The sequence below is a fragment of the Akkermansia sp. KLE1798 genome, assembly GCF_001580195.1.
GTDB classification, from domain to species: Bacteria; Verrucomicrobiota; Verrucomicrobiia; order Verrucomicrobiales; family Akkermansiaceae; genus Akkermansia; species Akkermansia biwaensis.
Map to the genome: position 1 here is coordinate 63,882 of NZ_KQ971080.1, position 57,671 is coordinate 121,552.

Annotated in this window: 46 protein-coding genes and 1 tRNA gene (2 of these 47 cut by a window edge); 21 read left to right on the top strand and 26 right to left on the bottom strand. The window is 55.2% G+C overall.

The window, feature by feature from the left end; all coding sequences use genetic code 11:
- A protein-coding gene (locus tag HMPREF3039_RS04485; protein ID WP_067569481.1) for an acyltransferase family protein crosses the window boundary here: on the top strand, positions 1–1,025 show its 3' portion. It extends 127 nt beyond the left edge of the window; 1,025 of the gene's 1,152 nt are visible here — the last part of the coding sequence; its start codon lies beyond the left edge, outside the window; its stop codon occupies positions 1,023–1,025.
- A gap of 89 nt (positions 1,026–1,114) precedes the next feature.
- Here HMPREF3039_RS04485 and HMPREF3039_RS04490 read toward each other — a convergent pair whose 3' ends face one another.
- Together HMPREF3039_RS04490 and HMPREF3039_RS04495 are read right to left on the bottom strand one after the other, a co-directional pair.
- Positions 1,115–2,089, bottom strand: coding sequence for a hypothetical protein (locus HMPREF3039_RS04490; protein ID WP_067569484.1), 975 nt, complete (start codon positions 2,087–2,089; stop codon positions 1,115–1,117).
- Between the two features lie 261 nt (positions 2,090–2,350).
- A tRNA-Asn gene (locus HMPREF3039_RS04495) sits at positions 2,351–2,425 on the bottom strand.
- 165 nt (positions 2,426–2,590) lie between these two features.
- Between HMPREF3039_RS04495 and leuB the strand changes: the two genes are divergently transcribed.
- The 4 genes from leuB to HMPREF3039_RS04515 all read left to right on the top strand — a co-directional run bounded on the left by leuB (position 2,591) and on the right by HMPREF3039_RS04515 (position 7,427).
- Positions 2,591–3,700 (top strand): 3-isopropylmalate dehydrogenase, encoded by a 1,110-nt coding sequence (gene leuB / locus HMPREF3039_RS04500; protein WP_067569649.1) that lies wholly within the window; start codon positions 2,591–2,593, stop codon positions 3,698–3,700.
- Positions 3,701–3,830: 130 nt separating this feature from the next.
- On the top strand, positions 3,831–4,871 hold the full coding sequence (locus tag HMPREF3039_RS04505; protein WP_067569487.1) for an NAD(P)/FAD-dependent oxidoreductase: 1,041 nt from the start codon (positions 3,831–3,833) through the stop codon (positions 4,869–4,871).
- 83 nt (positions 4,872–4,954) lie between these two features.
- Positions 4,955–5,827, top strand: a complete 873-nt coding sequence (locus HMPREF3039_RS04510; RefSeq protein ID WP_067982393.1) for a rhomboid family intramembrane serine protease — start codon at positions 4,955–4,957, stop codon at positions 5,825–5,827.
- A gap of 73 nt (positions 5,828–5,900) precedes the next feature.
- The gene (locus HMPREF3039_RS04515; protein WP_067569493.1) at positions 5,901–7,427 is read left to right on the top strand and encodes a YifB family Mg chelatase-like AAA ATPase; all 1,527 of its coding nucleotides are present in this window, start codon (positions 5,901–5,903) and stop codon (positions 7,425–7,427) included.
- Positions 7,428–7,560: 133 nt separating this feature from the next.
- On the opposite strand, the gene HMPREF3039_RS04520 is transcribed toward HMPREF3039_RS04515, so the two are convergent.
- The 10 genes from HMPREF3039_RS04520 to HMPREF3039_RS04565 all read right to left on the bottom strand — a co-directional run bounded on the left by HMPREF3039_RS04520 (position 7,561) and on the right by HMPREF3039_RS04565 (position 18,189).
- A complete protein-coding gene (locus HMPREF3039_RS04520; protein WP_167506776.1) occupies positions 7,561–8,232 on the bottom strand; it encodes a PEP-CTERM sorting domain-containing protein in 672 nt (223 codons plus the stop codon).
- Between the two features lie 465 nt (positions 8,233–8,697).
- A complete protein-coding gene (locus HMPREF3039_RS04525) occupies positions 8,698–9,987 on the bottom strand; it encodes an O-acetylhomoserine aminocarboxypropyltransferase/cysteine synthase family protein (protein ID WP_067569499.1) in 1,290 nt (429 codons plus the stop codon).
- Between the two features lie 558 nt (positions 9,988–10,545).
- Positions 10,546–11,793: a radical SAM protein gene (locus HMPREF3039_RS04530; protein ID WP_067569502.1), complete on the bottom strand. Its 1,248-nt coding sequence runs from the start codon at positions 11,791–11,793 to the stop codon at positions 10,546–10,548.
- A complete protein-coding gene (locus HMPREF3039_RS04535) occupies positions 11,786–12,847 on the bottom strand; it encodes a radical SAM protein (RefSeq protein ID WP_067569505.1) in 1,062 nt (353 codons plus the stop codon). The genes HMPREF3039_RS04530 and HMPREF3039_RS04535 overlap by 8 nt, the downstream gene beginning before the upstream one ends.
- A gap of 71 nt (positions 12,848–12,918) precedes the next feature.
- A complete protein-coding gene (locus HMPREF3039_RS04540) occupies positions 12,919–13,737 on the bottom strand; it encodes a hypothetical protein (protein WP_067982396.1) in 819 nt (272 codons plus the stop codon).
- 294 nt (positions 13,738–14,031) lie between these two features.
- Positions 14,032–14,466 carry an exosortase system-associated protein, TIGR04073 family gene (locus tag HMPREF3039_RS04545; protein ID WP_067569511.1) on the bottom strand — a complete coding sequence of 145 codons (435 nt, stop codon included), beginning with the start codon at positions 14,464–14,466 and terminating at the stop codon, positions 14,032–14,034.
- Between the two features lie 187 nt (positions 14,467–14,653).
- Positions 14,654–15,574 carry an alpha/beta hydrolase gene (locus HMPREF3039_RS04550; RefSeq protein WP_067569514.1) on the bottom strand — a complete coding sequence of 307 codons (921 nt, stop codon included), beginning with the start codon at positions 15,572–15,574 and terminating at the stop codon, positions 14,654–14,656.
- Positions 15,575–15,655: 81 nt separating this feature from the next.
- Positions 15,656–16,678 (bottom strand): NAD(P)H-dependent glycerol-3-phosphate dehydrogenase, encoded by a 1,023-nt coding sequence (locus HMPREF3039_RS04555; protein ID WP_067569517.1) that lies wholly within the window; start codon positions 16,676–16,678, stop codon positions 15,656–15,658.
- A 1-nt stretch (position 16,679) separates the two neighbouring features.
- On the bottom strand, positions 16,680–17,336 hold the full coding sequence (gene plsY, locus HMPREF3039_RS04560; protein ID WP_067569520.1) for a glycerol-3-phosphate 1-O-acyltransferase PlsY: 657 nt from the start codon (positions 17,334–17,336) through the stop codon (positions 16,680–16,682).
- Positions 17,337–17,418: 82 nt separating this feature from the next.
- On the bottom strand, positions 17,419–18,189 hold the full coding sequence (locus tag HMPREF3039_RS04565; RefSeq protein ID WP_147549935.1) for a hypothetical protein: 771 nt from the start codon (positions 18,187–18,189) through the stop codon (positions 17,419–17,421).
- A 185-nt stretch (positions 18,190–18,374) separates the two neighbouring features.
- On the opposite strand from HMPREF3039_RS04565, the gene HMPREF3039_RS04570 reads away from it, so the two are divergent.
- On the top strand, positions 18,375–19,106 hold the full coding sequence (locus HMPREF3039_RS04570; RefSeq protein ID WP_067982401.1) for a DUF3313 family protein: 732 nt from the start codon (positions 18,375–18,377) through the stop codon (positions 19,104–19,106).
- Between the two features lie 19 nt (positions 19,107–19,125).
- Here HMPREF3039_RS04570 and HMPREF3039_RS04575 read toward each other — a convergent pair whose 3' ends face one another.
- Together HMPREF3039_RS04575 and lysS are read right to left on the bottom strand one after the other, a co-directional pair.
- A complete protein-coding gene (locus HMPREF3039_RS04575; protein ID WP_067569529.1) occupies positions 19,126–19,896 on the bottom strand; it encodes a PP2C family protein-serine/threonine phosphatase in 771 nt (256 codons plus the stop codon).
- Between the two features lie 16 nt (positions 19,897–19,912).
- The gene (gene lysS, locus HMPREF3039_RS04580) at positions 19,913–21,394 is read right to left on the bottom strand and encodes a lysine--tRNA ligase (RefSeq protein ID WP_067569532.1); all 1,482 of its coding nucleotides are present in this window, start codon (positions 21,392–21,394) and stop codon (positions 19,913–19,915) included.
- Positions 21,395–21,827: 433 nt separating this feature from the next.
- On the opposite strand from lysS, the gene nifJ reads away from it, so the two are divergent.
- Positions 21,828–25,412, top strand: a complete 3,585-nt coding sequence (nifJ, locus tag HMPREF3039_RS04585; RefSeq protein ID WP_067569537.1) for a pyruvate:ferredoxin (flavodoxin) oxidoreductase — start codon at positions 21,828–21,830, stop codon at positions 25,410–25,412.
- A 276-nt stretch (positions 25,413–25,688) separates the two neighbouring features.
- Here nifJ and HMPREF3039_RS04590 read toward each other — a convergent pair whose 3' ends face one another.
- The gene (locus tag HMPREF3039_RS04590) at positions 25,689–26,141 is read right to left on the bottom strand and encodes a cupin domain-containing protein (protein WP_067569540.1); all 453 of its coding nucleotides are present in this window, start codon (positions 26,139–26,141) and stop codon (positions 25,689–25,691) included.
- Between the two features lie 142 nt (positions 26,142–26,283).
- On the opposite strand from HMPREF3039_RS04590, the gene HMPREF3039_RS04595 reads away from it, so the two are divergent.
- Positions 26,284–26,616 carry a winged helix-turn-helix transcriptional regulator gene (locus HMPREF3039_RS04595; RefSeq protein ID WP_067569543.1) on the top strand — a complete coding sequence of 111 codons (333 nt, stop codon included), beginning with the start codon at positions 26,284–26,286 and terminating at the stop codon, positions 26,614–26,616.
- Positions 26,617–26,635: 19 nt separating this feature from the next.
- Here the strand turns inward: HMPREF3039_RS04595 and HMPREF3039_RS04600 are convergent, their stop codons facing one another.
- The 4 genes from HMPREF3039_RS04600 to hisF form a co-directional block, all read right to left on the bottom strand.
- Positions 26,636–27,700, bottom strand: a complete 1,065-nt coding sequence (locus HMPREF3039_RS04600) for a hypothetical protein (protein ID WP_147549937.1) — start codon at positions 27,698–27,700, stop codon at positions 26,636–26,638.
- Positions 27,701–27,850: 150 nt separating this feature from the next.
- Positions 27,851–28,129, bottom strand: a complete 279-nt coding sequence (locus HMPREF3039_RS14325) for a hypothetical protein (protein WP_067982411.1) — start codon at positions 28,127–28,129, stop codon at positions 27,851–27,853.
- A complete protein-coding gene (locus HMPREF3039_RS04605; RefSeq protein WP_067569549.1) occupies positions 28,126–30,258 on the bottom strand; it encodes a glycoside hydrolase domain-containing protein in 2,133 nt (710 codons plus the stop codon). The genes HMPREF3039_RS14325 and HMPREF3039_RS04605 overlap by 4 nt, the downstream gene beginning before the upstream one ends.
- A gap of 51 nt (positions 30,259–30,309) precedes the next feature.
- On the bottom strand, positions 30,310–31,077 hold the full coding sequence (hisF, locus tag HMPREF3039_RS04610; protein ID WP_067569652.1) for an imidazole glycerol phosphate synthase subunit HisF: 768 nt from the start codon (positions 31,075–31,077) through the stop codon (positions 30,310–30,312).
- Positions 31,078–31,539: 462 nt separating this feature from the next.
- On the opposite strand from hisF, the gene HMPREF3039_RS04615 reads away from it, so the two are divergent.
- The 4 genes from HMPREF3039_RS04615 (at position 31,540) to HMPREF3039_RS04630 (ending at position 37,573) form a co-directional block, all read left to right on the top strand.
- On the top strand, positions 31,540–32,313 hold the full coding sequence (locus HMPREF3039_RS04615; protein WP_067569552.1) for a PEP-CTERM sorting domain-containing protein: 774 nt from the start codon (positions 31,540–31,542) through the stop codon (positions 32,311–32,313).
- A gap of 85 nt (positions 32,314–32,398) precedes the next feature.
- The gene (locus tag HMPREF3039_RS04620) at positions 32,399–34,855 is read left to right on the top strand and encodes a sialate O-acetylesterase (RefSeq protein ID WP_067982418.1); all 2,457 of its coding nucleotides are present in this window, start codon (positions 32,399–32,401) and stop codon (positions 34,853–34,855) included.
- A 254-nt stretch (positions 34,856–35,109) separates the two neighbouring features.
- Positions 35,110–36,858 carry a TrkH family potassium uptake protein gene (locus HMPREF3039_RS04625; RefSeq protein ID WP_067951960.1) on the top strand — a complete coding sequence of 583 codons (1,749 nt, stop codon included), beginning with the start codon at positions 35,110–35,112 and terminating at the stop codon, positions 36,856–36,858.
- A 10-nt stretch (positions 36,859–36,868) separates the two neighbouring features.
- The gene (locus tag HMPREF3039_RS04630; RefSeq protein ID WP_067569558.1) at positions 36,869–37,573 is read left to right on the top strand and encodes a potassium channel family protein; all 705 of its coding nucleotides are present in this window, start codon (positions 36,869–36,871) and stop codon (positions 37,571–37,573) included.
- Positions 37,574–37,793: 220 nt separating this feature from the next.
- Here HMPREF3039_RS04630 and hrpA read toward each other — a convergent pair whose 3' ends face one another.
- The 3 genes from hrpA to HMPREF3039_RS04645 form a co-directional block, all read right to left on the bottom strand.
- Positions 37,794–41,480, bottom strand: a complete 3,687-nt coding sequence (gene hrpA / locus HMPREF3039_RS04635; RefSeq protein WP_067569561.1) for an ATP-dependent RNA helicase HrpA — start codon at positions 41,478–41,480, stop codon at positions 37,794–37,796.
- Between the two features lie 69 nt (positions 41,481–41,549).
- On the bottom strand, positions 41,550–42,032 hold the full coding sequence (ilvN, locus tag HMPREF3039_RS04640) for an acetolactate synthase small subunit (protein ID WP_067569564.1): 483 nt from the start codon (positions 42,030–42,032) through the stop codon (positions 41,550–41,552).
- A 124-nt stretch (positions 42,033–42,156) separates the two neighbouring features.
- On the bottom strand, positions 42,157–43,617 hold the full coding sequence (locus HMPREF3039_RS04645) for a trypsin-like peptidase domain-containing protein (RefSeq protein ID WP_167506777.1): 1,461 nt from the start codon (positions 43,615–43,617) through the stop codon (positions 42,157–42,159).
- 259 nt (positions 43,618–43,876) lie between these two features.
- Here HMPREF3039_RS04645 and holA point away from each other — a divergent pair, with 259 nt between their 5' ends.
- Entirely contained in the window at positions 43,877–44,983 is a 1,107-nt protein-coding gene (holA, locus tag HMPREF3039_RS04650) for a DNA polymerase III subunit delta (RefSeq protein ID WP_067951962.1), read from the top strand.
- Entirely contained in the window at positions 44,983–46,860 is a 1,878-nt protein-coding gene (gene mnmG, locus HMPREF3039_RS04655; RefSeq protein ID WP_067569658.1) for a tRNA uridine-5-carboxymethylaminomethyl(34) synthesis enzyme MnmG, read from the top strand. The genes holA and mnmG overlap by 1 nt, the downstream gene beginning before the upstream one ends.
- Positions 46,861–47,255: 395 nt before the next feature.
- Here the strand turns inward: mnmG and ribD are convergent, their stop codons facing one another.
- Positions 47,256–48,311, bottom strand: a complete 1,056-nt coding sequence (gene ribD, locus HMPREF3039_RS04660) for a bifunctional diaminohydroxyphosphoribosylaminopyrimidine deaminase/5-amino-6-(5-phosphoribosylamino)uracil reductase RibD (protein ID WP_067569572.1) — start codon at positions 48,309–48,311, stop codon at positions 47,256–47,258.
- 417 nt (positions 48,312–48,728) lie between these two features.
- On the opposite strand from ribD, the gene HMPREF3039_RS04665 reads away from it, so the two are divergent.
- The 3 genes from HMPREF3039_RS04665 (at position 48,729) to dnaN (ending at position 51,077) form a co-directional block, all read left to right on the top strand.
- Positions 48,729–49,544 carry a DapH/DapD/GlmU-related protein gene (locus HMPREF3039_RS04665; RefSeq protein ID WP_167506778.1) on the top strand — a complete coding sequence of 272 codons (816 nt, stop codon included), beginning with the start codon at positions 48,729–48,731 and terminating at the stop codon, positions 49,542–49,544.
- A gap of 283 nt (positions 49,545–49,827) precedes the next feature.
- On the top strand, positions 49,828–49,980 hold the full coding sequence (locus tag HMPREF3039_RS13625) for a hypothetical protein (protein WP_156469860.1): 153 nt from the start codon (positions 49,828–49,830) through the stop codon (positions 49,978–49,980).
- Positions 49,977–51,077 (top strand): DNA polymerase III subunit beta, encoded by a 1,101-nt coding sequence (gene dnaN, locus HMPREF3039_RS04670; protein WP_067569578.1) that lies wholly within the window; start codon positions 49,977–49,979, stop codon positions 51,075–51,077. Before HMPREF3039_RS13625 ends, dnaN begins: the two co-directional genes overlap by 4 nt.
- Positions 51,078–51,297: 220 nt before the next feature.
- On the opposite strand, the gene HMPREF3039_RS04675 is transcribed toward dnaN, so the two are convergent.
- Together HMPREF3039_RS04675 and HMPREF3039_RS04680 are read right to left on the bottom strand one after the other, a co-directional pair.
- On the bottom strand, positions 51,298–51,738 hold the full coding sequence (locus HMPREF3039_RS04675; protein WP_067569581.1) for a hypothetical protein: 441 nt from the start codon (positions 51,736–51,738) through the stop codon (positions 51,298–51,300).
- Positions 51,739–51,836: 98 nt separating this feature from the next.
- The gene (locus tag HMPREF3039_RS04680) at positions 51,837–52,895 is read right to left on the bottom strand and encodes a Rossmann-fold NAD(P)-binding domain-containing protein (RefSeq protein WP_067569584.1); all 1,059 of its coding nucleotides are present in this window, start codon (positions 52,893–52,895) and stop codon (positions 51,837–51,839) included.
- A gap of 481 nt (positions 52,896–53,376) precedes the next feature.
- Here HMPREF3039_RS04680 and HMPREF3039_RS04685 point away from each other — a divergent pair, with 481 nt between their 5' ends.
- The 4 genes from HMPREF3039_RS04685 (at position 53,377) to HMPREF3039_RS04695 (ending at position 56,713) form a co-directional block, all read left to right on the top strand.
- Positions 53,377–54,003 carry a T9SS type B sorting domain-containing protein gene (locus HMPREF3039_RS04685; protein WP_067982431.1) on the top strand — a complete coding sequence of 209 codons (627 nt, stop codon included), beginning with the start codon at positions 53,377–53,379 and terminating at the stop codon, positions 54,001–54,003.
- A gap of 63 nt (positions 54,004–54,066) precedes the next feature.
- A complete protein-coding gene (locus HMPREF3039_RS13630) occupies positions 54,067–54,723 on the top strand; it encodes a hypothetical protein (RefSeq protein WP_147549940.1) in 657 nt (218 codons plus the stop codon).
- A 593-nt stretch (positions 54,724–55,316) separates the two neighbouring features.
- On the top strand, positions 55,317–56,114 hold the full coding sequence (locus tag HMPREF3039_RS04690) for a hypothetical protein (protein ID WP_067569590.1): 798 nt from the start codon (positions 55,317–55,319) through the stop codon (positions 56,112–56,114).
- Positions 56,115–56,278: 164 nt separating this feature from the next.
- The gene (locus tag HMPREF3039_RS04695) at positions 56,279–56,713 is read left to right on the top strand and encodes a hypothetical protein (protein WP_067569593.1); all 435 of its coding nucleotides are present in this window, start codon (positions 56,279–56,281) and stop codon (positions 56,711–56,713) included.
- 484 nt (positions 56,714–57,197) lie between these two features.
- On the opposite strand, the gene HMPREF3039_RS04700 is transcribed toward HMPREF3039_RS04695, so the two are convergent.
- Positions 57,198–57,671, bottom strand: the 3' portion of a protein-coding gene (locus HMPREF3039_RS04700) for a L,D-transpeptidase family protein (protein ID WP_067569596.1). The gene runs 231 nt beyond the window's last position; the window shows 474 of its 705 coding nt (coding positions 232–705); its start codon lies off the right edge, out of view; its stop codon occupies positions 57,198–57,200.

The following is a 57,671-nucleotide window of genomic DNA, read 5'->3' on the forward strand; positions in this document are numbered from 1 at the left end:
GCGACCGGGAATTCCATACCGACCAAATCATCAACCACGGCTATCTTTGTGTGGACTTCTTCTTCATGCTATCCGGCTTCGTCATCGGCTACGCCTACGATGACCGCTGGGGCAAAATGAGCCTGTGGGACTTCTGCAAACGGCGCCTGGTCCGTTTGCAGCCCATGGTGGTGATAGGGATGCTCATCGGCGGCATCTTCTTCTACTTCCAGGACTCAGAAATCTATCCGGCCATGGCCTCCACGCCCATGTGGGAAATGCTGCTCGTGATGACCATCGGCTTTACGCTTCTGCCCGTTCCCACCTCCATGGACATTCGCGGCTGGGCGGAAATGCACCCGCTGAACGGCCCGGCGTGGTCGCTCTTCTTTGAATACATTGCCAACATCCTGTACGCCACCGTGGTCAGAAGGTTTTCCAACACCTGGCTCTCCATCCTGGTCTTCCTGGCAGGCTGCGCCCTGATCCACCAATGCTTCAGCCAGGGCAACAACATCGGCGGCTGGACACTGGACCTGGAACAGCTCCAAATCGGCGCGACGAGACTGATCTTCCCGTTCTTCGGCGGCCTACTCCTCTTCCGCCTGGGGAAACTCGCCAGCATCCGGAACGCTTTCTGGTGGTGCAGCCTGATGCTCGTCGCGACCATCTCCATGCCCCATGTGGGAGGCGCGGAACACTTCCGCCTGAATGGCCTTTACGATGCCTTCTGCATCATCGTCATCTTCCCCCTGATCATCTTCATGGCCGCCAGCGGACACACGAAAGACCGCTTCTCCTCAAAAGCCTGCAAATTCCTGGGCGACATTTCCTACCCCCTCTACATCACCCACTATCCCATCGTCTACCTCTACACGGCATGGCTCTACAACAACAAGGTCCCCCTTTCCCAGGCGCTCCCCGTCATCGCCGGCACGCTCGTTATCTGCATAGCCCTGGCCTATGCCTGCCTGAAACTGTACGATGAACCCGTCCGCGACTGGCTGAAAAAACGCGTGCTGATGCGTACCTCCAACCGGAAGTGAAAAAAAAGAGGAAGCTTTTTTGGTCATCATCAACCAAAAATCGGCACAAAAATATTATACTGGTACAAGCTATCTGATATTTCCACGGATTAACAAAATACCTGCGAAAGTTTTTTGGCTTTCAGTAACTGATCTATAGCGGTATACCGAGGCGCTTGAAGTGCTAACCTTTTATTATTCGCATCCAGCGGTATAGGTTTTATTTTTTTCAAATTTTTCACATATACCAAGTATTTATTCGTATCCTGATATTTTTCCATAGATACGATTTCAGCATAGCAGGTGATTGCTGATACAGGAGAAACCTGGTAAATAGCTATATATTTTAACCGATCTATCATGGATGCACTAATACGTATTGCATACCAACGATTATTGCCAAGAAATTCTTTTTCAAATCCTTCTTCTCTTGCAGGTACGACAACGGTATTCAATGTCTCAGGCTTAAGGATTTTACCTTTTTCTATGACGTCCCTCACCTCTGCATTAAATGGAGTAAATTGATGAATGTAATCATTTCTATATTTAAATGTTTTAAATTCAACAATATCCGTATTAAGAGTCAATTGGCCAAGAACATTTTCCAATTCCGGAGAAGACTGATCAATAACAACGACAGCGTTCAACGGTTTTTCAAAAATAAGACTTTCAAGAAAGGCATCTATATTCCTGTATCCTGCACGAAGAAAACCTGCCTCAACACGTTCTTTCATGCTTTCGTCTTTCATTAAAGCATCAAGCAGAAATTCTTTTATTTTTCTGCCGCTGGCCTTATATGAAATAGCAAACTTTAAAAGCTGGGAACCTATGTGTTTATAAGGATCATGGCTGGATAATTCATTTTCAATAATGTGTAGCCTGGGTTCAACCTCAAAAGAAAAATCTATCAAGTATCCATCTGGAATTGTGATGATGCTTTCGCCAATTTGCTTCTTAATATCAATATAGATACTGTTCTTTCCAAAAATATGAGGTGCTTGTTCAATTACAGCCGATTCAAAATCTTTTTCCAGCAGATACTCGTGACAAATGTATAACTTGTTATTGTACAAAAGTTTTTCCATATTTTATAGTATTCTGTCGATTTCACTTTATAGGGAGCTCCCAGAATTTGCCAGTATAATCATTGGAGCACTTCATTATCAAACTCTTAACAGTTACTTCCCCATATGGGGAAATAGCCTTAGAAAGGGTTCCTGCCTATTCTTCCAGAATAGCTAGAAATTCCTGATAGTCTCTGTAAATGTAAAACCGTTCCGGCATCAGATTTTCTATTCCTGCGAAAAGAAAAGCCCTGCAAGCTTTTGACTTACAGGGCTTATTAATGGCTCCCCCGGTTGGGCTCGAACCAACGACCTAGTGATTAACAGTCACCCGCTCTACCGCTGAGCTACAGGGGAGTTTGCGTTCCGTAGAGCGCGGAGGGGTTTTTAGCGGAGACTCAGGCGTTTGGCAAGTACTTTTTTGTTCCTGCACGTTTTTTGACGCAAAAAGGACTCCGCACCGCAGGCATGGCAACGGTGATTCTTGACCTTTGGGAGGAGAACGCTCAGTCTGTCAGCGACATGAGTGAACATCACCATCATATTGCTGTTCTGGCCGGCGACGGCATCGGGCCCGAGGTTATGGCGGAGGCCCTGAAGGTTCTGGACGCCGTGAGCGCCAAGTTTGGATTTACCGTGAGCCGTAAGGAGGCTTTCGTGGGCGGCGCGGGCATCGACCATTGCGGCAAGGCCCTTCCCGAGGAGACCATCCGCGCCTGTGAAGAGGCGGACGCCGTTTTGTTCGGCTCCGTGGGCGGTCCCAAGTGGGAACACCTGCCCGCCAATGAACAGCCGGAACGCGGCGCCCTGCTGCCGCTGAGAAAGCATTTCGGCCTGTATGCCAATTTGCGTCCCGGCGTTTGTCTCCCCGCCCTGACGCATGCTTCTCCTATCAAGAACGAGCTGATTGAAGGCGGTTTTGACATTTTGTGTGTGCGGGAGTTGACGGGAGGGCTTTATTTCGGCCAGCCGCGTTTCCGCGAACAGGAAGGGGATGACGAAGTCGTCGTGGATACGATGCGCTACCACAAGAGCGAGATGGTGCGCATTGCCAAAGTGGCTTTCGAGGCAGCCCGCGGCCGCCGCAAGCGCGTCACCAGCGTGGACAAGGCGAATGTCCTGACCAATTCCCTCCTGTGGCGTGAAACGATGACGGAGGTCGCCAGGGACTACCCGGACGTGGAGCTGCTTCATATGTACGTGGACAACGCCGCCATGCAGCTGGTGCGCAATCCCCGCCAGTTCGACGTGCTGGTCACGGAGAATCTGTTCGGTGATATTCTTTCCGACGAGATGGCCATGATTTGCGGCTCCCTGGGGATGCTGCCCAGCGCAAGCCTTTGCCAGGGCGCCGAGGATAACGGGCTGTTTTTCGGCCTGTATGAGCCTTCCGGCGGCTCCGCTCCGGATATTGCCGGCAAGGGCATTGCCAATCCGATCGCCCAGATTCTTTCCCTGTCCATGCTGCTCCGCTATTCCCTCGGGGAAAAGGAAGCGGCGGACGCGATTGATTCCGCCGTCCACAGCGTGATTGACCAGGGCTACCGCACGGGAGACCTGGCTACGGGCGCTGCCGGGGAAATCCGCGTGAATACCGCGGAGATGGGGAACGCCATCGTGGCGGCCCTGTAAATGCTCCTTTTACCGTTCGCAGGCGCTTCATGCACCTGCGGACCTTTTCCCTTCCGGGAAGGGAATGGAGTATTACCGCCTTTCTTTCCATTTATTCCGGCTTATGTCCGGGTCCTTTTCACAACAAGTCATGAAAGTTCTTATCATCGGCCAGGGTATTGCCGGCAGTTGCCTGGCATGGGAGCTGAAACGGCGCGGAGCGGATTTTACGATTGCCGACCGTCCCATTGCGGAAACGGCGTCCCGCGTAGCGGCCGGACTGGTGAATCCGCTGACAGGCCGCGCCTTCCGGCCCGGGTGGCGGCAGGAGGAGTGTTTTTCCGCCCTTTCCTCCTTTTACCCGGAAACGGAACGGGAACTGGGAGGTTCATGGTGGCAGAAGACTCCCATTTTCCGGGAGCTGGAAACGGAGGACCAGCTTGAGATATGGCAGGAACGCCAGACGGCCCCGGAGTCCTGCTCTTACGCCGGTCCCCTGTTTCCGTGGCCGGAGCACTGGGAGGGCAAAGGACAGGCGGCCTACACGCGCGGTTCCGGCGTCCTGCATGTGGAGACGATGGTGAATGCCATGCGCCGCTTTTTCTCGGAACAGGGCCGGTTTGTAGAAGCGGAGGTGGCTGCCGGCGATATTCAGCCGGGCGCAGACGGCTTTTTTCACTGGTGCGGGGACTCTTTTTCACATATTGTGTGGTGCACTGGCTGGGAGGCCGGAATGCATCCGGACATGGCCCCCCTGAAGGGCAGGCCATCCAAGGGAACGATTCTGGATCTGGAGCTGAAGGATATGGAATGGCACGCCGGCATTCTGCATTTCGGGCACTGGCTGGTTCACAACGGATTTTTCTGGCGGTTCGGCGCCACGTACGCCTGGGCCTGGGATGCCCCGGGCGTTCCGGAAGCGCCAGCCGTCCAGGAACTGATGCTGGACATGGTTAAACGCTATTCCGGGGAAATGAACGTTATCCGCGCCCGTGCCGCTGTTCGTCCCATCATCCGGCGCAGCCAGCCCGTAGCCGGACCCATTCCCGGTTTGGAAAGGCAGTTCGTCTTTTCCGGGCTGGGAAGCAAGGGTGTTACGACATCTCCCTGGACTGCGGCGCAACTGGCGGAGCATCTGGTTCATGGAACGGAACTGCCTCCGGACCTGCTTCCCGCCGCTCTGTGGAAGTAGCATTCCCTCTTTCCGGCCTACCTTGAACGGGACATGCATTTTCCTTGTCAAAGTGCCCTGAACACGTTTACATGCTGTCTTATATGCGAGCAGAGCAGGAAAATTGGGGAAATACGGTGAAGGAACGCCTGTTCGACCAGCGCGGCGCCGTTGTCGTACACTGGCTGATCCTGCTCAATGTGGTCATTTTTTTCCTCGGATTCTTTTTCCAAGTGGAGGTTCCGCGGGATATTTACCCGCCGGGCCGCCTGGACCTGGTGCAGTTGTATGGGGCCTACAGCGAGTACATGTGTTTTCACGAGGGGGAATTGTGGCGCCTGTTCACCTACCAGTTTCTTCACGCTAATCTGGGCCATATCCTGTTCAACATGATCGCCCTGTGGTTTTTCGGCCCCGTGGTGGAAGAACGTTTCGGGCATTTGCGCTTCCTGCTGTATTACCTGTTCTGCGGCGTGGCTGCGGCTTTATTTTCCTCCCTGTTGGGTTACATGGGCTTTTTTGACCCGGAATGGCGCTTTATCCCAATGGTGGGCGCTTCCGGCTCCATTTACGGCATCATGGCCGCCTGCGCCGTGCTTTTCCCCCATGCACGGGTCCAGCTTCTGTTCCCCCCCGTGAACCTGAGCGTACGCCAGTTTGCGCTGGTCGTGCTGGGTATTGCCTGTGCCGTGGTGATTTTCCAGTGGAATAATGCGGGCGGCGAAGCCGGCCACCTGGGCGGCATGCTGGCCGGGTTTATTTTAACGCTGCTGATCCTGCTGAAGGAGAAGCTGTCTTCTTCCCGACCCGTTTCCTACAGCCGTCGACCCGCTCCACGACCTTCCTCTTCTTCAGAAAGGGAGACCTTCCCTACGGAAGAGGAAGTGAATGAAGTGATGGACAAGATTTCCCGTTCCGGCCTGTCCAGCCTGACGGAGAAGGAGAGGGAAATCCTCAAGCGTGCATCACGGCGCTGAAGATTTTATTGGAGTTTCCCATATTTAATTCCATTTTTCTTTATTTTTCCCCGTTTCCGCCTAGGATACGGGCATGATGACGCGGTTATATTCCTCCACCGTCCTGGGCGTGGAAGGCGTAGAAGTGGAGGTGGAAGTGGATTTCCGCCCCATGGCGGAAAAACGCACCTTTATTGTGGGTTTGCCGGATACGGCCGTCAAAGAGAGCGGGCAGCGCGTGGACACGGCCATTCAGAACAGTGGGCTGCCGTTCCAGCAGGGGATTTTCGTGGTGAATCTGGCTCCCGCGGATTTGAAGAAACAGGGCCCCGGTTTCGATCTTCCTATTGCCCTGGGAATGATTGCCGGAGCGGCGGAGAAGCTTGTTGACGCTTCTCTCTGGTGCATCATCGGGGAGTTGGCCCTGGACGGAACCGTGCGCCCCGTACAGGGCATCCTGCCGCAGGTGATCGAAGCGCGGCGCATGGGCAGGAAACGCATCATGCTGCCTCACGCCAATGCGCATGAGGCAGCACCCGTTCACGGCGTGGAGATTTTTCCCGTTTCCACCTTGCAGGAAGCCTGGGAATTGCTGACGTCCGCCGCACTGCCTGCGCCTTTTACGGCACCGCAAAAGGCCGGGGATATTTCCGAAGCGAATGTCGATTTCGACGAGATCAAGGGGCAGGCTTACGCGCGCCGCGCCATGGAGATTGCGGCGGCGGGCGCCCACAATATCCTGCTCAGCGGTTCTCCGGGCTCCGGCAAGTCCATGCTGGCTCAAAGGCTCCCGACCATTCTGCCGCCTCTGAACCGGGAAGAAGCTCTGGAAACCAGCAAGGTCCATTCCGTGTGCGGCCTGCTGAAACGCGGAAACGGCTTGGTAACCCAGCGGCCATTCCGTGCTCCGCACCACACTATTTCCGACGCAGGCCTGATGGGAGGGGGCAATAATATCACGCCCGGAGAGGTGTCTCTCGCCCATAACGGCGTGCTGTTCCTGGACGAGCTGCCGGAGTTCCGTCGTGCGACGCTGGAAACGCTGCGGCAGCCTCTGGAGTCCGGCCACGCCATCATTTCCCGCGCCTCCGGGACCATGACTTTTCCATGCCGCTTCATGCTGGCGGCAGCCATGAATCCGTGCCCCTGCGGCTATTTGGGCGACCGCCGAAGAACCTGCACGTGTTCCCCGGCCCAAATAGCGCGTTACCGCCAGAAGATTTCAGGCCCCCTTCTCGACCGGTTCGATCTTTTGATGGAGGTTCCCGCCGTAGATCCCGCCATGCTGGCGGCGGCTCCTTCCGGCGAATGTTCCGCCAGCATCCGGGAACGTGTCGTAGCCGCACGGGAACGCCAGCAGAAAAGATATGCAGGCACCGTGATCCGCAGCAATGCCGCCCTTTCCGGAAAAGCCCTGCACAAGCATTGCCGCCTGCGGCCGGAGGGACAAGCCATCCTGCTGCGCGCGGTAGAGGAACTGGCCCTTTCCGCACGGGCGTACGACCGTATTCTGAAAGTGGCCCGCACCATAGCAGATCTGGCGGACAGCTCGGAAATCCAGGATCACCATTTGTATGAAGCCGTCCAGTACCGGGCCTTTGAACGCTCCCTCCGGGAATGACCCCATCCCGGAAAACGCGCGGCCTTTAGAAGGTCACGTTTCGTTCCATTCCAAAGGATAGCCTCTCCCTGTCCGGGAGAGGAAAAAGGGACGGCTTCCGGACAGTTTTCTTCCCGATGGGCACGCTTGCCGCTCACCGGCCCCGATGGCGCCGGATAACCAATGCTCCCAGGCCAAGCAGGCCCAGAGAGACGGTAGCCGGCTCCGGAACAACTTCATAGGCTACCTGAATGTTGGTGAGCGTGTAGGGGGAGGTAGCGCTACCCGCACCGCCGCGTACCCCGGCAACCAGCTTGTACCCTTCACCCCACGTCAATGGAGAATCCGCCATGTTCAAGGAAACGGACGTGGTTCTTGACGTGGAATCAAAGGTAAAGCCTTGCACGGTGGAAAGGTTCTGGACAAGCGTTCCGGAAGAGTCGTAAACCGCCAGAACCATGGTGTAGCTGGTGATGACGGAGGTAGGCGTATCACAGGAAAAGACGATGGAGGAAACAAGGTCTCCCTGTTGGGGCCCGCCCAACACCATGGCAAAGGAATCGCCCGCCACTCCGCTTCTGCCGCAAAGGATGATGGAGCCAATGTCACCATTGTTGATCCAGGTTCCCTCCCCGTTTTGGGGCCAGTTGGCCAGACTGTTGTTGTTGCCTCCCGCATAGACGCCAACCCCGCTGTTTTTTACCTTATTCAGCAGTTGCTCCCCTGTTTGCGGCGCCATCGTCGCAGTTTGCGACAGATTGGCGGATTCAGGCAGTTCGGCAATGATGGTAGCGGCATTTGCAGCCACCACACTGGCACAACTCATTAATACAGCACAATATCTACTTTTCATAAGTACCACACCATAATAAATTTATTATGGCATGTCAATTTACAATTATGAAGAAAAGCAGTTGAAATTTCCGCCTTTTCTGAAATCACTCACATCCTGTTGAAACTGAAAAGACGAGCCATTTCCGAGGAAGCTCCATTTCTGTCTTTCTCTGCACAACGTCATTAAAATCCGTTTTTTACGTAAAAACAAACGTTCCACCAAAGAGAAGATGAAATTATTGCCTCTTCATGACTTTCTGCAAGATTTTACAAGAGGCGGCCGGTCTTCGTTGCCATAGGTCCGTTTCTTGCAGCGGGATGGATGCTCCAGCTATTTTTTCAGGTTCGCCCTTCAACGTTCCTCCGCCATCCCGTCCGTTTCATCCATCACAGATGAAAAACAGCCGTTCCGGACATTTCCACGGAACGGCTGTACGTACGGGAAGGCAAGACAGATTTAACGGATGGCTTCCAGAGCCTGCCTGAGGTCGGCAATAATGTCTTCCGCCGCTTCCGTCCCTACGGAGAAGCGGATGAGATCTGGCCTGACCCCTGCTTCCATCAACTGTTCGTCCGTCAACTGGCGGTGCGTGTGGCTGGCAGGATGGAGGACGCAGGTGCGGGAGTCCGCCACATGGGTGACAATGGCGGCCAGTTTCAGGCTGTCCATGAATTTGATGGCCCGTTCGCGGCCTCCCTTGATGCCGAATGTCACCACCCCGCAGGACTGGCCGCCGCGGAACTGTTTTTGAGCCAGGTCATGGTACTTGTTGGAAGGGAGGCCCGGATAATTGATCCAGGCCACGTCTTCCTGTTCCTGCAGGAATTCGGCCACTTTTTGCGCGTTTTCGCAATGGCGCGGAACGCGCAAGTGCAGGGTTTCCAATCCCAGGTTGAGCAGAAAGGCGTTTTGCGGAGACTGGATGGAACCCAGGTCGCGCATGAGCTGGACGGTTGCCTTGGTAATGTAAGCGCCCTTGCCGAAGCTTTTACTGTAAGAAAGACCGTGATACGACGGATCCGGTTCCGTCAACCCGGGGAATTTGTCCCTGTGGGCTTCCCAGTCAAAGTTGCCGCTGTCCACGATGGCGCCGCCCACGGCGGCGGCATGGCCGTCCATGTATTTGGTGGTGGAATGGGTAACAATGTCCGCTCCCCATTCAAAGGGGCGGCAGTTGATGGGCGTGGTGAACGTATTGTCCACGATGAGGGGCACGCCGTGGGCATGGGCGATGTCCGCAAATTTGCGGATGTCCAGCACGCAGAGCGTCGGGTTGGAGACGGTTTCCGCAAACAGGGCTTTCGTGTTGGGGCGAATCGCTTTGGCAATTTCTTCCGCCGGGGCGTCCTGGTCCACAAAGGTGACTTCTATGCCCATTTTCCGGAACGTAACGGCGAAAAGATTGTACGTTCCCCCATAAATGGAAGCGGCACTGACGATGTGGTCGCCGGCCTCGCAGATATTGAAGACGGCAAAGAAGGAAGCTGCCTGGCCGGAGGAAGTGAGAATGGCGGCCACACCGCCTTCCAGGTCAGCTATTTTCCTGGCTACCGCCTCGTTGGTGGGATTTTGCAGGCGCGTGTAGAAGAAACCAGGTTCCTCCAGGTCAAACAGCTTGGCCATCTGTTCGCTGGTTTCATATTTGAATGTCGTGCTCTGGTAAATGGGAAGCACGCGGGGTTCGCCTTTTTTCGGCGTCCAGCCCGCCTGCACGCACAGGGTTTCCGGTCTCAATTCCTGACTCATGATGCAGGGATGCTATGCGATGCCCCCATCCTTGTAAAGCAGGGAAAAACAGGACGGGAATGCGGTGGTTTCAAATGGGCCGGGGAGCAAAATATTGCGATTGCTCAGGGACGTCCCGCGGAGTGTTTTTACTGGAGTTTCCCTCCTTCGCCGGACATTGGGTCCGTGCATTTATTGAGAAGAAATTTCTACGGTGAATTGTTCCGCCGGCGCCTTCTCCGCCGGAGTGGAGAGAAGTGTTCCATTCATCAGGGAGAAACACCGGATTTCCAGAAAACAGAGCCGCAAAGCCACTTTTACTTATTATCTAAAGCACTTCCGAAAGCTGTCTTTTTGCCGAAAATTGGGACTGGAACGGATCTGCCCGTTCCGGAGGCTTTACACTACGCAACTGTCAACCGGAGAATTCCCGGGTTTCCCTGCCTTCAAGGCCATTTCCTTTTCACAACGGAATATTTTCTTCCATGCAGAACGTTTTCTGCGGTGAAAGATTGTTTTCCGCCCATGTTTCAGGGGGCAGGAGCCTATGCCGCTCCGCCCCTACCGGAACCAATAGGATTATTTGATTTCCGGAAGCGGAGTGGAGATTTCTTCTTCCGTCAGATAACAGCCGGGGTCGGAACCGTACCAGTGCCCGTTGGCAAAGGCGGCTCGCGTGCGGAATCCGCCGCCGCACAGGGCAAAGTGGACGCAGCGGCCACAACGGCCTTCTATTTTTTTCTGCCGTTCCAGCGGGTCGTCGGACCCGCGCAATTCGGGCAGCATTTCCGCCGCGGCTCCCGCCTTGGCGTCCCACAAGTCGGAGAACAGGTTGTTTTTCACGTTGCCGAGCGTCACGGACTGCCAGAACTGGTCCGGATGCACCATGCCCTGCGTGTCGATGTTGGCAATGCCGCGGCCGGAACTGTTCGCTCCGCCGCCGTTCCATTGAAGCAGCTTCAACGTTTCCTCCGCCAGAGGGGAACTTTCCCGGAGCTGGCGCAGCAGCAGATAAATGCCGTCCGCAGGCTGGGTAACGGTAAGCACTTCCCTGTTTTTGCCTTCCGCCTTCCATTCTTCCACACGGGCAATGAGGGTGTCCATGGCATGGCGGGCTTCCTCCCGGGTAAGCGTTTGCACTTCCACGCCGCGGCCGGTAGGCACCAGATGGTAGAAGCAGACGCGCTGAATGTCGTTGGCGTCAATGAAGTCCAGAATCTGCTCCATGCATTGCACGTTGTTGCGGGTCAGGGTCAGGCGCAGGCCCGTTTTCTGGCCCACGTCGCTGCACAGCTTGAACCCGCGCACCGCCTGGTCAAAGGAGCCTTCCACCCCCCGGAATTGGTCATGAACGGCGCCGATGCCGTCCAGGGAGATGCCTACGTACGCCACACCCAGTTCCTTGAACCGCGCGGCGGATTCCGGCGTGATGCGGGTGCCGTTCGTGGAGATGGTGACTTTCAGCCCTTTTCCCGTGGCCCGTTCCAGCAGGTCCATGAAACGGGGATGCACCAGGGGCTCACCGCCGGAGAACAGAAGGGCGTTTACCTTGTAGTCCGCCAGATCGTCAATGACGGTACAGCATTGGTCCCAGTCCAGCTCTCCGTCAAATTTCCGGGCGGACGCGTCCGCATAGCAATGAACACATTTGAGGTTGCAGGTACGGGTGATGTTCCATACTACAATGGGCTTGCGGACGCGGGAAGAGGCGGGAGCGCAGGATTCCACGGCTCCTCCGGCGGAACGGCCGTGCCCCTGGCCCTGGCCGTATCTCAAATGGTCCGCGGGCTGTTCCGCCCCTGTCCAAAGTCTGGTGATGTTAATCATGGTGTTGTGAAAGCCTGGGTTGATAGGGGCAGAGGTTGTCCTCCGCCATCATGTCTCCGTACACGGCGTACGCCCGGGAGCGGGAGCCGCCGCAAATGGTGCGGTATTCGCAACGGCCGCATTTGCCCAGCAGCGCGTTGTCGTCCCGAAGCTTGAGAAAGAGGGGGTGCGTGCGGTACACTTCGCCCACATCGTCCGTGCGGACATTGCCCGCCGTGATGGGGAGGAAGCCGGAGGGCTGGATGTCACCGGTGTGGGAGATGAACATGATGCCCTTTCCGTCGCGCGTGGGAATGGCGCGCCGCGCCGGCCTGGCTCCCTGAGCACGTGCCTCCTGAAGGGCCACCCGGCGATAATGGTGCCCTTCCGTGGTCTTGACGCCGAAGGAGACTTCCCGGCTGACCTCGCTGAGTTTTTTCCAGACGGCTTCCACCTGCTCCGCGGCAGGCATTTCATCCATTGCCGCCCGGCCCGTAGGAACAAGCAGGAAGACGCTCCACATGCCCGGCTGCATTTTTTTCATCAGCTCTACAAAGTCGTCGAACTCACCCAGCGTGCTTTTGGTGATGGTGGTGTTGATCTGGAGGTGCATGCCCGCCTCCTTGGCCATTTCCGCCGCGCGGAGGGTCCGTTCATACGTGTGCGGCACGCCCCGGAAGGCGTCATGCGTGGCTTCATGGGCGCCGTCCAGGCTCAGGGACATGCTCTGCACCCCCGCTTCTTTCAAGGCATGAAAATCCGCGCGCACCAGCCTGGCCGTGGCGGCAGGGCTCAAGGCCACATGCAGCCCCTTGTCCGCCGCCGCGCGGATCAGTTCCAGAATATCAGGCCTCATGATGGGGTCCCCTCCCGTCAGCACAAGCATGGGCGGCCGGAGTTCCGCCAGCCGGTCAATCAGCCGCAAGGCTTCTTCATGGTCCAGTTCATCAGGATGCGGACGCGGCTGGGCTACGGCCCTGCAATGTTTGCACGCAAGGGCGCAAGCGCGCGTCACCTCCCAGAAAACCAGAAAGGGACGTTCATTGAGATCTGTTTCACTAAAAGTCGGTCGCATTCCTCAGGACTGCCACTTTAGAACAATTATTATCTTTGACCAGCCCAAAAGGAGGCATTTTCCAAAAATGGCTACTTGGCCGCTTCTTCGCGGATTTTCTGAACTTCCCTGGGCAGTTCGGAGAGGGATTTCACGGAATCCTTCAGGTTCTGCGTGGCATTGGGAGAAAGCATGACAGCCGCCATGTGCTTGATGATGGGCTGCATCATTTCCACAAGCTGCTGCTGCGTTCCCATCAGCTTGGCCTGCTGGTTTCTGGTCAGGGGCGGCAGGGAGGCCTGCTTTTTGGCAATGTCCAGCAACGCAGCCCGGTAGTGCTTGACCTGTTCCTCGGCAGCAGCGCTGGTTTCCGCATCTTTCACGTTCGCCAGCGCTTTATCCAGCTTCTTTGCTTCTTCCACGGTTTTTTCCAGCAGGGTCTCATGCGTATTGCCTTCCGCATCCTTCGGGAACGGCTCCGCCTGGGCAGCCTTGTCTTTGGAAGCCTGCGCCAGTTCCGTCTGAACGGACTGCAAATTCATCAAGGCTTTCTGCAAGTCCGGAGTAAGCAGGTTTTCCTTTTTGAGACGGGCAAGGGATTTCACCAGTTCTCCGGAAACTTTCTGTATTTCCACCATCTGGGCCGCAATCTGGGCCTGTTCCTGGGGAGTGGCGCCGGGCAGCTCCAACTGCCGTTTTCCCAGGTCCACCAGCTTTTCATGCACTTTCTTGACGGTTTCCACCGCGGCGGCAGCTCCGGGCTCATCCGTCACCTTGTCCATTGCGGCGGTGATCTCCTGCATGCAGGCCACGCTTTGCTTGGTCAGGGAAGTATGGGTATCCTGGGCAAATGCAGGCGCCGTGATGCAGGCTGCCGCGCCCAGGCCGATGAAAGCAACTGTGTTATTCATGGTATGGAAGCCTTTCCGTTGTGAAAAGGTACTTCTTTCCCTGTCTTCCGTCAACCGTGACGGCCGTCACGTGATGTAAAACGCTACCGGTCCTGTTTTCTTTTTTCCAAAAGTCGTTGCTGTTTTCGGAATAGCGTTTCTCCCGGGCTTGTTTTTCATTCCCTCAAGGGAGAGTGCAACTTTCCTTTCCGGAACAAGAAAGGTTTTCCGCCCGGCAGGGACAAGGCTGCCATAAAAAAGGGCTGCCCGCATGTACAGGCAACCCTTTTGAAATTGATCAACCAGCTTCCCGGCTTAGTCGCGCTGCTGGCGGGAATAGTTATAGTAGCTCTGGAAGCTGAGTTCCGCAGGGAATTCGCTCAGGCCGCCATTGGGATTGTATTCCTTGAGGCCGCTCATGCCGCAACGGCCCTGATAGGGAGGCCTGTAGGTGCACTTGTAGGTAGGCGCCCAGAAAGTGACAAGTTCATAGATGCCGTAGCCCATGCGTTCAAACATGGTGGCGGTGCCGTCCACAATGCCGACGGAGAATCCGGCGTAGTCGCCTTCGCGGCTCGTCCAGTTGATGATCCCCAGCGGGATTTCTTCAACGGAGTAAATGATGTTGGCAAGGGCGCGGCCCAGCTTGCGGGTGGGAGTGTATTCGGAAGCGGGCGGAGCCTGGATGTCCGCACTGGCAACCCCAAGGGCTCCGGCGGCGAAAAGAGCGGAGATGATGGCACGTTTCATACTGATTGTTTATATAGTATAATTTGTCGAGGAAAAGCAACTCAAAAAAACAAAAAAACATCCGTCCCCTGTACCTGGCTCCCCTGGAAAGGAAAAAGCCGGGGGCGGCAGCCCGTTCCTCCCCGTTTCCGGCACAGGTTCACGGCAAGGCATGCCGCAAAAGGAAGAGAAAGACTTCCGGCCACAATTAAAGATGATTTTTGAAAAAGGAGGCCAGAACGGAGGAGGCTTCATCCACATATTCCGGCACATCATATAACGACATGTGGTCGGCGCCTTCCACGACATGGTAATTTTTGTCCACGCTTGCCGCGCGGGCATACAGGTCATCGCTCATCCATTTGCTTCCGGCTGCGCTGCCCGCCACAATCTGCAGGGGCTGCGTCAGAAATACGTCCGCCATGTTGAACGCATCGTAGGTAACGAGCTGGGTCAGACTTCTTGACGCGGCAATGCTTGGAGCCGTGGAGCACGCGCAGCGGGGAGTCCGGTAATATTCCCATGCCTTGCGCAGTTCTTCGCTGGGGGCGTCTTCCTCCTTCAGCGGAGCAAGGGGGAATGTCACCTGGGCGGAACCGTTCGCCTCCGTCGTTCTGGCCTGGGAGCCGGCCTCCAGCAACGGAAAGGCGTCCCTTGAACTGCCTTTCCCTTCCCAGCCATTCCGCAGCATGGCGCCTATATTGACGGCGCTTACCGTTCCCAGCGCCTTGATGCGGCGGTCATTGATTGCGGCATTGGCCGCATAGCCGCCTCCGGCGCAAATGCCCATGGCTCCTATCCTGACGTTGTCCACATAAGGAAGCGTAGTCAAATAATCAATCACCGCGCTGATGTCTTCGGTCCTGACGCAAGGATTTTCCAGATGCCGCGGTTCACCCGTGCTTTCACCCTGATAGGAGGCGTCAAAGGCAATGGTGACAAAACCCTGTTCCGCCAATTTCCGGGCGTACAGGCCTGCCGTCTGTTCCTTGACGCCGCCGCCGGGATGGGCGACGATGACGGCGGGATATTGCAGGGAGGCATCAAACCCGTCGGGAAAATTGATGAAGGCCGCCATCGTGACACCCTGGCCGTTCCGGTTCGCGAACGTAATTTTTTGCTGTTCCATAACAAGGCATGGACATTTTCCAGGGTGCAGCGTTCATGGGGCGGCAAGCCTGTGCCGGCTCACCGCGCACAACAGCCCCGATCAATGATCGTCCGCATCCATTTCCGGTCTGGGGTCCCGCGTCATCAGTTCCGTAAGGGCCTCCATCGGCGCCTTGGATTCATAAAGCACGGCGTAAACCGCATCTATCAGGGGCGTGCGCACTTTCAGCTTCCGGGCGATTTCATACACGGAGAGCGTGTTGGGCACCCCTTCCGCCACCATGCCCAGGGTATCCAGGATTTCCTGGAGGCTTTTTCCTTCCGCCAGCCTGCGCCCCACCGTCTGGTTGCGGGAATGGCGGGAATAGCAGGTGACAATGAGATCGCCCACGCCTGAAAGGCCCATGAAAGTTTCCCTCCGGCCACCGCTGGCTACGCCGATGCGCGTCATTTCAGCCAGGCCGCGGGTCAGCAGGGCCGCCTGGGCGTTATCCCCCAGGTTCAGCCCCTCGCACAATCCGGCGCCAATGGCAAAAACGTTCTTGATGGTTCCTCCGAGCTGCATTCCGATGATGTCCGTAGCGGAATAAACCCGGAAGGTCTTGGAGGCAAATATTTGCTGCACCCAGTCCGCATATTGCGGATCCTCAAAACCAATCAAGGACGCGGAGGGAAGGCCCAGACAAATGTCCTCCGCATGGTTGGGGCCGGAAAGCACGCCGATGGGGTTTGAAGGGAGATATTCCTGGAGAATTTCCGTCATCCTTTTATGGGTGCCCTGTTCAATGCCCTTGGTGCAGGAGACAATGACGGCATCCGGCCGCACGGGCAGATCACGCAGCTGCTGCGCTACGGAACGCATGGCTACGGAAGGCACCACCACCACGATCAGTTCCGCATCTTTCACCAGGTTCAGGTCACAAGTGGGATGAATGTTGGGAGCCAGGGGAGCGGCGGTTTCGGATAGAACAGGGTTGCGCCTCGTTTCCGCCAGTTCCCTGGCCTGGGCCTCCACGGGAGTCCACAGCACAACCTCGCATTCTCTGGTTGCCAGCACCATGGACAGAGCCGTGCCCCAGGAACCGGCGCCGATCACCGCTATTTTATGTAACCGATTTATCATCTTACTTGGACTTTTTGGAGTAGAAGGAGTGTTCCGTTCCGTTGAACAGTCTTGCCATGTTGGAACGGTGTTTGAAAATGACCAGCAGGCCGATCAATGTAAAGAAGGCAATATAGAGCACCTGGGGCGAGATGCTTCCTCCCTCGGCGAGCGGATACATCCACCATCCCGCCACGATCATCGCAACCGCCGCCAGAATGCTGGCCAGGGAGACGATGCCGGATATTCCTACGAGCACCAGCCACGTAGCCAAAGCCGTACAGGCCACTGCCGGATTGAGGGCAAAGAGAACGCCCGCCGTCGTCGCCACGCCCTTTCCCCCCTTGAATCCGAGAAAACAGGTGTACGTATGGCCCAGCACCACGGCAAAACATACCAGGACCACCGCCGTGTTGAAGTCCCATCCGGCACTGTCCCCGGTCAGAAACGGCAGCCAGTGCAATGCGCCGAATACGGGAATGAACCCTTTCAGAAAGTCCAGGACAAATACCGGTGCGCCCCACCGCCAGCCCAGCACGCGCCATGCGTTGGTAGCGCCAATGTTGCAAGACCCTTCCTTTCTGAGATCAAGCCCCCCGCACCTGCCGGCAAGGTAGCCGAACGGAACCGCTCCCACCAGATAGGAGGCCGCAATGTAGAGAACTATCCAGGCAGTCATTTCGTGTGGAAAGCATTCTACCCCTGCACCGGGGAAATGACAATTGAGAATTTCCCGGCCCCGGACGCCGAAACGGCCTTCCCTACCTGGCGGGGCCTCCAAGACCCACTTTCAGGTCAAGAGGCACCTGTACTTCCCTGCCCGTCTTTTTGAAGAGCACCACTTTAAGTTCCGCATCCGTAGAAGGGATGACATATTCGTATTCAACCGCATAGTTCTCATTTGCCATGTGGATTTGTTTCGGATTGCCCTCCGCTTCAAGCGCGGCCCCATCCATTTTCTGAAAGAGAATTCTGTCTACCGGAACGTCCCTGTTTTTCCGGGATAATTTCAAGTTCAACGTGACGGAACCGTCTTTGACAACAACGTTTTCCACCTTGAGCGCCACATGGCCCGCGGAAGCAGTTGCCCCCTTTTTCATTTCAAGCGCGACAGGCTCCATTTGTTCCTCTCCGTCCAGCACTTGCACGGGCAAGGTTCCCTTGACATGAATCCATTGCGCTTCCGGGGCAGGCGCTTCCCGGGCAGCCACGGCGCATCCGTATTGCGGCGGCAGGACAATCCCCATGGAATAAACGGGGATCATCGTTACCTTGCCCAAATCCTTTCCTGTGGAATCCGTACAAACCAGGCGTCCGTCCTCCCTGCCGGCGGCCAGCTGTACCTTTTCCCCGGAGGGAGTCAGGATCAACCCTACTTCCACACCGGGAAAAGGCTCGCTTATAAAAGTAAAGCCGGGGGAGTTCTGCATATCAAACCGTACAACGACGCCGGAAGGCGCCACTCCAATGGAAACAGGGGCGGCCACGGCAACGGAGGAAGCCAGCAATAAAGAGCAAAGGGCAGTTCTCATAGGATTGTATCATTAGTCCGTTTTTTCGGGATTTCAACCCGAATTCTCATATTCCCGCTTTCCGGAGCGCGAACCGTGCCTTTTCCGCACAGTCCGCAGCATTTTTCTTCACCAGAGGGATTCCCTTGCCGATTTTCCCGAGCTTTGCTAGTCTTCACACAAATTCCGTCCTCATGCAAACCCTGATGAAATCCTTTTTGCCGCTGGCATTCGCCTGCGCCGCCCTGGCCGGCCTGTTCTGCTCATGCACGGAACATCTGCTTGCCAAAATACCGAAGACGGAGTTTGCCCCCGAGACCCTGCAACCGTGGAACGCCCCTTTTGAAGGACTTTGGGTGAACCCGAAAGTCCAGGGAAAAGAAAAGCATTACAAGCGGCTTTACATCGCTCCAACGACCATCGACTACCTGACGCCGGGAGCGGACCGGCACTGGCATCCGGAAGAGTTCAAGGCCCAGGCCGTGAAACTGGCGGGAGAGTTTGACCGGAAACTCCGGGAAGATCTGGCCGCACAGCCGGGACTTCCCATCGCCCTGGCGGACAGCCGTCAAAAAGCCGACCTGGTACTGGAGACGGCGTTTGTCAGCATCAACCGCACCCTGGTGGGCGTCAATCTCCTGTCCCTGGGGTCCTCCTTTTTCATTCCCGGGGTTTCCTACGGCCTGGGGCTGATCTCCAAAGGAGACATGGCGATGTCGGGCCGTGTGACGGATGCACGCACCGGGGAGCGCCTGGCCGTGTTCGGCGACTACCGTTCGGACGAACCGACCGTTTTCGGGAGCGCCAGGGATTACACGATGTACGGCAACCACCGGAAGACGATCGACATGTGGAGCGCCAAACTGGCGGAGTTGATTGCCAAGGGACGCAACGGGAAGGTGGCGCCCGCCCTGTGGTTCACGCTGAACCCGTTTTAACGGCTGTAGAGGAAGGTTTTCAAGATTTCCTAACCACGGCGGCCCAGACGGAAGCATTGTCTTGCTGGGGTTCCAGCATGTCCTTCACCTGCTCCATGACGGTTTCCACCAGATGCCGGCTGGAGCGCTCCCGCGCCGCCTTGAGGGCCAGGAATGAAGGCTCCCTCAACAGTTCGGACCAGACCTGCAAGCCGTCCGAACAGGCCAGAACGGCATCCCCGGGATGGAGCAGCAGGGGCATCGCGCTGATGTCCACCAGCTCCACGGGGCCGCCCATCACGGCGGAGCGGAGCACGCAGCGCTGCCGCAGGGCCCGCTGGAGGGACATTTCCCCCTTCCGGTAAAGGCAGTCCGCAATCGGCCTCATGGAATGGTCTTCATTGAGGCGGTCCATGCAGGACCCGTCCGTGCCGCTCCACAAGTAAAGGGGGGAATCTCCCACACTGATCCACCACAGGCAGCGGTCCCGGATGAATGCGGCCAGCAGGGTGGTTCCGGATTCTTCAGGTTCCTTCTGGGTAGCGGCCAGCGCCTCATTGCCCGCGTGCAGCGCTTCCGCCAGGCGGGCGGGGATGTCCTGCTGGCCGCTTTCCGCAAACGCGGAGGCAAATGCATCCGCCACCACGCAGGAGGCGCAGGCGCCGCGGAGATGGCCGCCCATGCCGTCGCACACGATTCCCAGCATTCCGCCGTCAACGGAAAGGCTTTTGACCACGTCTTCCTGCTCGCGGCGTTTGCCGATCCATTGAGCGGAAGCGCAGTCCAGGGTATCGGGAGTGCGTCGGGCCATGCGGCATGCGGTAGAATTAACTGTCCTTCCGCTTCAACTGGGGGAAGAGCAGGACGTCGCGAATGGAAGACGCTCCGGTCAGCATCATGATGACCCGGTCAATGCCGATGCCGATGCCGCCCGCGGAGGGCATGCCGTATTCCAGCGTTTCAATGAAGTCGTAGTCCACGCGCTGGGTTTCCCCGGCGGCCTGGTGTTCCAGGCGTTCCTTCTGGACGTCCGGGTCATTGAGTTCGGAATAGCCGGGGGAGATTTCCTGGCCGTTGATCACCAGCTCGTACACGTCCACCACGTCCGGGTTTTCCCTGTTGAGCTTGGCCAGGGGGACCAGGTCCTTGGCAACGTGGGTGACGAAGCAGGGGTTCATCGTTTTTTCCTCCACCAGCTTTTCATATACCTGCTGGGAAACGTCCACGTCCTTCATGTCCGGGCTGATTTCCACACCCAGTTCCGCACAGCGGGCGCGGCGTTCTTCCGGCGTGATGTCAAACCAGTCCCGGCCGGCCACGCCGCGGATCAGGTCCTGGTAGTCGGCACGCTTCCACGGGCGCGTGAGGTCAATGGTATAAAGCACGTTGCCTTCCGCATCCTTGTGGTCGATCTGGAGGCCGCCGCAGAACGTTTCCGCCAGATGGCAGATGAGTTCTTCCACCATGTCCGCCATGGTTTCAAAGTCTCCGCAGGCGCAGTAGGCTTCCAGCATCGTGAATTCCGGATTGTGGCGGCGGTCGATGCCCTCGTTGCGGAAACTGCGGTTGAGTTCAAAAATTTTGGTGAATCCGCCCACCATCAGGCGCTTGAGGAAGAGTTCCGGGGCAATGCGCAGCGTGAGCGGCATGTCCAGCGCGTTATGGTACGTTTCAAACGGCTTGGCGGCGGCGCCCCCGGCCACGTCCTGGAGCATGGGGGTTTCCACTTCCAGATAGCCGCGGTCCTGAAGAAAACGGCGGATTTCCGCGATCATCAGGGAGCGGGTGACAAACAGGGAGGCGCTTTCCTCATTGGAGATGAGGTCCAGATGGCGCTTGCGGTAGGTAACTTCCTTATCCGCCAGGCCGTGCCATTTGTCCGGCAGGGGGCGGAGGCTCTTGGAAAGGATGACCAGGCCGGAGACCTTGATGGTAGGCTCCCCGGTACGCGTCAAAAACGTGGTTCCCGTAATGCCTACCCAGTCCCCGCGGTCCAGCAGCTTCCACAGGTTCCAGGTGGTTTCGTCCACTTCATTCCGGTGCAGGAAGCCCTGGATTTTGCCGCGCACGTCTCCAATGACGAAGAACTGAGATTTGCCCATGTCCCGGATGGCCAGCAGGCGCCCGGCCACGGCCACCTGCCTGTCTTCCTGGAAGTCGGCTTTCAACTCGGCGGGCGTGGTGGTCGCGTCAAATCTTGCACCGTAGGGGTCGATTCCCAGCTCGCGGATTTTGGCGAGCTTGTCGCGGCGCACGGCAATGAGTTCGGATTCCGTCGTATTGGGATGTGCCTGCTGTTGTTCGGACATAGTGTGGGGATTTTAAAGGCTTGACTCCGTTTTGGCTAGCGGATTGTCAGGCAGAATCCATTTTTGGCGGGCCGCCCTGCATGAAATGCCGTTTACCCCAGGCATCCCGCGGAGAGGATTCCATGCTCCGCGACCGGCCTGCGGCGGAGAGAAGAGCCGCTTTTTCCGCAGCCGAGGAAGTTCCGGCAAATATTATGAAATTGCATTTTTAACGGCCTGCCTTCTCTTTAAAAAGACAAGCTTTTTCTAAGAAAACCAATATGATACGCCGCAAGCGGCATTTTTTTCTCTGGTTCGTATCTGGTCTTATTATAAAAAATGAACGGCAGGGGGTCACATACGCATAATTGCTTTTACCTTTGCAGCCGGACATGTTATAACCAGCCCCGTTAAGACGCACCTTATTTATCAATTATACTATCCGTGCAGACTTATGAGTGATCAAAAAACCGTAACTTACAGCACGATTGACGCTAACGAAGCCGTAGCCTCTGTAGCCTATCGTTTTTCTGAAGTCATTGCCATTTACCCCATTACCCCGTCTTCTCCGATGGGTGAATCCGCCGAAAGCTGGGCGGCCGTCAACCGGAAGAACCTGTGGGGGACCGTTCCCTCCGTCGTGGAAATGCAAAGTGAAGGCGGCGCCGCAGGCACCGTTCACGGCGCCCTCCAGACCGGTTCCCTGGCGACGACCTTCACGGCATCCCAGGGCCTCCTGCTGATGATTCCGAACATGTTCAAGATTGCCGGGGAACTGACCCCGGCCGTGTTCCATGTGGCGGCCCGGTCCCTGGCCTACCAGGCCCTGTCCATTTTTGGCGACCACAGCGACGTGATGAGCGCCCGCTCCTGCGGCTGGGCCATGCTTTGCGGTTCCTCCACGCAGGAAGCCGCGGACTTTGCCGCCATTTCCCATGCCGCCACGCTGGAATCCCGCATTCCTTTCATGAATTTCTTCGACGGGTTCCGCACGTCCCATGAAATCGGCAAGATCGCCGATATTTCCGACGATACGCTGAACGCCATGGTGAAGACGGAATGGCTGGATTCCTTCCGCGAACGCGCCCTGACGCCGGACGCCCCGGTGCTGCGCGGCACCGCCCAGAATCCGGACGTTTACTTCCAGGGCCGTGAAACGGTCAACACGTTCTATGCCGCCACCCCCGCCATTGTGCAGAAGGCCATGGACAAATTCGCGTCCCTGACGGGCCGCTCCTACCACCTGGTGGACTACACCGGCGCGCCGGACGCTGAAAACGTCATCATCCTGATGGGTTCCGGCGCCGAAGCCGTGGAAGAAACGGTGGAAGCCATGATCGCCCGTGAAAACGCCAAGGTAGGCGTGCTGAAAGTGCGCCTGTTCCGCCCCTTCCCTGCCGCGGAGCTCATCAAGGCCCTTCCCGCCACGGTCAAAAAGATCGCCGTGCTGGACCGCACGAAGGAACCCGGCGCCCAGGGCGAACCGCTCCACCAGGACGTTATCCAGGCCCTCTTTGACGCCCAGGCCAGCGGAGACCTTGCCTTCACCAACGGCATGCCCACGGTGGTCGGCGGACGCTACGGCCTGTCCTCCAAGGAATTCACCCCCGCCATGGTCAAGGGAGTTTATGACAACCTGGCCCAGGACAAGCCCAAGAACCATTTCACGATCGGCATCAACGACGACGTGCTGGGCACCAGCCTTCCCTACGACGAAGACTACTCCACGGAAGCGGACGACGTGACGCGCGCCATGTTCTTCGGCCTCGGTTCCGACGGTACCGTAGGCGCCAACAAGGACGCCATCAAGATCATCGGCCAGCACACGGACCTGTATGTTCAGGGCTATTTCGTGTACGACTCCAAGAAGTCCGGTTCCTCCACCATCTCCCACCTGCGCTTCGGCCCGCGCCCGATCAAGTCCACGTACCTGATCACCAAGGCGAATTTCCTGGCCCTGCACCAGCCCTCCCTGCTGAACCTGTTCGACTTCCTGAAGAACGCCGCCAACGGCGCCACCTTCCTGATGAACAGCCCGCATCCGGCGGACAAGGTGTGGGACACGCTGCCGGCCCGCATGCAGCAGCAGATCCTGGACAAGAATATCAAGCTTTACACGATCGACGCATTTTCCGTGGCCCGCAAGACGGGCATGGGCGGCCGCATCAACATGATCATGCAGACCTGCTTCTTCAAGCTGGCTGGCGTGATTCCCGCAGATGAAGCCATCGGCTACATCAAGAAGGCCATTGCCAAGACCTACGCCAAGAAGGGGCAGGAAGTGGTGGACAAGAACATCGCCGCCGTGGACGCCACGCTGGACAACCTGCACCAGGTGGACACCACCGGCAAGACCGTCAACGGCCACGCCATCCCGGCGGTCATGTCCGCAAACGCTCCGGAATACGTCCAGGACGTACTGGGCAAAATGATGTGCGGTGAGGGGGACAGCATTCCCGTCAGCCAGATGCCCGTGGACGGCACCTTCCCGAACGGCACTTCCCAGTACGAAAAACGCAACCTCGCCCTGGACCTGCCGGAATGGGACCCCACCCTCTGCATCCAGTGCGGCAAGTGTACGGCCGTCTGCCCGCACGCCGCCATCCGCAGCAAGTTCTTCTCCCCGGACGCCCTGTCCGGCGCTCCTGAAGGCTTTGAATGCCTGGATGCCAAGCATCCGGACTGGAAGGGCGAAAAATTCGTCATCCAGGTCTCCCCGGACGACTGCACGGGCTGCACGCTCTGCTCCGACGTCTGCCCGGCCAAGAGCAAGACGGACCCGACCCACAAGGCCCTGACGATGGTTCCCAACGAGAAGATCCACGACAAGGAGGAAGCCAACTGGGACTTCTTCATGAGCCTGCCGGACGTGGACCGCACCAAGGTGAAGACGGACAACATCCGCTCCATGCAGGTGCTCCGCCCGCTGTTCGAATTCTCCGGCGCCTGCGCCGGCTGCGGCGAAACCCCGTACGTGAAGATGCTTTCCCAGCTCTTCGGCAACCGCCTGGTGGTCGCCAACGCCACGGGCTGCTCCTCCATTTACGGCGGCAACCTGCCCACTACCCCGTGGTCCCACGACTCCGAAGGACGCGGCCCCGCCTGGTCCAATTCCCTGTTTGAAGACAACGCCGAATTCGGCCTTGGCTTCCGCGTCTCCCTGGACAAGCAGATGGAACATGCCATCGAGCTCCTTCATGACGCCGCCGGCATCGTCGGACAGGAACTGGTGGACAAGATCCTTGCCAATCCGCAGAAGGACGAAGCCGACATCGCCGAACAGCGTGAAAACATCGCAGAACTGAAGCAGAGAATCACCGGCAAGCCGGAATGCGCGCGCCTCCTTACCCTGGCGGACAAACTGGTCCGCAAGAGCGTCTGGATTCTCGGCGGCGACGGCTGGGCCTACGACATCGGTTACGGCGGCTTGGACCACATCCTGTCCACCGGCAAGAATGTGAAAGTGCTGGTCATGGACACGGAAGTATATTCCAACACCGGCGGCCAGTGCTCCAAGTCCACCCCGCGCGCAGCCGTGGCCAAATTCGCCACGACCGGCAAGCACAGCGTGAAGAAGGACCTGGGCCTGATGGCCATGACCTACGGCAACGTGTACGTGGCTTCCGTCGCCCTCGGCGCGAAGGACGAACATACGCTGAAAGCCTTCGTGGAAGCGGAAGCCTACGACGGTCCCGCCCTGATCATCGCCTACTCCCACTGCATTTCCCACGGCATCAACATGGCCAAGGGCCTGCAGCAGCAGAAGGCCTGGGTGGACACGGGGCGCATCCTCCTGTACCGCTACAATCCGGACCTGGCCCTCCAGGGCAAGAATCCGCTGATCGTGGAAGGCAAGGGACCGAAGGGCGACCTCCGCGACGTCCTGCTCAGCGAAAACCGCTTCAAGCTTCTGGCCAAGACCAACAAGGAAGAATTCGAAAACCTCCTTGAACAGGCCCAGAAGGATGTCTGGCGCCGCTGGAACCTGTACCAGAACATGGCCGCGATGCCCGTTGAAAAACCCGCGGACGCGGAATAAGGGTCATCGCTCCTGCCTTTCAACGCCCCTGCGCGGTTTTTCCGCCAGGGGCGTTTTTCATTGATTTACGGCCTGTCCGGGCACGATGCTTTCATAATCCCGCCTTTCCCTTGTTTGCCAGGCGCCTCATGAAACCTAAATGAGTTTAAAACCGCCATGAATCCCGGCCTATTTTTCCTCCCAACGGCTGACAGCCAAAAGGAACGCCGCTCCGGGACAATCCGAAACGGCATTCTTTCCGTGATTTGCCTGGCGGAAGCACCGCTCCGCAGTCTGCTATTGCCACTTCACAGGTTCATCAAGAATGTCGCCGTCCAGCGCATCCTCGCTCGTAAACGTATTTCCGCGATACTGCACACAGAGCATCACAAGCGGCTCCGTACCATTATTGCGCACGGAACGCTTCCCCGGAGGCGCTACGCGGACAACGCTGCCTTCAGCTACGGGAAAAACTGTGCCGTCCACCTGGAATTCTCCCCTGCCGCTGAGGAAAAAGTAGAGTTCCTCATGATTCTTGTGCGTGTGCAGGAATCCCGTTTCCGTGCCCGGCTGAAAAAGCTGGAAGGAAAAATCCCCTCCGCTTGCGTGCAGGGCGCCCCCGCCGAATACCTTGCCCGGAATTTTCACTTCCGGAGAAAGTTCCAGAACATAATCCCCCAGTTCATTGAATTTGCCAGCATTTGCCGCGCTGAAATTTTCACCGTCGGCTATTTTTTCCATTTGCTTCATTTTATTCCTGTGTTTGTGATTTATTCCCTATCATGCTTGCCTGTCCGGCAAACCTTCCCTACAGTAGGCCTGAATATCCCATCTGTAAAGTAGGCAGAAAATTGTGCTTTAGTTACCAAAAGGAAACCATCGTTTGAAACCAATGACTTGCAAAATGACTCCATGTCCCGTCGAGACGACTCTCCAACTGATTTCCTCCCGATGGAAAGTCCTGATTATCCGGGATTTGCTGGAAGGAACAAAACGATTTGGAGAACTCCGGAAATCCATCGGCCCCGTAACACAGAAAGTCCTGACAGCCAATCTGCGGGCTATGGAAAAGGACGGCCTGCTCACCCGCAAGGTTTATGCGGAGGTACCCCCTCGCGTGGAATATACACTTACGGAGCTGGGCTACAGCCTGCATCCCATTCTGACTTCCATGTCCCGCTGGGGAAAGGCCTATCAGCAAATGGACATCCACCAAACCCGCTAGACAAAGAATATTCCTGTTTTCACGGTTTCCTCCTGTCCACAGGCCCTTCCGGCTTCATTGGACTTTCTACAAATGCAGTTCCAGCCGGAAGTGGAAACAAGGGACAGGTTTTTACTCCCGGGAGATTTTTTACGTGCAGAAGCGCATTCATGGCCTGCACGGCTTCTTTCTGGCTCCATTTCCGGGATTGCTCTATGACAGGAACGGAAATCTCCCTCCACTTTTCTTGCGCCTCTTTTAAAGAAACTTCCCTAAAGCATTTCCAATGGGGAATATCCTGCGTAAGAAGCTCAAAGAGGGAAACAACCCAAACTGTTTCCAGAAGCTTGTCTTCTTTTAATTTCTCCTGTCCAGGTAATGCAGATGATGCCGCCTTTTCCTTTACTATCGTTTCAAACAGGTCTTTACCTTCGCGTTTCCGCGAAAGAGGAACCCGGGAGCTGCCTGGAGAAAGAGAGCATGTTTCGTCAACAACGCCCGTATTTACATAAATGCCTTCCTTTTGCTCCATGCCGCTTTTCCAAAGAGTTCCGTTTTTGGGATTGGCCTCTTCGCAGCCACTCCATTCCAATACCCGGGCATACTGCCCCGTTAGTTCCCATTGCCTCCATCCGTAGGTGAAGCGGTATCTGTTAACATGCCGGTCAGGACAAAAATAATAGGCATCTTCACCTCGAAAAACACTGCCCGTCTTCTCCCCGCGCAGACAGAAGGAAGGAACCGTATAAAGATAGGAGCCATCCGCATTGCAGATGAACCTCACATGTTCATCCTGCCGTGGAGGGGTTCCAGCTATTTCAGGTCTTTGATACAAGAAGACTCTTTCTTTCCCCGTGTCCCCCACAAGATCGATTTCCTGCATCAAAACAAGACCTCCGTGGGGGCCTTCCGAATTCTTTAATGCAGGATTCCAGCCCGTCCAGGATTCAATAAGGTCTCCCTGTCCGGAAACCTGTTTCCGTATGTTCCACTGAAGAAAAGAGGGAAGCTCTGAAAAAGAAAGGGAAAAGACAGGCGGCTCCGCCGCCTTTAACAAGAAAGCGGAGCAACATAAAAAACATATTCCCGTGAGCAAGACATTCATACCAAGTTTGAGTTATCCGGGACACAATCCTGTCCGCATAATCAAAGCGATGACGATTGTATCCGGAAATGCGCCATTGTCGAGAAGCGTTCAGCCACCAGATTTTCCTGGATTACAAAAAAACCGGAAGATTTCATCCTGGCAGCGGTTTTATTGATCTCCCGGAAACAGATTGAAACGGCCCATATGCCTTGAGCGTACCAAGGTGAACCGTAGTGCGGCCGGTTCCTTCAGCAAATGAATCATTATAGGGAATCCCTGCCCAGAATTCGTATTGACCGCACGGTGAACCGGGAAAGTATTTGCAAGGCTGCCCTTTTCCCGGGATAAAAGAGCAATAAAATTCTGTCCGTTGTCTCCGGTAACCGGAAAGACAAGGACAGAATTTTTATCAATAAAGAGGGGGAAATAGGGAATCTGTAAAATCATCTAGTGGCTTCCGCCGTCTTCCGGATGATTTCACGGGCCTTGCGCACGTCGTCTTCATGGGCGCTGCCCCGGCTCTTTTCCACGGTGAAGAGTCTGGACAGTTCCTCGTCCATGCGGGCCACGGCGGCTTTCGCCTTCGGGCTTTTCGCGGCGCGGGAACGCAGGATGTTGACTTTTTCAAATTCTTCCAGGCCGTCGCGCAGCTTTTCAAACCGCAGGGAACTGAGGTTGCCGGGATAAACCAGGTAACAGTCTCCCGCAGGCCAGTTTCCGAAGTCGGTTTTCTCAAACGGATTGCGGTTCCAGGAGTTGTATGCCCACCTCAGGAAGCCGTCCAGATGGTTGGCGGCGGCAAAGAGAGGAAGCCATTCGGCTTCCGCCAGCGGAGACATGGTGAAGGTATTGGGCTTCTGGGGGGTGACGCAGACATAGAAGGTGGTTTTTTTCCCCTGTTTTTTACGCTGTGCCAGCAGGTCTCCCATGACCGTCTCCGCATGGCCGATCACGGGGGAGACGTCATACACGTACCGGGTCATGGCGGTAGGATGGTTAACGGCGGAAACGATTTTGAATTCCGGGGCATATTTGTCCAGCACGTCCTTGGCCGCCTTCACCATGGCATCCGGCCGTTCGTCCAGCCCGATGCAGGTTTTGTTCAGCCATCCCCTGCTTTTGACGTGTTTCCGGAAGTCCGTCAGGAAGGGCCCCCAAATGGCTTCGTACGAAGGGTCGCCGGGCTTGAGTTCCAGGAATTTGTATTGTCCGGAAGCTTCATCCAGATAGCGGACTTTCAGGGACCACGGAATCATGGTGTAGCAGGTGATCTGCTCCTTGATTCCTACATCGTTGAGCATGAAGGAAACCCATTTGTCAAAGCCAGTGTAGTCATAACGCATTTTACCGTCCCTTCCCTTGATCCATTCGATCATGGACGGCCACCAGTCGTAGGTCTGGCCGTTCCAGGCTTCGTCAATCAGGGAACAGGTGACGGCTTTCTGCCCGGCTTCCGCCAGCCTTTTCATCACCGGCTTCATCAGGGCGAAATGTTCCGGAGACCACGGCTCCACATCGTGCCACCGAGCAACGGCCTGCGGATGCTGCCAGAGGTCCAGGTGCACCCGCCAACTGGCTGGGGCCGGGAGCAGTTCCGGCGCCACTTCCAGCGTCACGGGCACGTTCACGGCCGAACTGTTTTCAGAGGTCACGGTAATGTTGCCCTTGTATATTCCCGGCCTTGCGGCCGCAGGAATATTGATTTCCACCCAGGCGGGACGTACGATGCCGGCCTGCAGGTCACAGCGCTTTTCCGTGCCGATCACATCCGCTACGGGCCTGTTTCCGGCCTTCGTGTAGCGCACCATGGAGACGCGGACGGGAATAGTCTGTCCGGACGCATTTTTGACCCCCGTGCAGGATACGGCCAGTTGCGGCTGCGGCTGGGATGACCAGACGGCAATCTGGCCGCCGGCCCGCTCTCCCCGCCACCCGGAAAGGCGGAGCGCGTCCTGGAGCATGTCCGCCTTCGGCATTTCTCCGTAGGGCAGACGGTCATAGTCCTTTACGGCTGCCGCTTTCAGTTCCAGGGAGGCATCCGGTCCATAGCCCTTGATTTCCACCAGATGGCCTCCCTTGCCGTTGCCTGCACTGTTGCCCAGAAAAGTGATTTTGACGTACCGGACCGTCCGCGGATTGAATTTGAAAGGCACCCCCTCCGCCGTGGCGGCAATGCTGTTGGAGGACTGGTCCGCCAGCATTTCCCAGCTTTTGCCGTCCCTGGAACCTTCTATTTTATACTTGTATATGCGACCGCCCTTCCAATAGGGCCATACATGCAGGGAGGACAGAACACGGGGCTGCCCCATGTCCACCTGGAGCCAGACGGGCAGGTTTTCACATCCCCAGTATTTGTCTCCGTCAGCCGACCGGCCATCCACCGCCAGTTCAGGGCGGTCATTGCCGTAATGGCCGGAAGCGGTCACTTTGGCCCCGGCAAACAGGTTGCCCGCATCCCGGACGGCTCCCGCGGAAGCCAGGGCGGGTTCATACAGAGGATGCCTGTCCGGCGACTGGGCATGAACGGCGGGCGTGAACGCAATCAGAGAGAGCAGAGGAAGAAAACAAAGGCGCATCGCTTCAATTACGTCATGAAATCACCCTCACTTTCAAGAAATAAATCTGCATTATTCCACTATCGGCCGCACGGGAATTCCCCTGGCGGAAAAGTAGGCCTTGGCTTCCGGCACCGTGTATTCTCCAAAATGGAAGATGGAGGCGGCCAGGACGGCGTCCGCCCTGCCTTCCGCAAGCACTTCCACCATGTGGTCCAGATTGCCCGCTCCGCCGCTGGCGATGACGGGAATGCGCACGGCCTCGCTGACGGCACGGGTCAGTTCAATATCATACCCGGTTTTGGCGCCGTCCGCGTCCATGCTGGTGAGCAGGATTTCCCCCGCGCCGCGGCGTTCCGCCTCCATGGCCCATTCCACGGCATCCAGCCCCACGAATTTCCGGCCGCCGTGCGTGGAAACGCCCCATTTGCCGGGAGCCTGCCTTTTGGCGTCAATCGCGACGACGATGCACTGGCTGCCGAATGCCGCCGCCCCTTCGTTGATCAAGTCCGGACGGTTGATGGCCGCCGTGTTGAGGGAAACCTTGTCCGCCCCGGCCAGGAGCATTTCCCGCATGTCCTCCACGGAACGGATGCCGCCGCCCACCGTCAGGGGCATGAAGCAGCAGGCCGCCGTGCGGCGTACCACGTCCACCATGGTGGCGCGCCCGTCGGAAGAAGCGGTGATGTCCAGAAAAACAAGCTCGTCCGCCTGCTGCGCATCGTAGGCCCTGGCGCATTCCACCGGATCCCCGGCATCCCTCAGATTGACGAAGTTGGTCCCTTTGACGACCCTGCCGTCTGTTACGTCCAAACACGGAATGATTCTTTTTGCCAGCACGCCCTTATCAAGCCAGCTCTTCCTCAAAAGGAAAAGCTTAAAATACGGCTTGGCCTGCCGCATGCGTTTTTCATCGCTCAGTTCACTCTGTCTTCGGACGTTCCAAGTCGTTTCCCGTTCTTCCCCCTCTTTTTCATAATATTGAAATTCAATAAATAGCGACGCTTGAAAAAGAATTTTCCACCACATTCCGTGCAATCCTCAAATTCGTTTTGCGGATTGCGAATCCGGTTCAAATAAAAAAATATGACCATAAAAGAAATACGATTTTTAATTCATTGAAAATAAGATCTTTTCCTATAACTGGTCTTTTTTTTAATCTCTCCCGTCCCTGATTTTACGGGGGATGGATGCGGGTTGTCCTCTTAAAAACGGAAAAAATCGAAGAACCGGATTCGCAATCCGTTAAAGGAATTACAGATTCACCCCGCTGTTCTTTTCCCTGTCTAACAATTTAATTATATGAAGAAAACATTATTCATCCTGGCCATGGGGCTCCTTGGAGTCTCGGGAGTCCAGGCAAGCGTAACTCTGGTTTCCGGCTTTTCCCGGTTTGACCAAACTTCCCCAGGCAGCGGCACCGCCGTCTCCGACCTGGGCACTGCCGCCCTCAGCTGGACGCTCAATGACGCCACCTGGAACGATGACGGAACCTGGACATCCAACGCAACGAATGCAAAGAAAAACGGTTTGGACGTTTCCAGCCTGAATCTTTCAGGAGCTTCCGGTTATACCGTCAATATCAATTTTGCCAAAGCTACCGGCCTTGACAATCAGGATTCCATCTTTTGCGCTTCTATCGGGGGAACAGGCAACAATTCCATCCTGGGACGTTATGAAACCGGAAATAAAATCGGAATCGCAAACGATGGCAGCAGTGGGAGCCGTCCTACCAGCGCTTTGAGCAACGCCATTAATTTTACCGATCCTTTCTCCCTGACCCTCTCCGTTCAGGCCGGCGGCAGCTACAATTTATTTATCACGCAGAACGGAACCACCCAGAATATATACTGGAATGGAAAAACACAAGCCGGGCTCCTGAATACGCTGTATATCGGCTGCTGGGGTTCATTGCCCGGGTACCAATGTTCCCCGACGGTATCCGGCCTCAGCTTCTGGGAAGGAGCGGCAACGCAAGACGATCTGGCAGCCATCATCAACGTTCCGGAACCGGCCACCGCCTCCCTGGGTCTGCTGGGACTTGGAGCGCTGTGCCTGCGCCGCCGGAGGAAATAGGCCAAGGTCTTTCTCTTCATGAGAGCCGTTGGCCGTGTTTTACCGCCAACGGCTTTTATTTTTTACTTTTCTGAAAACAACTGCCATGAAACTGTCTCCTTTTTGCCGCGGCCTGCTGTACATTCCCCTGGCAGCAGCCCTGATCGGCACGGCGAACGCCAAAACGCTTCAATTATACATCCTGACGGGCCAGTCCAATTCCCTGGGCGCGGTCAAGGGTTCCCCGGCATCCGCCGAATTGCTGGAACAATACAAGTCCGACGGGAGCATCAAATTCTGGCACAACAATTTCAACAAGGATTCCGGCAACTCTGTGGATTACAATCCTGCGGCTTCCTCTTCCTGGGGTTCCGTGGTTCCGCAGGTGTGCGGAACGGCGAAAAGCAATTACAACTGCATGGGGCCAGAGTACGGATTCACGGCCATGATGGAACGCAAGGGATGGTCCCTGGGCGGCTCTTTATCCGGAAGCACGGAGATGGGCATCGTCAAGGTTTCCCTGGACGGAGGCGGCAATTCCTACTGGAACAAGGGAACCAATGCGTACAATACCATGGTGGAAACCGTCCGGCAGGCTTGCGCGAATGCCCTGGCCTACGACTATGACCAGGTGGAAATCATGGGCGTGATGTACCTGCAGGGAGAATCCAATGGCAATGCAAGCAACGTCGGCGATTCCTTTTTAACGTTTCTGGACAATTTGCAGGCGGACGTCAGCCACGCAGGCGTGGACACCACCGGCTTAACGGAGCACCAGGCCATCCTGGGAGAACAGGCCCAGTGGTATACAACCAATGTCACGAATGCCGAAACCGGAGATGTCACCGGCGGCTTCAACGGCAGTGAAGGTTCCTCCGGAACGACGCGCGACCAGCAGAAAGCCCTGGCCCAGGCCAACGACAACATGGGCTGGGTTCCAACGCGGGACCTCGCCAAAATCACTTCAGGGGATGCCATGGGCGTTCATTACGACGGGAAGTCTCAAATTACCATCGGAGCACGGTATGCCTATGAGGCGGCCAGGCTCGCCGGCTATGATACGGGCACCGTACGCAGCGGAAATTACGATGCCGCCCTGTCTTCCACAGACGCCTGGATGAACGGCAAGCTTCCGGTGGACAGCGTGGCCGTATGGGACGTGGCTTCATCCGCCAAGGACAACATGGTGAGTACAGCTGCCGGAACCAATGCCGTTCTTTACGGCATCAGGATTGAAGACACCTACTTGAACACCATTACCATCCGGGGCGTGGCCGTGGACGGCAGCGCCTCCCCTTCCCTGGAAGGCGGGCACCTGATCCTCGGCAATGGCGGCATTGACATTGCCGCCGGCAAGAATCTGAATATTGACGCCGTTCTGGAATTGCGGGGAAACCAGTCATGGAACATCGCAGGCGGCAGCACTCTCGCTATTCAGGGCAGCGGCGCAGGAAACAGCAATGCCGGCAACCAGGTTCTTTCCTTCATCACCGGAAGCGGGGACGTCTCCATCAGCAACTCCACCCTCGCGGCTGATCCGGCCGGGATAGCCAGCGTTAATGTTAATACCTACATCAATACCAACGCCGCCGCCTTCACGGGAAACTGGACCATCGGTCCGGGCGTCGAAATCACGATGAACGGGAAGGATTCGCAAACGGCGGCCTCCGGCTGGGGTTCCGGCGCCATCCATCTTCAGGGGGCGACGGTCCTGGCCGGCTGGGAAAACGTGACGGCCAATACGTGGAACAATCATTTTATGTTGGAAGAGGGCACCGTTTCCTCCTTCGGAAGCTCCACCAACTCTTCCGGAAGTGTCCTGACCCTGGCCGGAGAGATTTCCGGAAAAGGGGCCCTGTCCAAAACCACCGACAATACGCTGGTGCTGTCCCACGCCAATACCTACACGGGAGGCACCCGGGTCCAGGGAGGCACCCTGCGGCTCGGAGACAAGGATGCCCTAGGTACGGGAACCGCCGCCGTTTACACGGGGGGAACGCTGGATTTGAACCACTACGACGTTTCCAGCGCCATCCGCCTGGCCGGGGGGGAAGTTCTGAATTGGAGCTCTGCCGCGCGGGTGGAAATCGCCCACCAGGTCATCTGGGCCAACCAGCATTTGACGAGGCAGCTGGCCTTGTCCGACGGTTCCCGGATTCTGGCCGGCAATTCCATGACGCTGGGAACGGGAGACAGCCTGACGGCGGGCAATTTCACGGTGGAACTTTCATCAAGAAACCTGGTGGACGGCGGCGAAGGACTAGCCGCCATCATCATGACGGGAGGCACATTGAACCTGTTGAACGGCCTGACGCTGGACGTCAGCGGGACCATGGATGCCGCCGGTACCCTGTCCTTCAAGATAATGGATGTTTCCGGAGGTTCCCTGAACGGGTTGTCCTCCGCGGAAGATTTTTCCATGGCCGATGCGTCCAGCAATTGGAATATCCTGAATTACAACGCTTCCACCGGTATCGTGACACTCTCCATTCCAGAACCTTCTTCCGCCCTGCTGGGACTTCTGGGCGTTACAGTCCTGCTGGCCATGCGCCGCAGAAGCTGACCTTTTTTCTTCCGGACGTTACCTGCATGCAGATTAAAACGGGGAATGGGTTCTAATGCCTGATGAAACGCCACAAGCCTCTGCGGCATTCCCCGGCCGGTCCGAATGTTGCTGGAAGCCGGGTTTTCCTCCTCAAGGCATATTTCCGGGATGCTCCGGAAATATGCGGAAAAATTTGGGGGAAGAAGGGCAGACGGCTTAATACTTTTCTTTCCGTGCCCAAGTGGTAGACTCCGCGCAAGGCATCTCCACCCATGACAAACACACGCTCGGGATTTACCAAACTTGCAGCCATCTGCATCGCCATCCTTCTGGGAGCGGTGATTTGGGAACTGGGGTGGCCCCTGACGCGTGCGGAACACGAATGGGCGCGCCTGATTGCCGCCGTGGCTACTTTCGGGCATTTGACGGGCGTCGTGGGTTCCTATTTCCGGAAAGAGATCAACCGACCGCGGCCGCGGCTGCTTGTTTTCCAGATTGTCAGCTGCCTGCTGATTTTCGCCCTGATCGCCCGGGAACAGCAGGAAGACAATTTCATGCGTTTTACGGAGCTGTCCCGCCTGGTCATCACGGCGGGCCTGATCGCCATCCCCACCTTGATGTCCCTGACCAGGATTTTTGAATGGCTGCTGCGCAAGCAGAAACACGGAAGGCCGCTGATGGCTCCGGCCATGCAGTTCGTAGCCTCCCTGGGAATAGTCATTCTGGCCGGAACCGGATTGCTCCTGCTTCCCAATTCCACTTATCCCGGCATTACACTGGGCTTTACGGACGCCCTGTTCACCAGCACCAGCGCCGTTTGCGTTACGGGGCTGAACGCGGTCGATTTTGCCAACGTGTTTACGCCGCTGGGGGAAATGTTCGTACTGGCGCTGATCCAGATCGGGGGGTTCGGCATCATGACTTTCGCCTATTTTGTGGCCATGGTGGCCGGCCAGGGCTTTTCCCTGCGCGACCGCGTGCTGCTGACGGACCTGCTGGACGAGGGGAACCTGGGTTCCGTGGTTTCCTTCATCACCACCATCATCGCCAGCACCCTGTTTATCGAATTGTGCGGGGCCATTCTGCTCTATTTTTCCTGGGAGGGGAAGGACATCAACCTGATGGGGGAACCGCTGTGGTGGCATTCCCTTTTCCATTCCGTTTCCGCCTTCTGCAACGCGGGTTTTTCCACGTTCCCGATGAATTTGATGGAACCGGGCATCCGCCTGTGCCACACCGGGCAGGCGGTTATCATGGCCCTGATTGTCTGCGGCGGCTTGGGATTCGGCATTTACAAGGAACTTTACGCCCGGTTGGTCAACCGCTTTACGGCTAGGCACCGCCGCCTGCGCATGCAGTGGACTCCCTATTTCAGGCTGGTGATGATCACCACCGGCATTCTTCTGGCGGGCGGGACGCTGGCGATTTTCACCGTATCCGCCCCGCATGCCTCCGAACCGCTGGCCCAGCATTTCTGGAACTGTCTCTTCGACAGCGTGACGGCGCGCACGGCCGGATTCAACATCAGCGATTACAGCCGCTACCTGCCTGCCGCCAGCCTGATCATGTGCGGGCTGATGGTCGTGGGCGGCAGCCCCGGAGGCACCGCGGGGGGCATGCGCACCACCACCTGCGCCATTGCGGGGGCTGAAATCCTGCGTATTCTCCAGGGCAGGGAGCATGTGGAGTTTTTCCGGCGCCGCATCGACCAGCGGACCGTAGCGCGATGCGTGATCACCGTGGTGGTGTCCTGCGCGTGGATCGGCTGTTTTACCATTCTGATCTGCAGCCTGGAGCCGGCTCTGAGCTCCCTGGATATCTTCTTTGAAAATTGCAGCGCTTTTGCTACGGTAGGCGTGTCGCGGGGCATCACGCCCCATCTGGGCGACCCTTCCAAATATCTGCTTATCATCAACATGCTCGCCGGCCGCGTGGGGCTTTTCGCCTTCCTCATCGCCCTGGCCGGCACTCCCACCCCGCGGCATTACCGCTATCCATCCGTCAAAATCCCGCTAACCTGAACATACCGTTATGAGATACACCGTTATCGGCCTGGGCCAGTTTGGACAGGAACTCTGCACAGAGCTTTCCGCCCGCAATATTGAAGTGGTGGCCGTCGCCTCCTCCGATGAAGAATTGGAGCAGGTCAAGGACCTGGTGACTTACGCCGTGGTGACGGATTACACCAATCCGGCCGCCCTGCGGGAACTGGAGCTGGACGACCAGTCCGCCGTGATTGTGGCCATCGGTGACAGTTTTGAAGAAAACCTTCTTGTCGTGACGCACCTCCAGAAAATGGGCGTGCGCTACATTTACGCACGCGTGATGAGCCCGGTGCACGAACATATTCTGAGCCAGATGAACGTGTATGCGCTCATCAACCTGTCCCGGGTGGCGTCCAAGCAGCTCGCCAGCCAGCTGGAATCCCCCGAATTCTTGCGCGTTTCCCCCATGGATGAAAACCACAGCATTGTGGAAATAGCCGTGCCGCGCATCTGGGTGGGCAAGCAGCTCCGCGACGTGGGCCTGCGCACGGAACACCACCTCAATCTGCTCACCGTACGCCGCGGTGAGGCCCAAACGCCCCAGGGACGCCGTGAAATCCTTTCCATCCCGCGCATTCCCGTGATCGGCACCCCGTCCCCGGACCTCGTGTTCGAGGATCACGACATTCTCGTGCTGTTCGGCAAGGAAACGAACCTGATCGAATTCGCCCAGCTGTCCAAGGGACTGTAAATAGTCCTCCGGCGGGAGTCCACGGGCACCATTCATGCGGCGAAAAACCGCCCTGTACATTTCTCCGGGTGCATGCCCGAAGGATTTGCGCGGTTTTCAGCCGGCATGTTGAAATTGATCACGGCACAGGTAAAAATCAAAAAACAAGATTACCCGCGCAAGCCCCCCCTGTCCGGCCAACCCGCAGTGAATTTAGTGAAAAGACAAGGATTCACTAGCTTTACAATGCTTCAAAAGCAGCATTCAGCCGTTTTTCAGAGACGCGTCCCTTGACGGGGATGGCGGGAGCGAATACGGAGAGGCGGTATTCCTCCAGCAGATAGCCGTACCGCATCCAGCGCAGATCGTCCGCATGCTCCGGCAAAGCCCGATGCCAGGGGAGATAAACGCGTTCAAAGAGGTCCAGGCGTTCCAGTTCCCTGGCCAGAGGCTGCTGGCCGATGCGCCTGATACGTTCCGCGATACCCTGCATGTACCGCTTCAGGTCCGGCAGGCGTTCCGCACCGTGAACCCACAGGAAGCGGGGACGAAGAAGCCAGTCCATTTGACGCCGGAAATCCGCCGTGATGCGTTCCGCGGGGCGTATGCCCTGCTGCGCCGTTTCAAAGTCTCTCACGGAATGTTCCGTGGAGGCGACAAGTTCCCATGCGTCCGCCACGGTACGGGCGGCATCAAAAAGGTTCTGGCGGAGGTTCATTTCCGCGGCGGCGAATTGTTCCGCCGTACGCGGCAGGGGACGCCCCCACGCAAGTTCCGCAGAGACGTCCACCAGGTCATCCGCGTTGGTGGACGGGTCTTTGCCAAGCATGTGCAGGGAAAGCTTTCCTTCCAGCTTCAGCGGGAATTTCCTGCGCAGGTGGTTGAGCTGGTCCGTCTGCCGCAGGCGCATGAAACGGAGGCAGCCGGCGCGGTGGGATTCCGCGGCGCGCAATTCATCTTCAAAGACGCGGACTCCCACGGACGTTCCTTCATCCACCAGGGCCACATAGCCGGGTCTTCCCGCCACATCCACCGTATGCTCCAAATTTCCGCAGGTCCATTCCTTCATGCCGGTAACGGATACGATGTCCGCCGCCGTTTCCCGAAAACGGCGGGAAAGTTTCCCGCCAAGGCGGGTGTTGAGTTCCGCAATGTCCGTACCAAGGGCGAGTTCCTTTCCTTCGTCATCACACACCCATATTTTTGTGACCAGCTCCGCAGGCAGGCGTTTCATGTCAAAGAAGGAGGGAGCGCAAAAGCGCCCCGTTTCCGCTTCCACGAATTCCGCCAGTTTTTGCGCAAGCGGGCCGTCCGGCGCCATGCCGTGGCGCAGTTCCGCAAAGTAGGCGGCTTTCTGACTGATGGGCTGGAGGAAAACGCGCAGGTCCTTTGGCAAGGTGCGCAGCAGGCATTCCGCCCGCTGGGCCAGATGGCCCGGCACGCCCCATTCCGGAAGCCATTCCGGTACGTCCGGAAGCTGGTCGATGTGGACCCCCAGGGTCACGCCATCGTCTTCCGCTCCGGGGTCGTTCTGGTAATACACGGGGTATTCCGCCCCGTTGCAGGAAACCTCGTCCGGGAAACCGCCCAGCAGGTCCCTGCCCCAGAATTCATACATGGCTTCCTCCGCCGGAACATGCAGGGATTCCGGGTTCTTTTTTTCCATGCCGGAAGCCCAGCGCAGAAATGCCCTGGCCGTGCAGCAGTCCTCCGGAACAAGGCCGTTGAAGAATTGAAAAACGCCTTCCTCGCACCAGACCTGGTCCGGACGGCGCAATTTGAGTTCTATCTGCCGCACTTCCTCGCGGAGCGATTCCAAATGCCGGATGCAGGCGGGCTTCGTGCGGAAGCCGCCGCCGAGCAGTCCTTCGCGGATCATGATTTCCCGCGCATGGGCGGGATTGATGCGTCCATAATGAACACGCCTGTTGTCAATGATACGCAGGCCGCCGCATACCACGCGCTCCATCGCGTAAACCGCACCCTGTTCCTTGTCCCATCGCGCTCCGGAGTAATGGGATTCACAGAGATGGGGAGCAACCTGCTCCACCCACTCCGGTTCCAGCCGGGCGGCGCGGCGCATCCACAGGCGGGTGGTGTCCACCAGTTCCACGCCCATGACCCATTCGCTCCGCTTCTTGCGGCGGAACAGGCCGGAGCCGGGAAAAATGCCGAAGGAACGCCCTCCCGCGCCGCGGTATTCCCGGCTGTCCGCATCCCAGAGGCCGAACTGGCGCGGCACGCCGGCCAGAATGCTCCGGTGGATCATGGCAAAGGAGGCCTGGCGGTCCGTTTCCTGTTCCAGAGGGGATATGTTACACCTCAAGGTTTCCTTCACCAGCCGGGAGAGGTCCTCCCACAGGTTGAACCATTCCATCATGCGGTTGAAGTTGAGGAAGTTTTTTCCACACCATTTGCGGAGCTGGTTTTTGCGCCAGCGCCGCCCTTCCCTGAATTGCCACGCATCTTTCCACAGCTTGAGCAGGGACAGGAAGTCGCTGTCTTCGTCCTTCCATTGCGCATGAGCCTGGTCCGCCTTCTGGGCGGCGTCCGACGGACGCTCACGGGGGTCCATGATGCCCAGGCCGGCCACGATAACAAGCATTTCAGGCAGGGCCTGTTCATGCCGGGCTTCCAGCAGCATGCGGCCCAGCCGCGGATCAATGGGCAGGCGCGCCAGTTTTTTACCTACGGGCGTGAGCTGCCGGGTCTTGTCCAGGGCTCCTATTTCCCGCAGGGTGCGGTAGCCTTCCGTCACCAGTTTGGAGGAAGGAGGGTCCGGCAGCGGGAATTCCGGCATTTCCGGCAATCCCAGGTCCTTCATCCTGAGCAGGGCTCCGGCCAAGGCGCTGCGCTTGATTTCCGGGTCCGTAAAGTCGGGGCGGTCTTCCCAGTCCTCTTCACTGTACAGGCGTATGCAGACGCCTTCGCACACGCGTCCGCAGCGTCCCGCACGCTGGCGCGCGCTGGCCTTGGAGACGGGTTCTACCTGGAGCCTCTGCACCTGCCGCGCGGGGCTGTAGCGGCTGACACGCGCCAGACCGGAGTCAATGACGTAAATGATGCCGGGAATGGTCAGGGACGTTTCCGCCACATTCGTGGCAAGCACAATGCGTCTGTACCCCTGTTCCGGATGGAAGATTCTTTGCTGGTCCGCCAGGCCCAGCCTGGCAAAAAGGGGCAGGATGCGCGTGTTCCTCAACCGGCGGCCTTCCAGTTTTTCCGCCACCTCCCGTATTTCCCGTTCGCCGGGAAGAAAGACAAGCACGTCCCCGCGGTCGTCCAGTGTGTCCAGCCAGTCCACGGCGCGCGCCACATGGGCGGCCAGCTCCTCGTCTTCATGCAGGGGCGGCAAATAGTGCAGGTCCACCGGGTAGGTGCGCCCCTCCACCTGCACGATGGGGGCGCCGTTGAAGAATTCGGAGAATCCCCCCGCATCCAGCGTAGCGGAGCTGATCACCAGCTTCAGGTCCGGCCGCCTGTCCAGCAGGAGCTTGAGATACCCCAGCAGAAAGTCGATGTTCAGGCTGCGTTCGTGAGCCTCGTCCAGGATCAGGGTATGGTACTGGCGCAAGTCCGGATCATGCTGAGTTTCCGCCAGCAGGATGCCGTCCGTCATGAATTTCAAACGCGTATCCGGTCCCGCCTTTTCTTCAAACCGCACCTGGTACCCCACCAGGCCGCCCAGTTCACAGCCCAGTTCTTCCGCCACACGGCGGGAGACGGAAGCCGCGGCGAGTCTTCTGGGCTGAGTGCAGCCCACCCTGCCCAGCCTGTTTCCGGCAAGTTCCATGGCCATTTTGGGAAGCTGGGTGGTTTTGCCGGAACCCGTTTCCCCGACCACTACTATGACCTGATGCTCCCGCAGGGCCGCCAGAATGTCATCCCGGCGGCGGGAGATGGGAAGGTCCGGATAAGTGATGTTCATGGAAGGAAGGGAGAAAAAAACCCTGCAAGACCGTCCTGCAGGGTTTGATGGAAAAGCCGGAAAGGTTCCTTACTGCCGGGGTTTGGGAAGCGCGATGCGGCCGCTGCGCGTCAGCATCTGCACGTTGTAGTCTTCAATAAGGGACAGAAAACGGTCGATCTTGTGTTCGCCGCCCGTAACCTCGATGGTCAGGGCGTCTTTGGTGACGTCCACAATGGAGGCGCCCAGAATCTGGCAGAATTCAATGACTTCATGCCGCGTGGCGGAATCCACGCCGATGCGGGTCAATACCGTCTCCCGGTACACGTTGTCCGTGTTGCGGAAATCCACCACTTCCACCGTGTTGACGAGTTTTTCCAGGTGCTTGATGATCTGGTCCAGGACGTCTTCCTTTTCACGTACGACGATGGTCATCCGTGAAAAGCGCGGGTCCTGGCTAGGGGCAACGTTCAACGAATGAATATTGTAGCCCCGTCCACTGAACAAACCGGCAATGCGGGCAAGCACGCCGAATTTGTTTTCAACAAGTACGGAGATGGTATGACGAGTCATAAGTTTAATTTCTTAAAGGTGATATATTATATGCGTTTTTATCTGGCAGTCAAGCCTGTGCCGGGGAATGCCGCAAAATGCGGCGGAAGAGGAAGCGCTCCGCAGGAAACTGCGGCGGCGGAATTCAAAGTTCCCTCGGCAGAATGGCATTGCTTTTCGTAGCCGTGGGAATGCGGGGAAGCAGGGTTTTTTCCGAAACCGGGCGGGCATCCACCTTCACGTTGAACTGCTGTCCGTCACGGGAAACGGTCAGCAGGGCGGGCCCCTCCCGCAGCGCTTTGACCAGTGCTTCCATGGTGCTGACGCTCTGGTGGTTCACGGCAAAGACCATGTCTCCCGTCTGGAGGATCTGCCCCACGGATTTTTTCGGGTTCACCTGAATGACCAGCAGGCCCCGTGCGCCGATGGATTGTTCTTCCGCGGTGAGTTCCCGCAAGTGCATTCCTACGCCGTCCATGAAGTCCGCCCACGGCGATGGAGCATTCTGCAGAATGCTGTCCCCAACTTTCAGGGTAAGGTTCATTTTTTGTCCCTTCCTCCAGATTTTCAGCCGGAATTTGTCGCCGATGGAGAGGTTTTCTATGCGGTCAAGCACGTCCTGGACGTTCAGAATGGGGACTTCATTGAAATTGAGCATCACGTCTCCCGTCCGGAGACCAGCCTGTTCGGCGGGAGATCCGGACTTGACCATGTTCACGACAGCGCCCGTGGCCTCATGGTAGTCCAGAAAACTGCGGAGGGGAGGCGTATTGGGCACGATGTCCAGTCCCAGGTACCCCCTCATGGGACGCCCATGCACGCAGATTTGCTGGAAAGAGTGCTGGACGAGATTGGAAGGAATGGCGAAGCCGATGCCCGCATAACTTTTTTCCGTATTGGGCAGTATCGATTTGTTGATACCAATGATTTCCCCGCGGATGTTGATGAGGGGCCCTCCGGAATTGCCTGGAAAGATGCTGGCATCCGTCTGGATCAGGTCCAGGCCGGAATCCATCAGCTTGCGTTCCCGGGCGCTGATGATGCCGCGTGAAACCGTCGTGCCCAGTCCGTAGGGATTGCCGCAGGCCAGAACGATCATGCCGGGAGCCACCTTGTCGCTGTTGCCGAAGGGAAGAGGATTGAAGGTCGTCTGGTTGTCCGGTTTGTCCACCTTCAGCACGGCGATGTCCAGTTCCGGGTCCACGCCTACCAGATGCACGGAGACGCTCCTTCCGTCGCTCAGGGTGACCCGCAGGGCATGCTTGTTCTGGATGACATGGTAGGCGGTGATGATGTGCCCTTCCTTGGTGACGATGACTCCGGAACCCAGACCGTGCACCGCCAGCCTTTTTTCAATGACGGACTGGCCGTCTTCCGAAGGCTGGGTGACATTGGTCACGCCCGTAGTGTCTATGCTGACCAGCACCCGCTCCACGAGCTGCGCCACTTTTGAGTATTCCTCATTGAGCTGATGGAGAGTGGGAATGTCCGTATCCTTCAATTCGGATTCCTGGGCGGTGGTGAATACTTCCGACCGGAAGGAAATGTTCCTTTCCGTGACGCGGCTGTCCCACCTCCAATAAGCCACGGCGACAACGGTCATCATAACCGTCATCATGATGACAAGTAGAGTCCGTGTCCAGATGTTCGATCTCATGAAAATGCCCTGCCGTGGTGATGATCAAACGGTTTTCGGCTTGATCACAAGGGTATGGGAAGGAAAGGAACGGAAAAACTCCGGATTATGTCCCTCATTCCTTTCCCATTGATACTATTTAAGCTTATCTTCTTCAAATGAAAAAACTTTCTAATGACAAATACGTCTTTCAAAAAACCGGATTTTGTGGTATGAACGGGCACGTTTTATGGGCAGTTTCATTCCAGAACAACAGGCCATTCATCTCGTTTTCGGCACGGATGAAGGGATGGTGCGTGAAAAGGCTTCCGGCGTTTTTGCCGCCCTGACGGAAGGGACGAATGAGTTTTCCCATGAAATCCTGGAAGCGGGCTGCGGAGATTCCGATGAAGCGGCCCAAATTGTCCGCCAGGTCATGGAGGCCCTGCGCACACTGCCTTTTTTCCCCGGCCGCAAAGTGGTCTGGATGAAGAATTGCAACTTCCTGGGGGATTCCGTCACCGGCAGGTCCTCTGTCACGGAAGCGGCCCTGGATTCCCTGAGGCAATTGCTGGAAGCCGGGCTGGGTCCGGACGTCATCCTGGTTGTTTCCGCTTCCGAATTCGACAAGCGCCGCTCCTTCAATAAATTCCTGCTCCAGCATTCCGCCGCGGCGGAGTTGAACAAGCCGGACATTACCAAGGCCGGCTGGGAAGGCAGCCTGATGCCCCTGGTAAACAAGGAGGCGGCCGCAAGAGGGATGGCCTTCGACCCTTCCGCACTGGAACTGTTCATCCACCGCGTCAGCGAGTCTTCCCGTCAGATTATTTCCGAAATTGAAAAGCTGGATCTTTTCCTGGGGGCGGAACGGCGGACAGTCATGCCGGAGGACGTGGAAAGAATGGTTCCGCTCACCCGCACGGGGGTAATTTTCGAAATTTCACGGGCGCTGGAAAACAAGAAGAGCGACACGGCCATTTCCCTGATCGATTTTCAACTGGAACGCGGAGAAAATGCCGTCACCATCATGCGTGCCGCATTTATTCCGACGCTTAGAAATTTGCTGGCCGCCAAGCTTTTGTGCGATGCCTTCAATCTGAAGCCTACCAATTTCAAGGATTTCACCGCCAGAATTTCCTCCCTGCCCTCCTATGCATCCGCGCTGATTCCCTTGAAGAAGGACGGCACCCCGAATGCCTACCCGCTTTTCCTGGCGGCCCAAAACGCCGCCAAATTCAAGACGGAGCGACTGAAACAGACTCTGAAGGAGTGCATGAAGGCCGACAAGGCCCTGGTTTCCTCTTCTCTTGATCCGCGGCTGGTTCTGCACCGCCTTGCCATTTGTTCAGCATCCTGATGAATTCCTCCACCCAAGCATCTTCCGTGTTCGACGTTCTCGTCGTCGGCGCAGGACACGCGGGCATTGAAGCGGCTTTGGCCGCTTCCCGCATGGGCTGTTCCGTAGCCGTTCTTACCCATAATCTGGATACCATCGGCCAAATGTCCTGCAACCCGGCCATCGGCGGCCTTGCCAAGGGGCATATTGTCCGGGAAATAGATGCTCTGGGGGGCGCCATGGGCCTGAACACGGATGCCACCGCCATTCAATTCCGGATGCTGAACGCTTCCAAGGGCCCCAGCGTCCGCGCACCGCGCGCCCAATGCGACAAGACCGCCTACCGCACGCGCATGAAAAGAGTGCTGGAAACCGCTCCCGGCGTACGGCTGTTCCAGGGAGACGTTGTCAAACTGCTGGTCAATGGAGAACAGCAGGCCGCGGGCGCCGTCACTTCCCTGGACTACACCATTCATGCACGCAGCGTGGTCATTTGTTCCGGCACCTTCATGAAAGGCCTGCTGCACGTAGGACTGCAGCACGTCACGGGCGGCCGCATGGGCTGTGCGCCATCCACGCTTTCCTCCGACCTGGCGGATTTGGGCTTTCAGGTGGAACGGCTGAAAACAGGCACTTCTCCCCGCATCAACGGCAGGTCCATTGATTTTTCCGTCTGCGAACTTCAGCCAGGGGACACTCCTCCTGCCCTGTTCAGCTACCGCTCACGCAATCTGCTGAAGCGTTCTTCCGAACCCTATTGCACACTGAACACGTGGGGAGACGAAGATTTTCGGATGGAGCAGATGCCCTGCTGGATCACGTACACCAACCAGACCACGCACGATATCATCCGGGATAATCTGAAATTCAGCCCCCTGTACAGCGGTATCATTGAAGGGATAGGGCCCCGCTACTGCCCTTCCATTGAAGACAAAATCGTGCGGTTTGCAGAAAAAACGAGCCATCAGGTTTTTCTGGAACCGGAAGGGCGCAGCACGGAGGAATTCTACCTCAACGGCGTGTCCACCTCCCTGCCCTACTCCGCCCAATGCGAATTCATCCGCACTATTCCCGGTTTGGAAAATGCCCAGTTGATACGCCCGGGGTATGCGGTGGAATACGACTTCTGCCCACCCACCCAGCTTCATCCCACCCTGGAAACCAAGCTCGTGGAGAACCTGTATTTTGCCGGACAGATCAATGGAACTTCCGGATATGAGGAAGCCGCGGCACAGGGCCTGATGGCGGGAACGAACGCCGCCCTGAAAGTTCTCGGAAAGCCTCCGCTGGTTCTCCGGAGGGACCAGGCTTATATAGGAGTCATGATTGACGACCTGGTTACCAAAGGAACGGACGAACCATACCGCATGTTCACCAGCCGGGCGGAATTCAGGCTGCTGCTGCGGCAGGATAACGCAGACTTGAGGCTGGCTCCCCTGGCGTTTGAAAACGGTCTCATCACCCATGATCTGTTCATGGAAACGGAAAACAGGCGGAAGGCCATTGAAGAGGGAATAAAGCAGGCGGCGGCAATGAAATATGAAGGCGTTCCCGTCTCCATCTGGCTCAAACGCCCCGGAAACGACTGGTCCATGCTGCCGGAAGACATGAAAAAAATGTTCCACGTGGAACATTGGGATGCCATAGCTACGGACATCCAGTATGAGGGCCACATTGAAAGACAAAAAAAACAAGCGGAAAAAATCGTGCGGATGGAGGAAAAAAGCATCCCTGACGGTATCAATTACGAATCCGTCCACGCTTTAAAAAAGGAAGCCGTTATCAAGCTGGGCAAGATACGCCCCGCCACCATAGGACAGGCTTCCCGCATTCCCGGCATTACTCCGGCGGATATGGCGCTCCTGCTCGTCTATCTGCAAAAACGGAACAGGCAATAGTCAGCCTTTCTTCTACCTTTTCCAAGTGAAATCCGTCCTTTGCAAAGGACTTGAAATAAAAGGAATGGATCTTCCTTCGTTTATCACCATTCGGACGGTAGTTTATGATAACTGTTTCATCTGCTATCTCGCCGCCATGCAGCGTCATTTTTTCATGCGTGGAGGATGGGAAAGGCCTAATTATCTCGAATATTTTCTTTCGTCTTTTCAGATGCGTTGCCTGCATAAACCACGAGGTATTGATTGCTTCTCAAAATAGCGATGATATCGGAGGCCATGAAGGAAATCATCCCGCAGCAAACAATCAGGATAGGGAAAGGAATCTAAAAAGAATAACGGAAAGAGGACGACGGGGAAAAGACGACTTTCCTCTCACAGTGAAGACGTTCTTTCCGTCATTGATAATGGACATCTCCCCGAATGCACACGTCAGAGCCGAATATTCTTACAGAAGGTTCCGAGAGATACGCCTCCCGTTCCAGGAATGCTCCTCCTTTCACTCCTTCGGCACCGCCGCCGGTAATGACGGGAGCATAAAATCCCACCCATTCATCCACAAGTTCTGCTTTCAGGAATTCTTTCATCAGAATGCCTCCCGATTCCAGAAGAATAGTACCTATTTTTCTTTCTGAATATAAATTTTGTAATAATTCCAAATAATTGGATACATTCTCTACGATCAGGGTACGGTCGCGAAATTCATCCATCAGGCAGATGGAATTTTCCGGGATGGAAGCGGCGTTCCGCGTCAGGATAATGCGCCATGGCTGTTCCTTAAGGGGGGAAACGGGCTTTTCCGGATTCCTGATTGTCAAAGCCGGATTATCCAGGCGTACCGTGTTTCCTCCCGTCATGACGGCATCGCATTCGGAACGGAGCGTATGTACGAAGGAACGGGCGGCTTTTCCGGTGAGCCATTGGGAACGTTCCGGACTGCGGGAAATATGGCCGTCCAGGGACATTGCGCTTTTCGCGATTACCCAGGGACGGCCTTTCATCATGTTCAGGCGGAAACTTCTGATCAGAAAGTCGCATTCCTTCTTCAGAATCCCCCGGGCAACTTCAATGCCTGCATTTCTTAAAATTTCCGCGGCGATTCCCCTGTGGCGGGGATTGGGATCTTCCGAGCCGTAAACCACCCGCTTGAAGCGGTGCTCTATAATGGCTTCCGTACAGGGAGGGGTTTTTCCCGTCGTGCTGCACGGTTCCAATGTAACATAAAGGGTGGAATCCGAAAATAGCCTGGCATTGCCTTTGGCCATACCATCGGCAATGGCATTCCTTTCCGCATGTGGAAGACCGGCTTTTTCGTGAAATCCGGAACCGATGATCTGATCCTTGTGAACGATGACGGCGCCCACGCAAGGATTGGGGCTGGCCAGTCCGAGCCCTTTTCCGGCAAGTTCAATGGCCAGTTTCATCCAGCGGGCATCCTGATCCTCTGCGTTCATGGGAACCTTGTATCATGGATCGTGGAAAAAGGACAACAGAGATGTGTGTTGAAGAGTATTAGATTTAACAATATTAAATTCCTTCTTCTTCTACCCTGTGGTAATTGTGAACAACGATGGTTTCGCGTTTAAAATGAACGTGGTGCATCTTTCCGTAAATGTGAATAAATTCCGTTAACAGAAATGTGAATAATGTCTGAATAAGTTATTCACAGAGTATTCACTCGTGATTCACTGTTCCTTTCACACGGTTATTGCCTGGAGAGGCCACTCCGGGCACCGGCTGCATTGCTCTTGCAGAAAGTGTGGAACAAGGAATATCATTCCTGCATGCGGATTGCCAGATTGATTTATATTCCCGAGAGGGATCTCACTTTTCCGGCAACGGGTCCTGAAAGGCCCTTCCACGCGTTTTCCGTGGCCGGGACAAGCATAGAGGCGTATTGTGCCTCACGACTCCGGGAAGCGGGCTTTGAAGCCGTTTTGGGACCGGAAGAGGAAGAGTGCGGGGACGGGGATGGAGTTGTGGAGGTGTCCATGCATGATTTCTCTCCGGAGGCCGCTGTGTGGCTGGCTGATTACGGACCGGGGGAATGCGAGCTGAGGAATGCGGAGGTTTGTTTTCTGGCGGGGAAGGGGGCTCCGGGAGTACGGCGGAGTTCCTGGGAAAGAGATATGGCCGTGGAGCGTTTGGTATATCCGTGGGATCTGCTGGACTGGCAGGGGAGAGTGATAAAGGGAATGAAAGGGAACGCCGGTTCCGGGAAGGACGGCGTGCATGTTCTGGGAAATTTGCGGCTTGGGAAGGATTCCATAGTGCTGCCCGGCGTGGTGGTGGAAGGCTGTGCATGGGTGGGGAACGGTTGCAGGATTGGTCCGAATTGCTATTTGAGGGGATGTGTTTCCCTGGGGGACGGGTGTGTTGTGGGGCAGGGCGTTGAATTGAAGAATTGCATTGTGGGGAACGGGACATTTATTTCCCATTTGAGTTATGCCGGAGATTCCATCATTGGGGATGATGTCAATTTTGGCGCGGGAACGGTTTGTTCCAATTTCAGGCATGATGGGGAGGAGCACCGGATGATGGCGGGAGGAAGGCTGGTAGAAACGGGAAGGAACAAACTGGGAGCCGTTATTGGAGATCACGTCCGGTTCGGGGCCAATACTGTTGTGTTGCCGGGACGGGTGGTTCCGCCCGGAACATGGACCATGCCCGGCGAGGTTTTCCGGTAGGATGGTTTTCCGGAATGAAGCGCATGGGTTGCCGGGGAGCAGAAGACGCCCGGTTAGCGGAAACCGCAAAGGTTTTTTATTTCATCCAAGGATTCTCGGAATGATATGGATGAAGAAGTTTTTTCCATTTTATTTCTTTCCTTTTCCAGCTTTCATGAAAACTGCCGCCCGAAAACCGTGTTGCAGCCGCATTTTCAATGCTGCGGCGAACCGGAAATGCGGGAAGTGTACGGCTTGTGGAACAGACTTTTAAGAATGCTTAAATAATCTCAAAAAACGCACCATGCAAGATATGCCCTTTAAAATGGTGAATTACTATATATGGTATGCTTTTGAAAAAAATACTGCCAAATATGCCGATTTGACGGAGAAAGGACTTGAAGAGAGGAAGGCAATTGTGAGAGGATGCGAGGCAGATAAAAGCACAGTCACATGAAGTTTACTATTTCCAAGCAAGTATTTCTGGATGGCCTGAGACAGGTAGTCAGTGTGGTGTCTTCCAAAACGACGCTGCCCATTCTGTCCAATGTAAAGATTGAAGCCGAAAACGGGCAGGTGCGCTTTACTGCAACCGACCTCGACGTCTGTATCACGGGCGTGGTGCCTGCCAACGTGGTGAGGGACGGTACGGTTACCCTCCCCGCCAAAAAGCTGGTGAGCATTATCAGCGAACTTCCTGAGGCGGAAGTGCAGGTGGATGTCAACCAGCGCAACCAGGCGACTGTGGAATGCGGCCGCTCCCAGTTCAAGCTGAACGGCCTTCCGGCGGACGAATTCCCCGAGCTTCCTTCCTTTGAGCAGGCGACCGTGTACCAGGTGGAGCAGAATCTTCTGCGCGACTGCATCCGCCGGACGGAATACGCTATTTCCACGGATACGACCCGCTACGTGCTCAATGGCATTTCCCTTTCCTTCCGCAACGGGAAGATGACCCTGGTGGCTACGGACGGCCGCCGCCTGGCGCTGGCGGAAACTGCTCTGGATTTCCCGGAAGAACAGCAGCTGGATGCCATTCTGCCTACCAAGGCCGTAGGAGAATTGCGGCGTCTGCTGGATGAAGTGGGTTCCGTCACGATCCGTTTCACCCGCAACCAGGCGGCTTTTGAAATCAACGATACGCTGCTGATCAGCAAGCTGATTGACGGCAATTACCCGAATTACCGTCAGGTGATTCCGACGGACTGCAAGGAAAGCATCGAACTCCCCTGCGGAGAATTGCTGGAAACCGTGCGCCGCGTCTCCCTCCTCTCCGTGGACAAGAGTACGAACATCAAGCTGAACTTCCGGGAAAACGAACTGGAAGTAGCATCCAGCGCGGAAGGCGTGGGTGAGGCGCACGAATCCGTGACCATCACTTATTCCGGCAGGCCTCTTTCCATCTCCTTCAATCCGGACTTCTTCATGGCTCCCCTCAAAACCATGCCTGGCGACACGATGATTACGCTGAACCTCATTGATGAAATGAGCCCGGGCGTGCTGAAGATTGGCGATGAGTTCCTGTACGTGCTCATGCCGATGAGATCTCCCAACTGATTTTGACTGGCACAAAATCATTCATACAAAGGGACAGGCGCCGTGGAAACATGGCGCCTGTTTTTTATTGTTTGAAAGTGAATGGAATGGATATGTTATTCACATGAATGTTCTACGTGGAACATTTTTCATTTTCCCGGATGAGATGAAGCATGGATCTGGAGAAAATAAAAGGCCGACACCTTCCTTTTCCCAGTGGCAGAACAGGCATTTGGAACGATTATTCGCTCAGGATGCCCGGAGCGGCAAACAGGTCCGGAGCAAGATGCACGGGATATTTGCCGGAGGCGTGAAGGACGGCTTCCCGCACGGCGGGCAGGGAGGAGAAACAGGAGGAGTCCACATCCAGAATATTGCCGTCTTTCAACTCTATCTTGAGACCCGGCTTGTTTTCCTGGTCCGGCGTATATCCTATGCTTTCAATGGATTCCCAGGGAATTTCCCTGCGTGTGATTCCGTTGCCCCATGCGATGAAAATGGACGTGACAGTCAGAAAATGCGGCCTGCCGAGGATGACGGGAAGCCACAGGCAGATTAGAACCGCAGCCAATGGAAGAACCCACCAGCCGGCTCCAAAGATGCCCCATGCCAGGGCGCATCCCAGAGTGCCGTAGAGCTTTCCGGCCAGGTGATAACTGTGGTAGGAATAATAAGTGTTCATGAGTTGCGAAGCCAATGAAACGGATCCGGCAGGAATGTTGAGTTTTCAGCCGTACTCTATACGATACTCTTCCGGCTTTGCGAACGCAAGAGGATAAGTCAGGAAATGGAGTCCAGCAGTTGCTCTGGAATGATTCCCCCGGAACGGACCAGGGACAGGAAATATTCCTCCGTTTCCGGAGGAGGGGGGAACAGGCCGGCCTTTCCGCGGCCTGCGGCCAGTTCCACGGCGCCCTGATTGTGAAGAGCCAGGGGAGGGTCAATATAGCACATTTGCGTGGGATCGAGCAGGATGAAGTTGAGGGGACGCCCTTCGTTCAGAATGCGGTTTTTCGGGATGGACGGCCCCCATTCGTCTTCCACACCCATATTCGCCAGCAGAACACCGGAAGAGCAGGGCAGGGCGGGATCAATCAGATTTGACAGGGCATGCCGCCTGCCGGTAGCCGTGACGGCGCAGAAGGCCTGTTTTACCGCGTGGCTGAGAGCCGCGCCATCCGTCGCGCGGAGAAAGGAAACGGACGGGGAAGGAGGGCGTTTTTCTTCTATGTCCGCCACAATGACGCGCATCTGGTTGTTCAGGGCATGCAGGACGATGCCTCGGCCCACTTTCCCATACCCGATGACGACAAGCGTTTTCCCATGCCAGTCATTAAATCCTAGAGAGGCCAGGGCGCGGAAGAAACTTTCCCCGGTGCCCAGGCAGGTTTCAATCTGTTTGATTTTTCCCGCATCCACCATCCAGACGGGCTGCGTGCATCCCGCATAATGTTCCGCACCGGACCGCGTCAATTCCACATAACCGCAGCGGCTGGAGACATGGGAAAGGGCGCCCGCACAATCCAGGACGACATTGTAAGGACCTTCGGCCCGTTCCGCATCTACCACGGGGATTCCATAGGCCGCCAGCAGGGGAAGAATTTCCGCATCATGAGGCATGACCCGGGAAACGGCCACCGTCAAGTCCGCTCCGGCCGCCAGCAGGGCGGCGTATTTGGCGCAGGTGTTCCGGAATACGGGGGAGGCGTCAATCACTCGGCATCCTTCCAGCGGACGGCTTTCCGACCATCTTTTATACTGGTCGAGCAGCACAGGGAGTTCTTTTTCCCGGTAAAAAGAGAAAATATCCTGAAGAATGTGTGCCGGAGTCACAGGCATGGCGGAATTGTACGGATTCCATGGAAAAGGAGCAATCTTTCTCCTTCTGGTTTTTCACATGAAAAATTTTGGCAAGCGTGCAGCATTTGTTTGAGACTTTTCAGAGTGTAAGATAATATCCGGAGAAAAGCTGCCTTCCCAGACATAAGTATTTTTCTTTCTTTCATGTGAAGCCTTTGCACAGGAATTTGGTTGCTTCGCATCGCTGGCTTTTCTTTCTTCTTATTTTTCTAACAAATAGAAAATATTGATGTCTATGATGGAAATAAATTGATATTAAAAATAGTAGGTTGGTTTATCCAACGATGGATTTTCATTATTCTATAACGTAAATCTGGTAAATTCTGGAGAATATTGTTGACATCGGATGTGGACATATGCTACTGAAAAAATGATTCTTGAGAACTGCCCTTGTTTCTTTTGTTAATCATTCATTCCAACCCTTGTATATCCTATGAACACACCCAATAATAGTGCTCCCATGGAAAGTGGGCCTTCTTCCGTTCCTGTTTACCGGAAATGGTACTTTGGCTCCAGTGTAAAGCCTTCGGCCCTGTTGCGCGGTTCACGGTCGGCGGACGATCCCATGCCTCTTCCGTTTGAAGAAGTGCATGAAGACGAAAACCATACCGTGGGACCGCCCAGTACGTCGGCGGACGGGTACAGCAATTATGGCTCATTCACCATTCCGGAAGGGGCCGATGGAAAAATCCTTTACGGCACCTGTTCTCTCTTTCTGGGGGTGGACGACTGGGGAAGCCTGGAAGTGAGGGACTCCGGCGGCAACATTGTGGCACAGGTGGACCTGAAAGAAAACTCGCAGGAAGCGGGAGACCAGGGAGGCCACAAATACCACACGGGTGTGGGCGGAGCGCAGCTGCCTTCCGGCACGTATAGCTGGGAAGTCAACCAGACCAACATTGACTACGATCCGGAAGACGCCAACGTCTCCATCTGCAATTACAAAATAGACGTAGTTCCGACGGAACCCGGAGGCAAGGAGGAGCCCGATTCGTGTCCCTGCGAAGGAGATACATGTGATGAAAGCGGCGGAACGCCGCCTTCCCCATCTCTGGCCAGGTCGGGTTCCGGCCGGAGCGTGAAATAGTCTTCTTAGTAGTAAAGATTATCCATGTAAGAATGTTTGTATTTTATCCAGACCAATAAATCAGTGAAAATTTCACCAATAGTTATAATTTTGTTTTTTCATTCTATTTCATCTTATAATCTATTTGGAAAACATGCAGGAAAAGAAATAATTACTGATCATTCTGATATAATTGAGGTTGAAAAAGGCGTTTTTTCTAAAATTTTCTTATGCATCGATGACGTCCATGTTTCCTGGAATAACGTATTAAGATGCTTAATAAAAATTAATTCGACTGGCGTAAAAGAAATTAATATATGCAAAAATGGTGAGATTACAAATATTTCATCAAATGGCATTAAAGATGATATAAAAGCAGTTAGATATTCTTTTAACAGGAAAAGAAAAAATGATTTTAAAAACAAAAGTTTTCTTATCAACAGTATTAATCATTCGAGAGGTAGTTACATATTGATATATTGGCACATAATTGCATGGAAAAATGATTGGATAAGGAAAATGGACATGATGCTCTTTGAAAGAAAAATAAAATCTTTAAAAGGAAAGAAAATAGGATTGATTTTTTATATTGATAAAACGATTTCTGTGGGCGATGTTTTCCATTATCTATCCGTACTCGCCCAATATCGTAATTGTATAGGAATAATTTTTTCTTATGATTCTCTCTTCAATCCTGAATGTTATCGACTATCTCCAAATATCAGTACGGAACTTCCCTGAAGTGTACAGTCAATATTCTTTAAGAATACTTAATATAAATATTTTTTTATGTTCAATAATATTAAAATTTTCTATTAATAATCAAATGGCCCGTATTCATTTACGTCTTTGTCTGTTGTCTTTGCGATAATATGCGGTAAAGACGTATGTACAACTTCCCTACAACGATTGGAGAGAGCCCACCGGAGCCACTCTGGACAATGGTGCCTACGCTTACAGCTATGATAACATCGGCAACTGTAAGACGGCGCAGGAAGTGAAAGAGGAATTTGCCTACATGGCCAACGAGTTTACCAGTACACCCACATTGAAGAAGCTAGGGAAACGCCCTGCGTGCCGCCATATGACACTTCGGGCAACCAGATTCTTAATCAAGACTTCAACGGGAGTATTTCGGTACTGTTAATCTAGCCGATATCATAGAATAAAATATAGGAAGTGTGAAAACTGTAGAAGCAGATACTGTAAAAAAGGAATGGTTTTATTATTCTCAAAATATTTAATAACAAATGAACTATTTTTATTTTTTAACATTTTGCATCATAACAAATTCTTGTTTAAGCCAGCCGGTTCACTATCAAGAATCATCTCCCATGTGTATTAATGCTGCGATTGATTTAGATGAAGATGGTTTGCATTTTATTAATTTATTAGAGAAACTAAATAAAATATCCCGCAGGCTGGATAGTACAGATGATGCCCAAAGCATACTTGATGAAGCCCGGGAATCCATCTATGCTTATTTAAGAATTCAGTATGGTGACGGAAATTGCATAAGTAAAAAAGGCCTAATATCGTGTGGCAAGATATTGAGATTGCATGAATCGCTTTATCATCCCGGAAATAATTTTATCGCTACAAAATATGATGTAAAAAATAAGATATTTGAATATCAGCAAGAACTTGTTTCCGCTTTTCTTAAGAGGAGCAATGAGATAAAACAAGCAGAAAGGGATGTAGATCAGGAAATATTCAAGTCTTTGTCAGAATTGGATTGTGATATGTTCAATTATGACAATTTCAGGAGCCATTTGATAAAACAGGGCCATGAAAATGAGTGGTTGATACGCGGTCTTTTTTTTCTCATTCAGGAAGCTTATGAAGGTAATCAGAATGCCATGTTCATATTACTGAAAAACAGTAACGAGGGAATATGCTTCCTTGCCCTGGCTCTTATTCTAGAACGGCAAAATAGATTGCGTTTTATATTGAGCCAGTATCATGACTTATCATGGGAAAATACTTGGGGTTGCATAGATAAACAGAAAGAAATGATTTCCGATTTGTTAGAAAAGAGTATTACTCAAGGTGAACCTTGGGCCAAAAAGATTAAAGAGGCAGATATTATCGCCAAGTCCAGCCTGGATCTCTTAAAGAGGATGTGGAAATAATACTTATGGATGCGAACATATCACTAGCCCAAGGCAAAATAAAAAGCGTTATTGATGTTATATTAAATTCATAGAATGGTTTAAAGTACCATAAGCATTGTAAAGAAATCAAATATGTGAAAAGGGTTCATTCATGTATTCAAAATGTAATACGGATATTTAATATGGAAATATCTAATATTTCCTATAATGGCATATTGTCCTTCTGTTGCTGTTTTCTTTTTGCAGGATGCTATTCTTATACGAGCAATCATGATGAAAAAGAAAAGGCTGAATATACTTCAATCATAAAACGCTACAAGCACAAGGATAAAAAGGCTAAAGCAAAACCGGTAGAATTAACCGAACGGGAACGTAATGATTTTTTAAAACTTATTAAAAAATTTAGAAATAAATATGTGGAAGGGCCAGGCCCACAAATGGCCATGGATGGGATAGGAGAGGTAAATATCAATTCATATGGTTCTGTCAGAATTCTGTTTGATGATTCTTTTAGAACTATTCATGTACCAGGAAAAAGAGCGGATGAAGAGACAAAGCGTAAACTCTACCAATTAATGGATAAAATTGATAACAGATTGTTTGAATTTAAGAAATAACAGCTGAAATCCAATTATGAGCATCATTTCTTGTCTTCCGCTTCCAGTGTTACGATGTGCGGGGACACCCGGCACCTGCACGCAATAGCAAGAAACAAAAGCAGGCTACAGCGACAATTTTAGTTATAACGGCAGAAATGCACTCATCGGAGCCACCTTGGGCTCTACAACATTGGCAAACGCAAGACAGCACAGGAAGTGAGGGGGGACTGTCCCATGCATCCAATGAATTCAATCAGTACATTCGCATCTCCTATATTACTTTTAACGCTCCATACCGGAATAACCTTTCGTACCGCCATATGACACCAATAGCAACCAGACCACAGCCAACACTTTAACAGGAGTCTGGCCGACACGAAAACAGGAAACCTTGTGCAGCTAGTGCAGTGGAACAGCGAGATATACGGTTCAAAAGAATGAAGACCGAAAAAAGGACTGCCTTTCCGGCAGTCCTTTTTGAGACAGGGAATGGAAACTTCCATTATCGCACCATGGGCGTTTTCTGTGCCTCCGGAACGGGCAGCGGCGTGTTTTGAATAGTAACCGGAGTCCCTATGCTGGTCTGCTTATAGAGGATTTGGGCTACGTTCCGCGGCAGGCGCACACAACCGTGGGAAACGGGGTAACGGCGCACTTTGCCGACGTGCAGGCCCAGCCCTGCGTTGGTGAGGCGCTGCCAGTAGGGCATGGGAGAGCCGTCAAAACGGCCGCCTTCCGGAACGGCGTCGGTAGATTCCGCATTGTAGTTGATGCATTTGCCTTCCGCATCATACATTTTGCCGTACAGATTGGAAACATGGTCCTCCTTTTTGGAGATGACGGTGTAGTCGCCTGTTTTGGTCGGGTAGGCCTTGACCCCAGAAGAGAGCGGGAAGTCCATGGCGACGAGCCCGTCCACCAGGTACTGTCCCCGCTGGTCGTTCAGGCAGACAAAGATCTTGCGCGATTTCTTCGG

Excerpts from the sequence above, each read along its gene's own strand:
- HMPREF3039_RS04505 (WP_067569487.1), top strand. The coding sequence starts at position 3,831 with ATGAAAGTTCTTATCATCGGCCAGGGTATTGCCGGCAGTTGCCTGGCA.
- ilvN (WP_067569564.1), bottom strand. The coding sequence starts at position 42,032 with ATGACTCGTCATACCATCTCCGTACTTGTTGAAAACAAATTCGGCGTG.
- plsY (WP_067569520.1), bottom strand. The coding sequence starts at position 17,336 with ATGACTGCCTGGATAGTTCTCTACATTGCGGCCTCCTATCTGGTGGGA.
- HMPREF3039_RS14325 (WP_067982411.1), bottom strand. The coding sequence starts at position 28,129 with ATGATTTTACAGATTCCCTATTTCCCCCTCTTTATTGATAAAAATTCT.
- HMPREF3039_RS04510 (WP_067982393.1), top strand. The coding sequence starts at position 4,955 with ATGCGAGCAGAGCAGGAAAATTGGGGAAATACGGTGAAGGAACGCCTG.
- HMPREF3039_RS04680 (WP_067569584.1), bottom strand. The coding sequence starts at position 52,895 with ATGCCTGTGACTCCGGCACACATTCTTCAGGATATTTTCTCTTTTTAC.
- HMPREF3039_RS04490 (WP_067569484.1), bottom strand. The coding sequence starts at position 2,089 with ATGGAAAAACTTTTGTACAATAACAAGTTATACATTTGTCACGAGTAT.
- HMPREF3039_RS04555 (WP_067569517.1), bottom strand. The coding sequence starts at position 16,678 with ATGATAAATCGGTTACATAAAATAGCGGTGATCGGCGCCGGTTCCTGG.
- HMPREF3039_RS04515 (WP_067569493.1), top strand. The coding sequence starts at position 5,901 with ATGATGACGCGGTTATATTCCTCCACCGTCCTGGGCGTGGAAGGCGTA.
- HMPREF3039_RS04575 (WP_067569529.1), bottom strand. The coding sequence starts at position 19,896 with ATGGCCCGACGCACTCCCGATACCCTGGACTGCGCTTCCGCTCAATGG.
- HMPREF3039_RS04690 (WP_067569590.1), top strand. The coding sequence starts at position 55,317 with ATGTGTATTAATGCTGCGATTGATTTAGATGAAGATGGTTTGCATTTT.
- HMPREF3039_RS04565 (WP_147549935.1), bottom strand. The coding sequence starts at position 18,189 with ATGAGAACTGCCCTTTGCTCTTTATTGCTGGCTTCCTCCGTTGCCGTG.
- dnaN (WP_067569578.1), top strand. The coding sequence starts at position 49,977 with ATGAAGTTTACTATTTCCAAGCAAGTATTTCTGGATGGCCTGAGACAG.
- HMPREF3039_RS04645 (WP_167506777.1), bottom strand. The coding sequence starts at position 43,617 with ATGATGACCGTTGTCGCCGTGGCTTATTGGAGGTGGGACAGCCGCGTC.
- nifJ (WP_067569537.1), top strand. The coding sequence starts at position 21,828 with ATGAGTGATCAAAAAACCGTAACTTACAGCACGATTGACGCTAACGAA.
- HMPREF3039_RS04545 (WP_067569511.1), bottom strand. The coding sequence starts at position 14,466 with ATGAAACGTGCCATCATCTCCGCTCTTTTCGCCGCCGGAGCCCTTGGG.
- hrpA (WP_067569561.1), bottom strand. The coding sequence starts at position 41,480 with ATGAACATCACTTATCCGGACCTTCCCATCTCCCGCCGCCGGGATGAC.
- HMPREF3039_RS04695 (WP_067569593.1), top strand. The coding sequence starts at position 56,279 with ATGGAAATATCTAATATTTCCTATAATGGCATATTGTCCTTCTGTTGC.
- leuB (WP_067569649.1), top strand. The coding sequence starts at position 2,591 with ATGAGTGAACATCACCATCATATTGCTGTTCTGGCCGGCGACGGCATC.
- HMPREF3039_RS04530 (WP_067569502.1), bottom strand. The coding sequence starts at position 11,793 with ATGATTAACATCACCAGACTTTGGACAGGGGCGGAACAGCCCGCGGAC.
- HMPREF3039_RS04525 (WP_067569499.1), bottom strand. The coding sequence starts at position 9,987 with ATGAGTCAGGAATTGAGACCGGAAACCCTGTGCGTGCAGGCGGGCTGG.
- lysS (WP_067569532.1), bottom strand. The coding sequence starts at position 21,394 with ATGTCCGAACAACAGCAGGCACATCCCAATACGACGGAATCCGAACTC.
- holA (WP_067951962.1), top strand. The coding sequence starts at position 43,877 with ATGGGCAGTTTCATTCCAGAACAACAGGCCATTCATCTCGTTTTCGGC.
- HMPREF3039_RS04590 (WP_067569540.1), bottom strand. The coding sequence starts at position 26,141 with ATGAAGCAAATGGAAAAAATAGCCGACGGTGAAAATTTCAGCGCGGCA.
- ribD (WP_067569572.1), bottom strand. The coding sequence starts at position 48,311 with ATGAACGCAGAGGATCAGGATGCCCGCTGGATGAAACTGGCCATTGAA.
- HMPREF3039_RS04605 (WP_067569549.1), bottom strand. The coding sequence starts at position 30,258 with ATGCGCCTTTGTTTTCTTCCTCTGCTCTCTCTGATTGCGTTCACGCCC.
- HMPREF3039_RS04615 (WP_067569552.1), top strand. The coding sequence starts at position 31,540 with ATGAAGAAAACATTATTCATCCTGGCCATGGGGCTCCTTGGAGTCTCG.
- HMPREF3039_RS04600 (WP_147549937.1), bottom strand. The coding sequence starts at position 27,700 with ATGAATGTCTTGCTCACGGGAATATGTTTTTTATGTTGCTCCGCTTTC.
- HMPREF3039_RS04675 (WP_067569581.1), bottom strand. The coding sequence starts at position 51,738 with ATGAACACTTATTATTCCTACCACAGTTATCACCTGGCCGGAAAGCTC.
- HMPREF3039_RS04685 (WP_067982431.1), top strand. The coding sequence starts at position 53,377 with ATGGAAAGTGGGCCTTCTTCCGTTCCTGTTTACCGGAAATGGTACTTT.
- HMPREF3039_RS04620 (WP_067982418.1), top strand. The coding sequence starts at position 32,399 with ATGAAACTGTCTCCTTTTTGCCGCGGCCTGCTGTACATTCCCCTGGCA.
- HMPREF3039_RS04520 (WP_167506776.1), bottom strand. The coding sequence starts at position 8,232 with ATGAGTTGTGCCAGTGTGGTGGCTGCAAATGCCGCTACCATCATTGCC.
- HMPREF3039_RS04595 (WP_067569543.1), top strand. The coding sequence starts at position 26,284 with ATGACTTGCAAAATGACTCCATGTCCCGTCGAGACGACTCTCCAACTG.
- mnmG (WP_067569658.1), top strand. The coding sequence starts at position 44,983 with ATGAATTCCTCCACCCAAGCATCTTCCGTGTTCGACGTTCTCGTCGTC.
- HMPREF3039_RS13625 (WP_156469860.1), top strand. The coding sequence starts at position 49,828 with ATGCAAGATATGCCCTTTAAAATGGTGAATTACTATATATGGTATGCT.
- HMPREF3039_RS04570 (WP_067982401.1), top strand. The coding sequence starts at position 18,375 with ATGAAATCCTTTTTGCCGCTGGCATTCGCCTGCGCCGCCCTGGCCGGC.
- HMPREF3039_RS04630 (WP_067569558.1), top strand. The coding sequence starts at position 36,869 with ATGAGATACACCGTTATCGGCCTGGGCCAGTTTGGACAGGAACTCTGC.
- HMPREF3039_RS04625 (WP_067951960.1), top strand. The coding sequence starts at position 35,110 with ATGACAAACACACGCTCGGGATTTACCAAACTTGCAGCCATCTGCATC.
- HMPREF3039_RS04535 (WP_067569505.1), bottom strand. The coding sequence starts at position 12,847 with ATGCGACCGACTTTTAGTGAAACAGATCTCAATGAACGTCCCTTTCTG.
- HMPREF3039_RS04550 (WP_067569514.1), bottom strand. The coding sequence starts at position 15,574 with ATGGAACAGCAAAAAATTACGTTCGCGAACCGGAACGGCCAGGGTGTC.
- HMPREF3039_RS04540 (WP_067982396.1), bottom strand. The coding sequence starts at position 13,737 with ATGAATAACACAGTTGCTTTCATCGGCCTGGGCGCGGCAGCCTGCATC.